The sequence below is a fragment of the Nocardia sp. XZ_19_385 genome, from assembly GCF_015355755.1.
Taxonomy (GTDB): Bacteria; Actinomycetota; Actinomycetes; order Mycobacteriales; family Mycobacteriaceae; genus Nocardia.
This window is the reverse complement of the sequence record NZ_JACVEE010000002.1, coordinates 516,570-571,757: the sequence shown is the minus strand read 5'-3', so window position 1 is coordinate 571,757 and position 55,188 is coordinate 516,570. Positions and strand designations below refer to the sequence as shown.

Below are 55,188 nucleotides of genomic sequence, written 5' to 3'. Positions count from 1 at the left end.
TAGTACGCGACGAGTTCCTCGACGGTGGAGTCGTCGGGGTTTTCGGCGATCGGCGTGAGTTCGACGGTGCCCTCGAGGACGGCGTAGGCGAAGAAGTCGTCTCGCGTCACGTGCAGCGCGGCCCAGGGGTCCCGGCGCAGGTTGTGGTACTTGGCACGGTCGGCGGTGATGGAGATGCGGATGATGCCTTCGTCGCCGACCAGGTGCAGCACATTGGACAGCTGTGGCCGGCCGTTGCGGCGGATGGTGGTGAGTACGGAACGGCGTGCGGTGCGGGCGAAATCGACGGCGTCGGAGAGATCCATGCCACAGTCAACCGCGGACGCCGCGTGGACCTTCCCGTTTCAGCCGCGGTGGTAGGCCGTCTGGGCTTCCTCGATCCGCGGCATGTTGGTTTCCAGCACCCGGATCAGGGCTTCCAGGTGTTCGGCGACCTGCGCGCCGATCTCGGTGAGGGTGTATTCGACGCGCGGGGGGATGGTCTCGTGCACCTCGCGATGCACCAGTCCGTCGCGTTCCAGGCCTTGCAGGGTCTGCGAGAGCATGCGCTCGCTCACACCGTCGACGCGGCGGCGCAGGGCGCTGAACCGGTACGGCCCCTCGCGCAACGCGACGAGGGCCAGGGTTCCCCACCGGCTGGCGACGTTCTGCAAAACCGGCCGTGAAGTGCAGTTTCTTGCGAAAACGTCGGCTTCCAGCGTGGGGTCGTCGGCATCGGCCGACGGGGTGCGCTGGGTACTCATGCATTCGATAGTACCGCTCTTGACAAGCGTGCTGGCGGAATGAATAGTGCTAACTATTAGTTAGTGCTTGCAGAACAGTACTTGAACCTGGAGGTAAGTCATGACCGTCGCAGTCACCGGAGCCAGTGGTCAGCTGGGCCGTCTCGTCGTCGAAGCGCTGGTGCGCGCCGGATCCACCCCGGTCGTCGCGATCGTGCGCGATCCGCAGAAGGTCGCCGATCTGGCCGGGCCGGACGTCGAGATCCGCCAGGCCTCCTATGGCGATCCCGCCGCGCTGGATCGGGCCCTCGCCGGAGTGGATCGCGTGCTGCTGATCTCGGGCAACGAATTCGGGCAGCGAGTCGACCAGCACACCAACGTGACTCGCGCCGCCGAGCGCGCCGGGGTGGAACTCCTCGCCTACACCAGCATTCCGAAAGCCGACGAGAACCCGGTGTTCCTCGCGCAGGAGCATGCCGGCACGGAGGCCGTCCTCGCGGCATCGACTGTCCCGCACGTCTTCCTGCGCAACAGCTGGTACTGGGAGAACTATTTCGGCGGCCTCGCGCACGCCGTCGAAACCGGTGTTCTGCACGGCGCCGCGGGCGACGGCCGAGTAGCGGCCGCGGCTCGCGCCGACTACGCGGAGGCGGCCGCCAAGGTCCTCACCTCCGAGGGCCATGCCGGGCGTATCTACGAACTCGGCGGCGACGAGCGCCTCACCTATTCCGAACTGGCCCAGGTGATTTCCGAAGCATCGGGCAAGCCGGTGCGGTACGAGAATCTCCCGGAATCCGACTACGCCGCGGCGCTCGAAGGCGCGGGCCTACCCGCCGCCGTGGCCAAGGCGCTGGCCGATGCGGACACCGGCATCTCCCAGGGTGTCCTCGACGTCGACTCCGGCGACCTGCAGAAGCTGCTCGGCCGTCCCTCCACCCCGGCGGTCGAGGTTTTCCGCGCAGCCCTGAGCTGACTCGTCATCCCGAGCGCGGCGAAGGATCTCCGGTAACCCGGAGATCCTTCGCCGCAGCGGTATTCATCAGACCCACTGCACCAGCTGGATGATGATCCCGTTCGGATCGACCATCTGGAAGTACCGCTCACCCCAGGGCTCGGTCTCGATCGGCGTGACGATCGGTACGCCCGCGGCCTGCAGGCGCTCGTACTCCGCGTCGATGTTGTCCACCGTGAACGCGACCAGCAGGCCCTCGCCCGCGGCGCCCGCCTTGTCCAGCGGCTTGAAGGACTTCAGGCCGACGGCCAGGTAGACGACGCTCATCCCGGCCTCGGGGTGGGCCAGGGCGATGAATCCGTCGGCCGACATCTGTTCGGCGAAGCCGAGGGTGTCGGTCAGGAACTGCGCCGAGGTCTGCGGGTCGGCGACGTTGAGGGAGATGGTGGATGCGGTGATGGTCATGCGGCCTCCTCGAACTCGGTGAATAAACTCTATACTTAGTACGCTGTACTTTGTAGAATAATTTCCGAGGCGCTGCACTATGAGCTGAGTCACATCGATACGATCTAGGCTCCAGCGAAGGAGGCGGACTTGGCGGTAAAGGAACGCAGCAGTGCGGGTGATCCCGCGCGCACGCTCGAATTGCTCTGGCGCGTACCGGGAAAACCCGCGCGCGGACCGAAACAACGCAGCAGCATCGACGCCGTGGTGGGCGCCGCCCTCGAGCTCGCGGACGCGGCCGGACTAGAGGCGCTGACCATGCGCGCGGTGGCCGCGAAGCTGGGGCTCACGCCGATGGCGACCTACACCTACGTCCCCGGCAAGGCCGAACTGGTCGACCTGATGCTCGACACCGTCTACCAGCGGATGCCGCGCGCGGAGCTGTCCGGCCTGGACTGGCGCGCGCGGGTCACCACGATCGCCGAGGAGAACCGCGCGTTGCTCGCGCGGCATCCGTGGGTGGCCTACCTGCCGACCACCCGGCCGCCGCTCGGCCCGGGCCTGGCCGCCAAATACGACCATGAACTGCGAGCCTTCGAGCGCATCGGGCTCAGCGACGTGGAGATGGACGCTGCCCTGACCCACCTGCTCGGGTTCGTCACCTCGGTCGCACGCATCGCCATCGACACCGAACGCGCGGCCGCCGACAGCAAGATGTCCGACCAGCAATGGTGGGAACGCGCCGCGCCGCTACTGGAGCAGGTCTTCGATACCCAGCGCTATCCAGTGGCCGCCCGGGTCGGCGCGGCCGCCGGGCAAAACCAGGACGCGGCTTACAGCGCCGACCATGCCTGGCAATTCGGCCTCACCCTGGTACTGGACGGCTTGGAGACGCTGCTCATCGAACGCTGAGCCGCCGCCTCAGAACCCGTCGCGTTGGATGCGCAGGGCGGTGATGGAGGCGGCCAGGCCCTCGTATTGATTGGTGAGCAGGACGATTTCGATGAGGCGGCGCTCGTCGTAGTGCGCGGCGAGCGCGGCCCAGGCGGTGTCGTCGAGATCGCGGGTCGCCACGATCTGGTCGACGGCGGTGAGCAGCGCGCGGTGCTTGTCCGACCAGCCGGGCGCGGTGGGGCCGCTGCGCAGGCGTTCGAGGATCTCGGGCGTGACGCCCGCCTTCTTGCCGAGCCGGATGTGGTGGTCCATCTCGTATTCGCATTCGCGCAGATGGGCGACCCGCATGATGACGAGCTCGGCCTCGTGCCGCGGCAGCCGCCCGCCGGGCATGAGTTTGCCGGAGTAGTGCAGCCAGCCGCGGAACAGGCCGCCGGTGCGGCCGAGCGTGCTGAACAGGTGTGCGTCGCTGGTGCCCGCGGCGCGGGAAAGCACCTGCCAGACAACCCAATTGATAGGTCCGAGTTCCCGGACCCGGCCAGGTGCGATCCGTGGTTCCGTCATCGCAGTCCGCCTCTCGCGTGGGGTTCCCGCCCGTCTGGGCCAGCGTTGGCGAGCGTACCTGCGAATGTCGCGATGATGTATCCCCAGTTAGTTCTCGGCTTTCGGTGGCCCCGAGTCAGTCGGGCGGGCATCATCGGAACGGGTGCGGTCGGCGAGGAAGGGCAGCCGCCGCGCTTCGAACGGGTTGGCAGGGGATAGCGATGCTGGTGAAGATCAGGGCGGGAGCGCAGCTCTCGGCAGCCGAACAGGAGTTTGTCGACTGCCTGCGTTCCTACCCGAGCACCGGCCTCGCCGCCGTAGATGTCCACGTTGGGGTGCACGGCACCCGCCAGATCGACGCGGTGGTCATCACCCCGCGCGGCATCACCGTCGCCGAGATCCGCGGCTTCCGCAAGCGGCAGAGCGGGATTCTCAATATCACCGACGAGGGACCCTGGAAGGTCAGCGAGGCGCCCGCCGACCTCGACGACAGCGACACCAGTCCTATCGACCGACTGGAGCAGTGCGTCTACGCGGTGCGTACGAAACTAGAACGGGCACTGCAGGATCCAGGGGACGTCTGCGGTGTCGTGGTGCTGGTCCCGGAGCGCGGCGCGATGGTCCGCCCGGCCCGCACAGCTATTCGACCCGGTCTCGATGTGGTGATCGCGAACGTCGACGACGCCACCGAGCTACGCATCTATCTGGAGGGCTTCTCCGCCGGCGCCCGCAGCTGGACCGTGGACCGGGTGGTCCAGGCGGCGCAGGTGCTGGGCCTGGATCCGCCGCCGTCGCGCGCGGAACTGCTCGCCGACGGGTTCGACGAGGTCAGGCCCACCCCGCTCGGCGAGGTGACACCGTCGACCAAGCCACCCCGCCCGCAGCGCCCGCCGCACACCCCGGGCCCGCAGACCAGACGCCAGAAGGCGGGCGCCTGGGGCGCGGTCGTCGTCGCCGTGATCGGCATGCTGCTCGTACTCTGGGTGATCGCAAAGGTTTTCATCGACGGGTCCGCGCAATCCGACCCCGCACCCGCCCAGACGACCTCGGTCACACCTTCGCCCCCGTCTTACACCCCGAAAAACTGCTTCCCATTCCAGACCACCTGCTGAGCAGCCGCGATCCCCGCTACTAATCACGCATGGCCCGGCCGAGTTTCGTGAACTCCAGCGCCTGCTGTGCCCGCGCCAGCACGTGCGTGCGGGACATCTCCAGGTGCGCGAGCAAAGCACGCAGCGCGGTATCCGGATCGCCGGACAGCAGGTGCTCGGCGATCGTGATGTGGTCGTCCGTCATCGCGGCAATGCGTTCGGTTGTGTAGAGGTCCAGGGTGCGGACCGGCCGAACTCGGATGTAGACCGCCGAAAGTGCCTCGGTCAACGCCCTATTCCCTGCCGCCGCGAGCAGCGTGGTGTGAAACTGTTCGTCGGCGGCGACGAGCGCGGGTCCGGGTTCGGGCGGGTTGTCGCGCAGCCGCTTCCAGGTGTCCAGTTCCGCGTGGACCAGCGAAAGATCATGGGCCGCAGCCGGGTCCCAGGGCGCCCAGCCCGGAAACGACGACGGTGCGCCGGTACGTCCGAGTACCCGCTGGATACCCCTGGCTTCCAGCAGGATTCGCAGTTCGTAGAGCTGATCGAGCTCGCCCAGCCGCGGCCGGTACGGGTACAGGCCGTCGGATTGGCGCTCGACCAACCCGTCGGCCTGTAGGCGGGCCAGCGCCTCGCGCACCGGAGTGCGTGAGACACCGTAGATTTCGGCCAGCCGTTCCTCGCGCAGCCGTTCGGTGGGGACGATCGCGCCCGCGGCCAGATCGCGCCGCATAGCGTGATACACCCGCTCGCCCAGCGATATCCGCCCCCTGCCGGCCATAGGCGACTCAGATCGCCATCGCCGAGCGGACCGCGGACTCCGCGCCCGCGCCACCGTCGCCGGTGGAACTCACCCGCCCCGATTGCAGCACGTAATAGCGTTGCGCCGCTTGCAGAGCGAAGCCGATGTGCTGCTCCACCAGCAGCACGCTGAGGCCGCCGCGCTGGGTCAGATCGATGATGGTGCGCTCGATCTCGGCGACCACCGAGGGCTGGATACCTTCGGTGGGCTCGTCCAGGATGAGCAATTTCGGCTCGGTGATCAGGGCCCGCGCGATCGCCAGTTGCTGGCGCTGACCGCCGGAGAGCAGGCCGGCCTTGCGGGGGAGCAGTTCACGCAGCGCGGGGAACAGGTCGAGCGATTCGTCGATCAGCGCTTTGCCGCGTTTGCGGCCGTCGGCGACGACCTGCAAATTCTCGGCTGTGGACAGCTGGGGAAAACTCTGCTGCCCCTGCGGGACGTAGGCGATCCCGCGCTTGACCCGCCGGGAGGGGGACAGCTTGGTGATGTTCTCCCCGTCGAACCGGATCATCCCGGATTTGCTGCCGATCAGGCCGACGGCGGTGCGCAACAGCGTGGTCTTGCCCGCACCGTTGTGGCCCATCACGGCGACGACGCTGTTGTCGGGCACGGCGACCGAGACGCCGTGGATCACCTCGGTCCGGCCGTAACCCGAGTGGATGTCGATCAGCTCGAGCATCAGGCCTCCTGCACTGTAACTTTGGCGGTTTCCTCGGTTTCGAGTTCGGTGCCGACGGCGGCCGCGGTGCCGAGGTAGACCTCCTGCACCTTCGGATCGGCCTGAACCTGCTCGACGGTGCCTTCGCTGAGCACCTTGCCGCCGGCCAGCACCGTGACGGAGGTGGCGAAGGCGCGCATGAAGTCCATGTCGTGCTCGACGACCACGACCACACGGTCACCGCCGATGCGGCGCAACAGGTTTCCGGTCTCTTCGCGTTCCTCGGCGCTCATGCCCGCGACCGGTTCGTCGAGCAGCAGCACCGAGGCGTTCTGCACCAGCAGCATGCCGATCTCCAGCCACTGCTTCTGTCCGTGCGCGAGCACACCGGCGGGCTGGTCGCGCAGCGCGCCCAGACCCGTGATCTCCAGTGCCTCTTCGATACTCGGCAGCACCGACTTGCGCCGCCGGAGCAGTGTCAGCGCCGAACGCCCGGCGCCCGCCGCGATATCCAGATTCTGCAAGACGCTCAACTGCTCGAAAACGCTTGCCGTCTGGAAGGTTCGGCCGACGCCGAGCCGGGCGATCTGGTGCACCTTCTTGCCGAGCAGCTCCGCGCCGGACTTCTGCGCCGAGCCGGTGGCGGGCACCAGGCCCGTGATCGCGTCGATCAAAGTCGTCTTACCAGCGCCGTTGGGGCCGATCAGGAATCGCAGATCGCCTTGCAGCACAGTGAGATCCATGTCGGTGACGGCTTTGAAGCCGTCGAAACTGACGGAGAGCCCGCGGATTTCGAGATACTCGCTGTCCATGCCCGCGTTGCCGCCGAGCTTGGGCTCGTGGGTTGTTGCCGTGGTCATCGAGTTTCCACCTTCTCCGGCTCGACGGTTTCGACTTCAGGGGCTTCGTGCACCACGACCGCGGCCTTCGTACGCCGGAACCGGCTGTCCACGAAGCCCTTCAGCATCGGCCACACGCCCGCGAGTCCCGCCGGAATGAAGCCGACCACCACGATGAACAGCACGCCCTGCAGATAGGTCCAGCCTGACGGGAATTGCTCAGAGAGCGCGGTCTGCGCCCAGGCCACACCGATCGCGCCCAGCACCGGTCCGAGCAGCGTGGTGCGACCGCCGATGGCAACGCCGATCAGGAAAGCGATCGACGGCACGACGCCGATATCGGCGGGGGAGATGATGCCGACGATCGGGGTGAACAGCGCACCCGCGATACCGGCGAAGAACGCCGCCACCACGTACGCGACGATCTTGATATTGGCCGGATCGTAGCCGAGGAAGCGGACGCGCTCCTCCTGATCCCGCACGGCCACCAGCAGTTCCCCGTACCGGCTGTGCATCAGCTGCCGCACCAGCGCGACCACCACCAGCAGCGTGCCCGCGGCGATGAAGAACAGCATCTGGCGGTTCACCGGGTCCGACAGCTTGAAGCCGAAGAACGCCCGGAAATCCGACAGGCCGGTGAACCCGCCGATGGCCTGCTGGCCGGTGAGCAGGATGGCCAGCGCGGCTGCCAGCGCCTGGCTCAAGATGGCGAAGTAGGCGCCCTTGACCCGGCGCTTGAACACGCCGTACCCGAGCACCGCGGCCACCAGCCCGGGCAAGATCAGGATGCCGAGGATCGCCACCGGAGCCGAGGCGAAAGGCTGCCAGAACGACGGCAATTCGCGGATTCCGGAGATCTCCATGAACTCCGGCACGTCGTTGCCGAGCCGGGCCGCGTCGGTCATCTGCAGGTGCATCGCCATGACGTAGGCGCCGATGCCGAAGAACACACCCTGACCCAGGGTGAGCATTCCGCCACGGCCCCAAGCCAATCCGATGCCCGCCGCGACGATGGCGAAGCAGAGGAACTTGGCGAGCAGGTTCAGCCGGAAGTCGCTGAGTACCGCCGGAGCCACCGCGAACAGCAGGATGGCGGCGAACGCGAAGCCGCTGAGCGCGGTCATTGAAGAATGCTGGCGCATCTTCTCGGTGAGTGTCGTCATGCCAGACTCCTTGTCCGGACAGTGAACAGCCCCTGCGGACGAACCTGCAGGAAGATGACGATCGCGGCGAACACGATGACCTTCGCGATGGACGCGGTGGTCGAGTATTCGATGAACGAATTGAGCAGGCCCAGCGCGAACGCCGCGATGACCGTGCCCTTGATCTGCCCGAGCCCGCCGATCACGACCACGAGGAAGGCGTCGATCAGATAGCTCTGCCCGATGGTGGGGCTGGTCGACCCGATCAGCGTCAGCGCCACACCCGCGACACCGGCCAGGCCGGAGCCGATGAAGAAGGTGCTGATATCGGTGAAACGGGAAGACACACCGCTGGTTTCGGCGAGGCCGCGGTTCTGCACCACGGCGCGAATCCGGCGGCCGAGCGGCGTCGTCTTCAACACCACCGCGAGCACGGTCACGGCGACCACGGCCAGCACCAGGATGAAGATGCGGGTCTTGGGCACCACGGCGCCCATGATGTCGACGCCGCCGCTCAACCAGGAGGGTGCCAGCACGTTCTTGGCGGGCGCGCCGAAGATGTCGCGGGCCAGCTGTTGCAGCACCAATCCGACACCGAAGGTGACCAGCAGGGTGTCCAGCGGCCGGTCGTACATCCAGCGGATCAAACCCATTTCCAGCGCGGCGCCCAGCACGCCACCGACCAGAAACCCGATCAGCAGGGACACGAACAGCGAAACGCCCGCCGACGAGATGACCTTCTGCACAACGAAAGTCGTGTAGCAACCGGCCATGATGAACTCGCCGTGCGCCATGTTGATCACGCCCATCTGACCGAAGGTCAGCGACAGGCCCAGCGCCGCGAGCAGCAGAATCGATCCCAGGCTCAACCCCGTGAAGAGCTGGCCGATTACCACGTCCATAGGTGGACTCCGTATCTAACTTTCGAACCTGACTCAGCCCCGTACGGAGGGAGTCTTACGACCGACCCGTTCGTGGCCGGCTCGCGTCCGAGTAGCCGAAGCGCATGCGCGAATGCGCGAGTCTCGGCTGCTCGGACGCGAGACTTAGGGCCGCGAACACGCCGCGGCCCCGCGGCCATGTCACTGCTCTACTACTTCAGGCCTTTGGCCCAGTCGTAGGACTTCAGGTACGGGTCCGGCACTACGGCCTTGCCCGAGTCCCACACCGTGTAGATCAGGCCGTCCGGGCGGATCTCGCCGATCCGGGCGGTCTTGGTGATGTGGTGGTTGGAGCCGTCGATGGTGACCAGGCCCTCCGGCGCTTCGAAGCTGACGCCGTCGGCCGCGGCCTGAATGTCGGCCACCGCGAACGACTTCGCCTTCTCGACGGTGTTCTTCCACAGGAAGACCGAGGCGTAGGCGGCTTCCATCGGGTCCGAGGTCGGCTTGTCGGCGCCGAACGCGGCCTTGTAGTCGCTGACGAACTTCTTGTTCACCGGCGAATCGACGGTCTGGTAGTAGTTCCAGGCCGTGAGCTGGCCGGCGACGTTCTGCGCGCCGATGCCCGCGACCTCTTCCTCGGCGATGGACACCGAAACCACCGGCATTTCAGCGGCTTTCAGGCCCGCGTTGGTGTACTCGCGGAAGAACGCGACGTTGGAGTCGCCGTTGAGGGTGTTGAAGACCGCACCCGCCTTGGCGCTGCGCACCTTGTTGATGATTGTGGAGAAATCGGTGGAGCCGAGCGGGGTGTAGTCCTCACCCTTGATCTCGATGCCGTTGGCCGCCGCGTACGCCTTGATCTCGCGGTTGGCGGTCTGCGGGAAGACGTAGTCCGAGCCCACCAGGTAGAGCGAGGTCACGCCCTTCTGCTTCAGGTAGTCCAGCGCGGGGATGATCTGCTGGTTGGTGGTGGCGCCGGTGTAGAAGATGTTCTTGCTGTCCTCCAGGCCCTCGTACTGGACCGGGTAGTAGAGCAGCGAGTTCAGGCTCTCGAATTTCGGCTTCATGGCCTTGCGGCTCGAGGAGGTCCAGCCGCCGAAAACCGCTGCGACACAGTCGGAGCTGATCAATTTTTCGGCCTTCTCGGCGAAGGTCTTCGGGTCCGAGGCGCCGTCCTCGAGCACCAGCTCGATCTTCTTGCCCATGACGCCGCCCGCGGCGTTGATCTGGTCCACGGCCAGCTTGGTGGAGTTCGCGACGGTGACCTCGGAGATCGCCATCGTGCCCGAAAGCGAGTGCAGCGAACCGACTTTGATCGAGTTCTTGGAGGTGTCGACGCAGGAGGCGGCGGTCGAGCCGGTGGAGGCGTCGTCCTTGGCGCCGCAGGCGGTCAGCAACAGGCCGGCGAGTGCCAGCGCGGTGGGCGCGACCAGCGCTTTGGTCAGGCGGGCAGGATGCCGGCGGGCGGCACGGGATTCTGGCATGGGGCGAACCCTTCTAACTTCATCAGGTGGAGCGGCGGCGCTGGACGCGCCGTGCCGAATACGCCCGCCTGCGGCACCGGCACGGTCCGTAACGGCTGCTCGCGGGTTCGCCGCGGCGGCCTGTGGACCGCGCTGTATACAGCGGCTGTATTCGTGGATCGAACGGTAGCCAGAAGTTGTTGCGGCGGAATATCTCTCGATGACGAGTCCGTTGCGGGCGTTTCGTCCAGGTGAATTAGTGCTCACCGCAACGGTTTCCGGCAGGTGCAGGGAATGGTTGCCAGCAGCCTTCGAAAGGTCACAGTTACCTTACGGCTACCGCGTTGGCGCTGGGGGAAACCTACGGTCACGTAGTGTTTTGCCTACGGTTGCGTAGCTCGACAGCGGTACGGCAGTCTTCGTTTTGTACAACGTCAGAACCCGAATTCGTGGCTACAGGGGCCGCGGCAGTGAGTCAGGGAGGACCGCGGTGGGTCACTACAAGGCGAACGCGCGAGATCTCGAGTTCAACCTCTTCGAGGTGCTCGAGTTGGACAAGCTCCTCGATACCGGCGCCTACGGCGATCTCGATTCCGACACCGTCCGCGAGATCCTCGCCGAGGTGAAGCGGTTGGCCGAAGGGCCGATCGCCGAGTCCTTCGCCGCGGCCGACCGCGACCCCGTGACCTACGACCCGGCTACGTACTCGATCTCCGTGCCGGAGCCGCTGCGCAAGACCGTCGCCGCGGTGCACGAGGCCGACTGGAGCCGGCTCGGCCTGCCCGAGGGCATGGGCGGCACCGCCGCGCCCGCCGCCGTGGTGTGGGCGGTGCAGGAGATGATCACCTGCGCCAACCCGTCGGCCAGCTTCTTCAACATGGGCCCCGTCATGGCGTCGGTGCTGTTCAACGTCGGCACCGACGAGCAGAAGCGCTGGGCCACAGAGGGATACGAGCGCGGCTGGCAAGGAACCATGGTGCTGACCGAGCCGGACGCCGGTTCCGATGTCGGCGCGGGGCGCACCAAAGCCATCAAGCAGGAGGACGGCTCCTGGCACATCGAGGGCGTGAAGCGGTTCATCTCCGGCGGCGATGTCGGCGAGACCGCGGACAATGTCTTCCACCTGGTGCTGGCCCGGCCCGAAGGCGCGGGCCCGGGCACCAAGGGGCTGTCGCTGTTCTACGTGCCGAAGTTCCTCTTCGACTCCGAGACCCTCGAACTGGGCGACCGCAACGGCGTCTACGTCACCGGTGTCGAGCACAAGATGGGCCTGAAATCCTCCCCGACCTGCGAGGTCACCTTCGGCGGCGCGGTGCCGGCCAAGGGCTGGCTGGTCGGTGAGGTGCACAACGGCATCGCCCAGATGTTCCAGGTGATCGAGAACGCGCGCATGGTGGTCGGCATCAAGTCCACCGGCACCCTGTCCACCGGTTACCTGAATGCGCTGGAGTACGCCAAGACTCGCGTCCAGGGCGCCGATCTCACCCAGATGACCGACAAGGCCGCCCCGCGCGTCGCGATCACCCGTCATCCGGACGTGCGTCGTTCGCTGGCTCTGCAGAAGGCCTACGCCGAAGGCCTGCGCGCGGTCTACCTCTACACCGCCGCCCACCAGAACGCCGATGTGGCGCAACTGGTTTCGGGCGCCGACCCCGACCTCGCGCACCGCGTCGACGACCTGCTGCTGCCGATCGTCAAGGGCGTCGGCTCCGAACGCGCCTACCAGTACCTCACCGAATCGCTGCAGACCTTCGGCGGCTCCGGCTACCTGCAGGACTACCCGATCGAGCAGTACATCCGCGACGCCAAGATCGACTCCCTCTACGAGGGCACCACCGCGATCCAGGCCCAGGACTTCTTCTTCCGCAAGATCATTCGCGACAAGGGCGCCGCCCTGGCCCACATCAACGGCCAGATCACCGCCTTCCTCGACGGCCAGACCGGCCGCTTCGAAACCGAACGCGCCCTGCTGGCCACCGCCCAATCCGACGTCGCCGCCATGGCCGCCACCCTCACCGGCTACCTCATGGCCGCCCAGCAGGACCCGTCCGAGCTCTACAAGGTCGGCCTCGGCTCGGTCCGCTTCCTGATGTCGGTCGGCGACCTCCTCATCGGCTGGCGCCTCCTGGCCCAAGCCGAAATAGCCGCCGCCGCCCTCTCCGAAGGCGCCACCCCCAAAGACACCCCCTTCTACCAGGGCAAAGTAGCCATAGCCTCCTTCTTCGCCAAAAACGTCCTCCCAGAACTAACCGCCACCAAAACCATCCTCACCACCATCGACAACGACATCATGACCCTCGACGAAGCCGCCTTCTAACCGATAGCCGGGACATCTCCGACGCCCTAACCGGCGATACGCCTCGCTCATGTCCCACCTATCGACCGGGCACGCCATGCGGGCACTGATAAGCGGGACATGACCGAGGTGCCTACTCGCGAAATGCCTCGGCCATGTCCCACTTACCTATTGTCTTAACCGATTACGATCTCCGGACGACGTCGGCCATCCATTTGTCCGCGGCTTCGCGGGTCCAGCTGAGGGTGATGTCGGCGCCGTGGAATTCGCGGGCGTACTCGGTGAGCATCTCGGCGGCCGATTGCCTGGCTTCGAAGGGGGTGGCGTCGGCCGCGATGCGGTAGAGGTGGCCACAGACCATGGAGTTCTCGGTGAAGATGCTGTGCCGCCAGCCTTCCGGTGTGGCGTAGATGTACATACCGGTGGGCATCTCGTAGCGCGGTTCCGACTGGGTCATGAGTGCTCCCCCCGACGTATCCCGTGCATGGATCGCCGACAAGCCTAGCCGCGGGAACCTATTTCAGCACGTATGGCGAAACGGAGCTGCGGTGTTCGGAGATGTCGAGCACCTTGCCGAGGGGCGGGAAGGCACGCTGCGGGCAGTTCGTGCGCTCGCAGACGCGGCAGCCCGCACCGATCAAAGTGGGTGTGGCCAGGTCCAGATCGATGCCTTCGGCGTAGACGACGCGGGCGGCGTGGCGGAGTTCGCAGCCCAGGCCGATCGCGAAGGTCTTGCCGGGCTGGCCGTAGCGGGTGGCGCGGCGCTCGACTGTTCTTGCGACCCAAAGGTATTTGCGCCCGTCGGGCATCTGCGCGATCTGGGTCATGATCTTGCCGGGGTAGGCGAAGGTCTCGTAGACGTTCCAGAGTGGGCAGGTGCCACCACTGGCGGAGAAGTGGAAACCGGTGGCGGACTGGCGTTTCGACATATTGCCCGCTCTGTCGACGCGGACGAAGGAGAACGGTACGCCGCGTAGCTTCGGCCGCTGCAGGGTTGAAAGCCGATGGCAGATGGTCTCGTAACTCTGGGTGAAGAAGGCCGACAGGCGCTCGATGTCGTAGCGGAAGTCCTCGGCGACTTCGTGAAAGTGCGTGTAGGGCAACACCGTCGCGGCGGCGAAGTAGTTGGCCAGCCCGAGCATCGCCAGCTTGCGGGAGTCCTCGGTGGCGAAATTGCCTTCCTCGACCAGCTTTTCGAGCAGTTCGCCGCATTCGAAGTAGGCGAGCTCGGCGGCGAGTTTGAAGGTGCGCTGGCCGCCGGACAGGTGCGGCGCGATCTCCAGCACCCGGCCTTCGGGGTCGTAGCGGTGCAGCACGCCCTCGCCGAGGTCGATGCGCTCGATGATGCGCACGTCGTGGTCGCGCAGCAGTCGTGCGATCTCGCGGTTCACGTCACCGCCGTGGAACCGGATCCGGTCGGTGAGTTTCTCCGCGGCCGTGTCCAATTCGTGGATGTAGTTCTGCCGCTGATAGAAGAAGTCACGGACTTCCTCGTGCGGCTTGCTGATGGCGGCGCTGCCGGAGCCGTCGGCGAAGCGGTCCTCGGTGGCGGCGGCCAGCTGGGCGCTGGTGTTGCGGTAGCGGTTGTGCATGTTCACCAGGGCGCGGGCCATGCTCGGATGTGCGGAGACCATGTCGGCGATCTCCTGGGTGTCGGCTTCGATGCCGAGCTCCTGGTCCAGCACGACCTCCTGGAGTTCGGCGATGAGCCGGGTGTCGTCCTGGGAGGAGAAGAAGGTGGCGTCGACGCCGAACACTTCACTGATCTTGAGCAGCACCGGCACGGTGAGCGGGCGCACATCGTGCTCGATCTGGTTGAGGTAACTCGCCGAGATCTCCAGCTTGGTGGCGAGTGAGACCTGGCTCAGTCCCCGCTCGGTGCGCAGCTGACGCAGCCGCGCCCCGACGTAAGTCTTGGCCATATGTCCAGTTTAGGCCCCGTTTCACACCCCTGCCAATGCGGAATTAGCAGCGGTGCTGAGCCATTTGTCACAGGGGCGCGCTACGGTCGTTGAGTGCTGTTCTCGGATGTCGTCCAGGCTTCGGAGACCGTTCGCGCCACCCGGTCCCGGAAGACGAAAATCGCCACCTTCGCCGCGCTGCTCGCTGCCGCCGCGGCCGACGAGCTGGCGCCCGTGGTGGCGTGGGTTTCCGGCGAGCTCAGGCAGGGCCGCATCGGGACCGGCTGGCGCACCCTCACCGTGCTGGACGGCACCCCCGCCGCGGCCGCGACGCTGACGGTTTCGGCGGTCGACCAGGCCTTCAGCGAGTTGGCGGGTGTTTCCGGAAGCGGTTCGGCCGGCCGCCGCAAAGAGCTTCTGACCGCGCTGTGGGCGGCCGCGACAACCGACGAACAGGGCTTCCTGCTACGCCTGCTGACCGGTGAGATCCGGCAGGGCGCGCTCACCGCGATCGTCGCCGAAGCGGTCGCCGCGGCCGCAGAAGTCCCGGTCGACCTGGTGCGCCGGGCCTACATGTTGTCCGGGCAGCTGCCGGTCACCGCCGCGGCCGCGCTGTCCGGCGGCGCGGCGGCATTGCAGGAGTTCCGCCTGGAGGTGGGCCGGCCGATCCAGCCGATGCTCGCATCACCCGGCGCCTCCCTCGACGAGGTGCTCGCCGAGTTCGACGGCGAGGTGACCGTCGAGCACAAGATGGACGGCGCCCGCATCCAAGTGCACCGCGACGGCGACAAGGTGTGGGTGTTCACCCGGACCTTGCGCGATATCACCGACCGCGTGCCCGAACTGGTGGCGCTGGTCGCCGCGCTGGACTGCACCAGCGTCGTGCTGGACGGAGAAACCCTGGCGCTCACCGATTCCGGCCGGCCCCGCCCGTTCCAGGAGACGATGAGCCGTTTCGCGACGTCGGTGCTCACCGCGGCCGAGACGATCCCGGTGCCGGAACCAGCGCCTGACACGGCGGTGTCCGAATCCGAGGCGGCGACGGCCACCCGGGAGCTGCTCCTGCACCCCTACTTCTTCGACTGCCTGCATCTGGACGGTCGCGACCTGCTCGACTCCCCGCTCTACCAACGCCGCGCGGCCCTGACCAAAGTGGCCTCCGAATACAGCATCCCGGCGTTGATCCGCCCGGACGCCGAGGCCGCCGCCGAATACTTCGACGGTGTCCTGGCCTCGGGCCACGAGGGCGTGATGATCAAATCGCTGAGCGCGCCCTACGCCGCGGGCCGCCGTGGCCGGGCCTGGCAGAAGATCAAACCGACGCACACCCTGGACCTGATGGTCCTCGGCGCCGAATGGGGCTACGGCCGCCGCACCGGTTACCTGTCGAATCTGCATCTGGGCGCGCGCGACCCGGAAACCGGCGAGCCGGTCATGGTCGGTAAAACCTTCAAGGGCCTCACCGACGCGCTCCTGGGTTGGCAGACAGCCGAATTCCCGCGCCACGAACGCGCCCGCGACGAGCACACCGTGTACCTGCGGCCCGAGCTGATCGTCGAAATCGCCTTGGACGGTGTCCAAGTCAGCCCGCGCTATCCCGGCGGCGTGGCGCTGCGTTTCGCCCGCGTCGTCCGCTACCGCCCCGACAAGGGCCCCGCCGAGGCCGACACCATCGACACGGTTCGCGCCCTGCTGCCCTGACCACCGGCGCATCCTCGAATACTTCGGTGCGCTTCCCGCGAAAGCCGTGGTCAATAGACCAGACTGGTCCCGGCATTGGTCCGATAACGCGTTCGGAAACGGGGTTTCGGCATTGCGGATGTGGTCACGAAAGACGGCTTGCAGAGCCGTCGTCCTTCTAGCGGTGATGTGCGTCGGCGGTGCTTCGGCCGCACAAGCGACGCCGGTCGACGAGATAGAGAAACTGGCGAGACCGGTGGTCCGCGATCCGGCGACGGTGATGCCGACCCCCATCGGGGATCCGTTCTACGATCCGCCGGCCGGCTTCGAGGACACCGCGCCCGGCACCGTACTCGCCGCCAGAGTCGGCGGGATCGGGCTGACCCTCACGCCGGTGACCTCCACCGAACTCTTGATCCGCTCCACCGATACCAAGGGCAGACCGGTGCCGGTGGTCGCGACACTGCTGGTGCCGCAGGCGCCGTGGACCGGGCCGGGCGCACGACCGGTGGTCGCCTTCAATGTCGCCATCGATTCCCTAGGCCACACCTGCGCCCCGTCCTATCAGCTACGCAAGGGCCCGTCGGCCGATCTGATCGCCGCGCAGATTCCGCTGTCCCGGAATTACGCCGTGGTCGTGCCCGACCATGAGGGCCCCAGACAGGCCTATGCGGCCGGACGGATGGCCGGTCACGCGGTACTCGATTCGCTACGCGGGTCGGTCAACACCCCGGACTTCGGCCTGCGCCCGGACTCACCCGCGGTGGTCACCGGATACTCCGGCGGCGCCATCGCCTCCGGTTGGGCGGCGCAGCTCGCACCCGCCTACGCTCCGGAACTGAATCTCGTCGGCGCCGTATTCGGCGGCGTCCCAGCCGATTTCGAACTACTCCTGCACACCATGAACGGCCGCAATGCCGCCGCCGGTGTCTTCCTCGCCGCCACTCTCGGAGTCGCCCGCGAGTACCCGGAAATGATGTGGATGCTCAACGACAACGGCTGGCGCCTCGCGCAATTCTTCAAAGACCTGTGCTTCCCGGGGGAGGCCGTGCTCGGCGCGATCCTGCCGATCCCCGCGGAAATGCTGACCGATGTGCCCGACCCGCTCGAGCAGCCGGTGATCCAGAAAATCCTGGCCGAGAACCGGATGGGTGACACCGCACCGAGCGTGCCGGTGTACATGTATCACGGCGCCCACGAGCTCTGGGTTCCACTCGAAGGGGCCGAGAACCTCCAAGACGAATGGTGTGCGCAAGGGGCGCCCGTGCAACTCGACATCTTCCCGGGCGAGCACATCATCGCCGGTGCCGTCGCGATTGCGGAGGCGAACGCCTGGATCGACAAGATGTTCACCGGGAACGGACCCGGAGGGTGCAAGACGTCGCGGTGGTGAGGATCCACGTTAGCTCATACTCAGGTCGCGACATACGGCAACCGCATGGCAATCCGGACAGACCATACGGGAGACTGGACACGTGACCGCCGAATTACTGGTACTCGTGATCGTCATCGTCACGGCACTCGCTTTCGATTTCACCAACGGCTTCCACGACACCGCCAACGCGATGGCCACCTCGATCGCCACCGGGGCGCTGCGTCCCCGGGTCGCGGTCGCGGTTTCGGCGGTCCTGAACCTGATCGGCGCGTTCCTGTCGGTCGCGGTCGCCGCGACCGTCGCCAAGGGCATCGTGCAGCTCGACGCGGTAGACGGACATGCCCTGCTGATCATCGTGTTCGCGGGTCTGGTCGGCGGCATTCTGTGGAATGTCCTGACCTGGCTGTTCGGGCTGCCGTCGAGTTCTTCGCACGCGCTGTTCGGTGGGCTGATCGGCGCCACCATCGCCTCGCTGGGCTGGGGTGGGGTGATTTGGACCGGCGCCACGCAGGGCGTGCTCACCAAGATCGTGTTGCCCGCGGTGGTCGCGCCGATCGTGGCGGCGCTGGTCGCGGCCATCGGTACGCGCGCGGTCTACCGGATCACCCGTGGCTCGAATCAGGAAAAGGTCACCACCGGATTCCGCTGGGGGCAGATCGGTTCGGCTTCGCTGGTGTCGCTGGCGCACGGCACCAATGACGCGCAGAAGACGATGGGCGTCATCTTCCTGGCGCTGGTCGCGCACGGCACGCTGACCAAGGACGCGGAGATGCCGCTGTGGGTGATGGCCGCCTGCGCCATCGCCATCGCGGCCGGCACCTACCTCGGTGGCTGGCGGATCATCCGCACGCTCGGGAAGGGCCTGGTCGAGATCGACTCCCCGCAGGGCCTGGCCGCCGAATCCGCTTCGGCCGCGATCATTCTGACTTCGGCGCACTTCGGGCTGCCGCTGTCCACCACGCAGACCGCGACCGGTTCCATCCTGGGCAGTGGCCTGGGCAAGGGGGCCGAGGTGCGCTGGGGCGTGATGGGCCGGATGGCGGTCGCCTGGCTGCTGACCCTGCCGCTGGCCGGGCTGGCCGGGGCGATCTGCTGGGCCATCGCGCATTTCATCGGCGGGCTGGCCGGTGTGCTGGTGGTCTTCGCGATCCTGATCGCGCTGTCGACGCTGATGTGGCTGCGGTCGCGGCGCAACCCGGTCGACACCCACAACGTCAACGAGTGGCCGAGCTCGACCGAGGTCGTCAATGTCTCCGACGTGGAGACCAAGGTGATCACGTCCACCGAGGTGCCCGCGGGTACGCGCTCGGCGAAGAAGTAGGAGAGCAGGCATGCATACGCTCACCACGAATCTGAAAGCCCTGTGGGATGTCACGCTGGCGGCGCTGATCCTGGGCGCCGGGCTGCCGATCGTCTTCGCGGTCGGCGTGCGGCTGTGGTCGTCCGCGGATACCGTTCAGTCCGATGGCAGCGCGGCCAGGCGGAATTACCCGGCCTTGGCCGGCGCGTGGGCCTGCTTCGCCTTGGTACTCGCCGCGATCATCGTCGGCATCCTGTACACCGCGAAGGCCTTCCTCGCCGCCAAGTTCGGCATCCACGTGTTCGGACAGGCCTGAAGGGCGGAGCTATGACGGAACAACAGGCCTCACGGCAGAAACTGCTAGGCCGCGTTATCGGCTGGTTGCGCGCCGGATACCCCCAGGGCGTCCCGCAATCCGACTACGTCGCGCTGTTCGCCGTGCTGCACCGCCACCTCACCGACTACGAGGTCGTCGCCATCGCCGAAGAGCTTGTCGCCGACCGCAACCCGAAGTCCGAGATCAGCCACACCGACATCGAAAACGCGATCACCCGCTTCGCCATCGAACAGCCGGACCCACAGGATGTCGCCCGGGTCGCCTCCCACCTGGCGGCCGGCGGCTGGCCCCTCGCCGCCCCACTCACCGAGTCGGACTGACGGAGCCGCCGTGCCCCCATTCCTGCACGCCATCATCGACTGGCTGCGCGCCGGATATCCCGACGGCGTCCCGGAATCCGACTACATCCCCCTGATCGCCCTGCTCCGCCGCCGCCTCTCCGACGACGAAGTCCGCTTGATCGCCACGGAGCTCGCCACCACCGGCGACTTCCCCGCCGACAAAACCGACATCCAGGTGATGATCACCAAAGTCACCAACGAACTACCGTCCGAACCCGACGTCAGCCGAGTCCAATCCCGCCTCGAAGCCCACGCCTGGCCGACCGCGGATCAGTAGGGGACGTCTTCGGGCTCGACCCTGTTGATGCTCTGCACCTTGTCGATACCTCTGTCGAATGAGGCGATCGCCGATCCGGGGGATGCTTCGGCGAGGGCGACCAGATACGCGTCCGCGAAGGAAAGCCGGTGATGTTCATAGACATCGATGGTTCTGACCAGTAAGGCGGGATCATTGGTCGCGATGTTCCGAGAGCCGATCATCGCCCTGGACAACGCGGCAACCTGTGGTCGCGGCACCCGGTAGACACTCTGCAGAACGTAGACGGTCTCGGCCAGAATCAAGTCGGAGAGGTGCAACTCGTCTGCCTTTGCCAGGAAGGCAGTCGCCCGTACGCCCAATTCCGCTGGGTCCTGCGTGAGATGGCGAACGAGGATATTGGTGTCGAGGTAAACCGTCACGGCTCGTTGTCCCCCCATTGCGCGGCCCACGCCGCCTCGCGAATCTCATCCCAGGTCTTCCCCCGTACCTCCGGTGGCACCGGAACACTCCCGGCCAATTCGAGCAGGTCGGGAGTCCTGGCCAGCACCACCACCTGCCCTTCCACACGGAAGTGCACGTTGTCTCCCGCGTGTAGGTCCAGAGCATCCCGCACCGCCTTCGGCACCGTGATCTGCCCCTTGGTGGTCAATCGAGCCAGTGCATCCATCACCCTCTCCTTACTTCGCGTATAAAGTAAGGATAATTGCGGCGGGGCAGGAACGCACCGATCATCGCGCAACGCCCAGCTAGCCGGAAACGGTTCGTCGATAACCCCCATACCGCCGATCGTGCCCCACGAAAACCCCTGTACTTCACCTATCCCCAGAAAATCTCGCCATTCACAATCGCCGAGATCGATAGGCGGGACATGGCCGAGGCGTTTCGCGAGTACAGACCTCGGTGGTGTCCCGGTTATGGAGCCAGGAGGTGGAGGAGGTGGGTTACCTCCGACTGGATGGCGGTGCGGGCGGGGGTGAGGTATTTGCGGGGGTCAGAGAGGGTTGCATCTTGGGTGAGGGTGTTGCGGATGGCGTTGGTGGCCTGGATGTTCAGGCGGGTGGCGAGGTTGATTTTGGTCATGCCGTGGTCGATGGCGGCGCGGAGGCCGGTGTCGGGGACGCCGGAGGAGCCGTGCAGGACCAGGGGGACGGGGACTTTCGCGGATAGTCGGGTGATGAGGTCGTTGTCGAGTTCGGCGGTGCGGGTGTGCATGGCGTGCGAGGAGCCGACGGCTACGGCCAGGGCGTCGACGGTGGTGGCGGCGACGAAGTCGGCGGCTTCGGCGGGGTCGGTGCGGGCGCCGGGGGCGTGCGCGCCGTCTTTGCCGCCGACTTCACCGAGTTCGGCTTCCAGGAAGATGCCGCGGGCGTGGCACCAGGTGGCGATGTCCTTGGTGGCGGCGACATTCGCGGCATAGTCCAGGGTGGAGCCGTCGTACATGACCGAGGGGATGCCGAGTTCGGCTGCGGCAGTGATGAGCTCGAACGAAGTGGCGTGGTCGAGGTGCACCGTGAGCGGGGCGGTGCTGTCGGCGGCGATGCGCAGGCAGGCCAGGGCGAGCGGCGCCAGGCTGCCGTGGTACTTGACGGTGTGCTCCGAGATCTGGAGTACGGCAGGGCGATCCGCGGCTTCGGCGCCGGTGGCGATGGCCTCGGCGTGCTCCAGGGTTATGACGTTGAAGGCACCCAGGCCGCCGGGGCGGGCGGCGGTGATCAGCTCGGGTACTGGCGTCAACGGCATGGGGGCAGGCTCCTCGTTATGCGGTGGTGGTCTGGGTCAGCTTCTCCACGACGACGGTCGGGGCGATGCGGGTGCGCAGGCAGCGATCGATTTCGCCGGCTACGGGGATGACGACGGCGGCGGCGGAGGTGGCGACCGCGTTGACGAGGATGGCGGGCCAATCGGGCTCGCCGCGTTCGGACAGGGCCGCGATGACGGCGGCGGCAGCGGAATCGCCCGCGCCAGTGGGATTTCCGGCGAGTACCTCGGGTAGTTCGGCGACCCAGGCGCCCTCGGGGGTGATGGCGATCATGCCTTCGGCGCCGCGGGTGGCGATGATGGCGCGGACGCCGCGTTCCAGGAGGGGGCGAACCGCGTGCACGACCTCGGCGGGCGTGACGGGGACGAGGCCGGTGAGGCGCTCCAGCTCTTCGGTGTTGGGCATCAGGACGACGCCGGAGACCTCGGCGGACAGGCGCAACGCCTCGCCGTCGACATCGCAGATCGTCGGGATACCGGCTTCGACCGCGATGCGGGCGATTTCGGCGGGTAGGCCGGAATCGATCCCGCCGGGTAGGGAGCCGGAGATGACGAGGCCGTTGATGTCGGGCAGCAGGCCCGCCACCCGGATCGTGAGTTGTTCCGCAGCATGCGGGTTGGAGACGCGGGCGCCCGGTTCCCAGAGGGCGGTGGCGGTTCCGTCGTCGGATTCACTGATCACCACGGTGCGCCGCACCCAGGGCAGTGCGTGCACGAAGTCCACCGGCATCTCCAGCTCGGCCGCGGCGGCGAACGCGTGGTCCGCGAAACCCGTTGCCCGGGCGTACTTCCCGAGCTGGTTCAGCACTCTCGTGACATTGATGCCCTTGCCGCCGATGCGCTGCTCGACCGAGCGCACGCGGTGCGCCTGGCCGCGTTCGAACCGCTCCACGCGGTAGGTCATGTCGTAGGCGGGATTCATTGTCACGGTGAGGATCACGACAACCACTGTCCACGTCTGAGCACCCGGCGCAAGTGCAGATTGTCATCGGCTATGACCAAGTCGGCGAACTGCCGTGTTCGCAGGTCACCGACCTCGGTCAGCCCGACCGCCGCGGCCGGGACGGCGGACGCGGCGCAAACCGCGTCCCGCAGCGGCACACCGCATTCCGTGACGGCCCACGACACGCATCGCAGCAGGGTGGATGTCCCCCCGGCGATCGATCCGCTCGGTACCCGGGCGATGCCCTCGACCACGCGCACGGACTGCGGCCCGAGCCGATACTCGCCGTCCGGCATGCCCGCGGCCTGCATCGCGTCTGTGATCAACGCCACACGGCGCGGCGCGGCAGCGAAAACCAGTGCGGCGAAGCCGGAATCGACATGAACGGCGTCGCCGATCAGCTCGACCACCGCGTCGCCGGCGGCCGCGGCCGCCAGCGCGGCGGCCACCGGACCGGCCGACCTGTGATGCAGGGTGGGCATGCCGTTGGCGAGGTGCGTGACGAGATCGCCGAACCCATTCGGCCGCAAAGCTTCCCGGAACGCTCCGAAATCGCTGTCGGTGTGGCCGAGCGCGACAATGACGCCGTGTTCGGAAAGCAGTTGCGCCACTTTCGCGTATCCGGGCAGCTCCGGCGCGATAGTCATCACGCGAAGATGCCCACCAGCGGCTGCTATCAGCTGCTCGGTCAGCTGCGGGTCGGGATCGCACAGGAACCGAGGGTCCTGCGCCCCGCATCGCGCTACAGCGAGAAACGGCCCCTCGGCATGAATTCCGCCGATCAGACCCTCGTCCGCCAGCTCCCGCAACACCGCCGTCTGCGCAACCATGTCCGCCGCAGCCCCGGTGACCACGCTCGCCAAAACCGTTGTCGATCCACGCGAATGATGAAATTCCGCCGCGGCCCGCGCCTCCCCGGCATCGACGGTGTCGAACCGATGTCCGAACCCGCCATGATTGTGGATGTCGACCAGGCCGGGCAGTACCGTTCCCTCGAACGCAGGCTCGGGCGAATCCATTTGGGCAGCACGCCATTCGACAAACGGCTGTACCGCTACGATCCGGTCCCCGGCGATGCTCACCACACCGTCGTCCAGCATGTGTGAGGCCGAGACCACCCGCCCTCGCACCTCGAACATGCGCGCCGGCGTCATGCGCCGCCCCCACGGTTTCTCGATGTCACGTTGCTGCGCTGTGCCTTACTGATGTCGGCCCACTGTGCCAGCGTCGGGTCTGGCCCACCGGTGGCGGGGATACGCGTCGCCCGATTTGCCGCTGGGCCGCCCTGCCGCGCTGAGTCCCGCCTCGAGTAGCTCGGCGCACTATGCCAACGTCGGTTCTGGCCCACCGGTGGAGGGGATACGAGTCGCGCAATTTGCAACTGCGCCCACTGCCGTACTGCGGCGCCCCGCCCTATAGAGGTCGGTCCACTAGGTCGGGTCCCGCACACCGGCGGCAGGTATGCAGATCGTGCAATTCGCGGCTGGAATGGGCGATTTCGGCTGGTTCCGGGCGAATACTGCACGGTGTGCATACCCTGCCTCGCAGGGCGGGGCGTGCTGAAGCGCGAGCGAACGTTGTGGGGCCAGCTGGACCGGTGGATGTTGCGGCGGTTCATGCGAGCTCTCCATGGCGGGCGAACAGGGCGGCGCCCGCCAATCCGGCGCGGGCGCCGAACTCGCCGAGCACTACGGCCGGCGCGGGGACTAGGCGGAGACGCTCGATTAGTGCCTGGTGTAGCGGGTCGGTCAGGGCCGCGCCTGCGCCTGCGAGGCCGCCGCCGAGGATGATCAGCTCGGGACAGGTGGCATGGATGAGGCCCACCAAGCCGTCGGCGAGGGCGTCGACGGCGTCGGCGAGGACCGCCTTGGCGTCGGTGTCGGTATCTCGGAGCGTGAAAATCTCTGCTGCGCTGGCGGTTCGGCCCGTCCGGACCGTATAGGCACGGGCAATGGAAGCGCCCGACGCGACCGTCTCGACGCAGCCGATATTGCCGCAGGCGCAAGGTAATCCGTTGTCGTGGCGGACCGAGATGTGGCCGTACTCGCCGGTTTGGCCGATGCCGCCGCGGACCAATCTGCCGCCGACGGAGAGGGTTCCACTGATGCCGGTGCCCAGGATGACCACGCACACGTCGTCGTGCCCGCGGCCCGCGCCGAACCGCCATTCGGCCCAACCCGCTACGGCGACATCGTGTTCGATCAGCACCGGCATCCGCCAGCGTGAGCTGAATCGATCACCGATGTGCACATCTCGCCAGCCGACATTGGCGCTGAATATGGCGATGGAACGGGCGATATCGATGATGCCCGGCAGCACCACCGACGCGCGGGCCACTTGCGCACGCTGCTCGGCGGTCAGCTCGGCGAGCAGCTGGTCACCCAGCACGCCCATGGTCTCGAAAGCTGCTTCACCCTGGGGAGTTTCGAGGACACCGGAGGCCAGCACGCCACCGGCGGAATCTGTGACCTCGCCTTTCATGGTGGTCCCGCCGACGTCCAGTGCGAGCACCAGCGCGTCGTCGGGCACCGCGGCAGCGGCTGTGGTCGGCATGTCGGTGACCCTAGCGGCCGGGGCGTCCGAGGCGGCCGTTCCGGTCGCAGGCGTCTGGGTCCCGGCCGAAATCGCGCCGGGACGCTGGGGTGATGCCGGTCCGGCGGCGCGTCCGTTCACTGCTCGAGAATGATCGAGCGGTTCAGGTTGCGCGGGTGGTCGGCGTCGAGGCCGAGGTCGGCGGCGCGCAGCAGGCAGAGCTGTTGCACGCGAACCAGATCCGCCATCGGGTCGATATCGCGATGCTCGAGATGTGCGCCTGTCACGGCGACATCCTCGGTGAAACCGGGTTCCAGCGGGCCGAAGGCCCACACCGCGCGACCGGGGGCGGCGATGCTGATCGGCCCGTGCCGGTATTCGGTGGCGAGGTAGCCCTCGGTCCAGGCCTGGCAGGATTCACGCAGTTTCAACCCCGCCTCGTCGGCGAGGGCGGCGGCGAAACCCATACCGACGAAGCTGATCTGCTCGGCACGGCGCACGGAAGCCAGTGACTCCGCCGGGTCCTCGGCGAGCACTTCGCGGGCCTGCGCGATGACCGGGGCGAGGTCCTCGCCGAGGTGCCAGCGCAGGATTGCCAGCGTCGTGGTCGCGAATCGTGTTTGCACCACCGACTTTTCGTCGACCTCGTCGATGAGGATGGCGTCGCCCAGGTCGAGTACGGGGGTGCCGGGGCTGCTGCAGATGACGGTGCGCGGAATGTGTGCTGGGATCTGCTCCATCGCACGCACCACCTCGGTGGTGGTGCCGGAGCGGCAGATGAACAGGTAGCGGTCGTATTCGCGGCCGAGGCGGAGCTGGCTGGCGGGCCAGGCGTCGGTCAGGCCCTGACCGGCTGCTTCGCGCAGGGCGGCGATGGCGCGGGACATGAACAGGGAGGTGCCGCAGCCGACCACGGCGACGCGTTCGCCGGGTTGCGGCAGGACGGCGTGGTGTTTTGCGGCGGTGGCGGCGGCCCGCGCCCAGTCGTCAGGCTGGGTCGAGACCTCGGCCTCGAGGTGGGTGGCGGGGGTGGGGCCTGCGGAGGTGTGAGCGGAGGTCGGCACCTCACCAGAATCACCCCGGTGATCGTTCATGTCAACTTTACATTCAAATCAGTCACATACGATCACCGATAGCGCTACATTGTCCGCAAGACGGTGGGTTGCTCCCATCATCGGCGGGTCCGGCCTGTGCCGGGTGCAAAATTGCTGTGCTTTTTCAAGAAAGGTTCTGCTCGTGAAAAGAACATTCCGCGGATTGCTCGCGGGAATCGCGATGTCCACCGGCGTCGCCCTGGCCGTCTCATCCTGCGGTTTCGGCGGTGACGACAAGGCCGATTCCGACACCACGATCAACTTCCTGGCTCCCACCTACAGCGACGGCGCGACCGGTACGAAAGCGCTGTGGGACGGCATCATCGCCGAGTTCAAGAAGAAGCACCCCGACGTCACGGTGAACTTGCAGATGGAGTCCTGGGACACCATCAACGACGTGATCCGGACCAAGTTGCAGGACAAGTCGACCACCCCGGACCTGCTGAACGTGGACGCCTACGCCAGCTTCGCCGGTGACGGCATGCTGTTCCCGGCTTCCGAAATTGCCTCTCCGGCAACGCTGTCCGACATCCAGCCGGGCTTCGCCAAGAACGCCTCGCTGAACGGCACGCAGTTCGCGCTGCCGTTGTTCGCCTCCACCCGCACCCTGTTCTACAACACCGAACTGTTCCAGCGCGCCGGCATCGCGAATCCGCCGAAGACCTGGGACGAGTTGACCGAGGCCGCCAAGAAGGTGCAGGCGCTCGGCGACGGCGTGTCCGGTTACGGCCTACCCCTGGGCAGTGAGGAGGCCCAGGGTGAGACCTCGATCTGGACCTTCGGCGCGGGCGGCAAGTGGGCCGACGGCGACAAGGTCACGGTGGACACCCCGGCCAACCTGGAGGGCGTGAAGGCGATGCGCGCGCTCATCGATGCCGGTGTGACGCAACCGAACCCGGGCGCGACAGACCGCAAGGACGTGATCAACGCCTTCATCCAGGGCAAGATCGGCATGATCGAGGGCCTGCCGCCCACCATCGGCCAGATCCAGTCCAAGAACGCGGCCTTGAAGTACTCGACCGCGCCGTCGCCCACCAAGACCGGCCAGCCGGTCACCCTGGGCGTCGCCGATCACCTGATGGCGTTCAAGAAGGACGGCAAGAAGGCGGAGTCGATCAAGAAGTTCGTCGACTTCTTCTACACCGCCGATGTCTACTCCGGTTTCGTGCAGAAGGAAGGCTTCATCCCGATCACCAACAGCGGTGCGGCGAAGCTGGCCGCTGACCCGGTGACCAAGGCGTTCGCGGCGACCCTGCCGGTGGCGCAGTTCTACCCGAGCAACAACCCGAAGTGGGGTCCGGCGCAGGGTGCGATCCGGCAGCAGATGGGCACGATCGCGCAGGGCGCCGATCCGGCCGCGGTGTTGACCAAGATTCAGGACGCAGCGAAGTAGTCGTGGCGGTGGCGGTAGTTGTTCGGTGGGTGGAGGGCGTTTAAGTGGTTGTGAGTCAACGTAGTTCGAGGGCCAGGCAGACCTTGGGCGCATTGCCCTGGATCGGTCCGACCCTGGTGCTAATCATCGCGATCGTCGCCTTCCCGGTCGGCTACATGCTGTGGACGAGCACCCGGGACCTGAGCCAGTACGGCCAGGACCGGGGCTCGGCCGGGCTGGGCAACTACCGCGCCCTGTTCGAGATCGAGGAACTGGGCTCGGTGCTGCTGCACACCGTGGTCTGGGTGGTGGCGGTCGTCGGCATCACCCTGGTGCTGTCGGCGGCGCTGGCGCAATTCCTGAACAAGCAGTTCCCCGGCCGCACCGCGGTGCGGATGGCGATCCTGGTGCCGTGGGCGGCGTCGGTGGTGATGACCACGACGATCTTCTATTACATGCTCGATCCGGATGTCGGGATCGCGAACAGGTTCCTCGTCGACATCGGAATACTGGATCGCGGTTACGGATTCACCAAGCAGCCGATGCAGGCGTTCATCGTCGCCATCGTGGTGGGCGTGTTCGTCTCGATACCGTTCACCACCTACACGATTCTGGCTGGGCTGCAGGGCATTCCGGCCGAGATCGTGGAGGCGGGCCGGGTCGACGGCGCGAGTCCGTGGCAGCGCTACTGGCATCTGCTGCTGCCGCAACTGCGTCCGGCCATCGCGGTGGCCACCATCATCAACATCATCAACGCGTTCAATTCCCTGCCGATCCTGAAGGTGCTCACCGGCAGCATCGCGGGTTTCGGCGCGGACACCACAACAACCTTGACCTTCAAGCTGATTCAGCAGAACCAGCAGCTGGATACGGCCGCCGCGATGAGCGTGCTGAACTTCGTGCTGATCATGGCGATCATCGCGATCTACGTGAAGGTGATCAAGCCGACGCGGGAGGTCGACGCGTGACGAACTCAGTGACCGAAAAGCCGGTGGCCCAGGTGATTTCACCGGCGCCGCCCGTGGTCTCGAAGCCTGCGCGCCGGCGCTGGGGCCTGACGGTGATCGGCATCGTCATCGCCGCGGTGTTCCTGCTGCCGTTCGTGGTGATGGTGCTCGGCTCGTTGAAGAGCGCGGCCGAAATGCTGCGCATCCCGCCGACATATCTGCCCGAGTCCTGGCATCCGGACAACTACGCCACCATGTGGGACACCCCCGAGACGCCGCTGCCGTTCAATCTCGCGAGCACCGTCATCATCTCGGTGTTCGCCACCGTGCTGGTGCTCGTGGTGGCCATTCCCGCCGCGTATTACACAGCGCGACGGCGCTTTCCGGGCCGCGCGGTCTTCCTCGGCCTGGTGCTGATCACCCAGATGATGCAGCCGACGGTGCTGGTGACCGGCCTGATCCGGGAGTTCTTCACCCTCGGCATCAACGACACCTGGCTGGCCATGATCCTGGTGAACGCCGCGTTCAACCTGTCCTTCGCGGTGTGGATCCTGCACAGCTTCTTCGCCTCGGTGCCGGTGGAAATCGAAGAGGCCGCGCAGCTGGACGGGCTCAGCCGCTGGCAGATCCTCACCAAAGTCAGTCTGCCGCTGGTGTGGCCGGGCATCGTCACCGCGACCATCTTCACCGTGGTGGCCTGCTGGAACGAATTCGCCGCCAGCCTGGTGGTATTGACCACGCCGGAGAACCAGCCGCTGTCGGTGGCGCTCACCAAGTTCGTCGGCCAGTACGACACCGCATGGCATTACGTGTTCGCCATCTCCACCGTCGGCATCATTCCGGTGGTCATCCTGTTCGCGCTCATCGAGAAGCGACTCGTTGCCGGGCTCACCGCCGGCAGCGTGAAGTGATCGAGATATGTTGCCGCGCAACGGAGTGGGTGCGGTCAACTGCTTGTCCGCACCCCTGTCAGGCCCGGTCCGCGCGGTAAACTCGATGCGTGGCCGGGGACCCGAGGGGTGGACGCAACTACGCTGGACTGTCCAAGGAACAGCGGGTGGCCCAGCGCCGGACCAGGCTGATCGATGCCGCCCTCGAACTGTTCGGCACCCGGGGATACGCGACCACTCCCATCGAACGGTTGTGCACTGTCGCGAACGTGTCCACGCGCAGCTTCTACGAAGATATGGGCAGTCGCGAAGCCCTGCTGATCGCGCTGGCGAATCGGATCTCCTCGTCCGCGGTCGACCAGGCGATAGCCTCGCTCACCCGCAATCGCGGGGCGGCACTGGCGGTCCGGGTGATCGACGCCTTCCGCTCCTATCTCGCCGTGACCTGCGCGAATCAGCGCTCGGCCCGGGTGCTCTACGTCGAAGTGGTCGGGGTCAGCCCGGCGGTCGAGCAGTGGCGCCGGGAACAGCGGCGGCTACTGGCCTCCCTGCTGGTCGGCGAGGCCCGGCGCGCGGTCGAACGCGGCGAGATCAAGTCCCGGCGCTTCGATCTGTTCGCGCTGGCGGTGATCGGATCGGTCCATGCGCTGGCCCAGGAGCTGGTGCAGACCACCGTGCCGGACGCGTCGATCTCGCTCGACGAAATCTGCGAGGAGGTAGCGTTTTTCGTCAACTGCGGCCTCTGCCCGCACTGAGCCCGTTGCCTCGCGCGGGCGGCGCCGCCGCGTGTGGTCAGATTGTTTCCGTGGAACAGGAGATGCCAGTGCGTCGGAGCGGAACGCGATGACCGGGCCGATCGACCGCTCCCAGCGCTGGAACCGACTGCTGGAGTTGCTGTCGGAGACCGGGCGGCTGTCCGTGGAAGAGGCCGCCGAGCGGCTGGGCGTGTCCCCGGCCACCGTGCGCCGCGACTTCACCGCGCTCGCCGAACAGCAGCTGGCCACCCGCACCCATGGCGGCGTGGTCGCCACGTCCGTCGCCTACGACCTGCCCGCCCGCTACCGGCAGACCGGCGGCGAAGCCAAACAGCGCATCGCCGAACACGCCGCGGGGCTGGTCGAGCCGTCCTCGGTGGTCGGCATCAACGGCGGCACCACGACCACCGCGGTGGCCCGCGCGCTCGCCGGCCGCACCGACCTCGCCGAGGCCGGTGGTGATCAGCTCACCATCGTCACCAATGCGCTGAACATCGCGGGGGAGATGGTGCTCCGGCCGCACCTGCGCACGATCTGTCTCGGTGGTGTCGCGCGGCGGGAATCCTATGAACTGCACGGGCCGCTGGCCGAGCGCGCGCTGGCCGAATTGCGGTTGGATTCCTTGATTCTCGGTGTCAACGCGATCACCGCCGACGGCGGCGCGCAATGCCGCCACATCGACGAGGCGGGCGTCACCACCGAAATGGTGCGCCGCTCCCGGCAGGTCCTGGTCGTGGCGACCGCCGACAAGCTGGAGCGCACCGCGCTGGCTCGCATCTGCGGCATCGACCAGATCGATGTGCTGGTCACCGACACCGACGCCAACCCCGCGGTCGTGGCCGAAATCCGTGCCGCGGGTGTCCGGGTGGACTTGGTCTAGCCGGACTGCACGGGCTGCGCCGGGCGGAGCGAGCGGGCCCAGACACTGAAACCCCAGGCGACGAAACCGGCGTAGACGATGTAGAGGAAGGCCGAGGGGTAATAGCCCGCCTTCAGCAGCAGCGGCACACCGACGATGTCGACCGCGATCCAGATCAACCAGAATTCCGCCCAGCCGCGCGCCATGCCGTAGGTGGCCAGCACCGATCCGGTGAAGATCCAGGCCTCGGCCCACGGACCGTAGGAGCCGAGCCACTCGAACAGCTGCGAGAAGACGATCGTGCCGAGCAGCATGGCCAGCACCAGGAATCCGCGTTCCCGGGCCGTGGCCCAGCGCGGATCGACGCCCCGATGCTCCAGTCCGGTTTCGCGGGAATGGCGGTACCACTGATACCAGCCGAACACGCTGACCGCGACGAACATCAGCTGCCGCCCGGCCTGCCCCGCCATGTTCAGCTGCTGCGGCGTATTGAAGATGCCGCCGACGAACACCGTGAACAGCAGCGCGTTACCGGCGATACCGACCGGCCAGGCCCACACCCGCCGCCGCATCCCGCCGACCGCCGAGGCCAGCCCGAACCCGTTGCCGATGACCTCACGCCACAGAATCTCCGAGCCCGCGATATGCAGTTTGGCGTCGAGTAGCGCGTATATCGGGTTCACCAGAGGTACAACTACCAGCCGCACCGAACCCTTCCGGCAGCGCCTGGCGTAACGCTCACGCAATCTGGCGGCGCGATCGGCAATATCCGTGCAACGGGTCCCTTCTAGGGTGACCGGCATGAGCACGGAGATCGGCCCCGATTTACAGCAGGCCCCGGGAGGCACCGGGATTCATATCAGCGGATTGACGAAATCCTTCCGGGTCGGCCGCGAAACCGTGCAGGCGCTGGACTCGGTCGATCTGCATACCGATCAGGGGGCCTTCCTGTCGCTGCTGGGACCGTCGGGTTGCGGTAAGTCGACCGTGCTGCGGATCCTGGCGGGCCTGGAGCAGCCGACCGCGGGCAAAGCGCTGATCGACGGGCTGACTCCGGCGCAGTTGGTCGGCCGCCATGAACTGGGCATCGCCTTCCAGGATTCGGCGCTCTTGCCCTGGCGCTCGGTGGAATCCAACATCAAGCTGCCGTTGCAGGTCGCGGGGCTGAAACCGGATCCGGACCAGATCGCGGACCTGGTGCGACTGGTCGGCCTCGAGGGATTCGAGAAGGCGAAACCGGCGCAGCTGTCCGGCGGTATGCGCCAACGGGTTTCGATCGCCCGTGCCCTGGTGGTGAAGCCGACCGTGTTGCTGCTCGACGAACCCTTCGGCGCCCTCGACGACATGACGCGCCAGAAACTCAACCTGGAACTGCTGCGGATCTGGACCGAAAAGCCCGCCACCACACTGATGGTCACGCACGGCATCGCCGAAGCGGTGTTCCTGTCCGACGTCGTCGCCGTGATGAGCCCGCGTCCCGGCCGGGTGCTGGAACTGGTCGAGATCGACCTGCCCCGCCCGCGACTCCCGGAGATGATGCGGACCCCCGAGTTCCACAAGTTGCACGACTACCTCTCCGAGCTCCTGTTCGGCACCTCCGGCAAGGGTGGTGTCGCATGATCGCGCGCAACCGATTTCGCGATCCGCGGTCCGGCTTCGCATGGGGCGGATTGCTCGGTGTGGCAGCGCTGGTCGGTGTGTGGTGGATCGTCGCGGCGATGGGCGTCGCGGGCGGCACCATTCCCAGTCCATGGCGTGTGCTGTACACCATGTACACCGATGGGTGGAGCTTCTACGGACCCAATTTCGAGATCACCGCGCTCGGCGCGCTGCAAGGCTTCGTGTGGGGCAATGCCCTCGCGATCGGGCTGGCAATCCTGATCATGTTGATCCCGCCGATCGAGTCTTTGGCCACCCAGCTGGCCATTCTCAGCTACTGCACACCGCTGCTCGCGCTCGGCCCGATCATCCTGGTGGTGTTCGGCGGACGCACTCCGACGGTGTTTCTCGCGGCGATGTACTGCTTCTTCACGACGATGGTCGGCACGGTTACGGGCTTGCGTTCGGCAGACCGGACCAGTCTCGATCTGGTGCGCGCCTACGGCGGCGGCCGCTGGCAGCAGCTCTACCGGGTGCAGTTGATCTCGGCACTGCCGAATACCTTCGCCGCCTTGAAGATTGCCGCGCCGTCCGCGGTGCTCGGCGCGATCCTCGGGGAGTATCTCGGCGGCGTGGACAGCGGCATCGGTGTTGCTCTGACCGCCGCGCAGACCGCGTACAACGTGCCCCGCACCTGGGGCATGGCGCTGGCGGCGGCCGCGCTGGCCGGGCTCGGCTATCTCGTCGTCGCGCTGGTGGCCAGGCTGGTCGCCCCGTGGACCGCGCAGGAGGCCCGATGAACGCGCTGCGCAGGATCGGGCGATTCCTGTTCCCGCTGCTCACCTCCATGCTGTTGATGTTCGTCATCTGGTCCGTCTTCCTGAAGGCGTTCCCTCAGGTCGGGCCCCGGGTGGGGAAGTCGCCGAGCGACATCTGGCGGTACCTGGTCACCGCGCCCGGCGCGGCGAACGCACGGCGGGTGATCGGCGACGAACTGCAGATCACGTTGCGGGACGCGGGAATCGGGTTCGCCGTCGGCATGACGGTGGCCCTGGTCGCGGCAGCGTTGTTCGTCTCCTTCGCGACCGTCGAACAGACCTTCATGCCGGTGGCCCTGATCCTGCGGTCGGTGCCGCTGGTGGCGCTGACCCCGATCATCGTGCTGATCTTCGGCCGGGGGCTGGGTGGGGTGACGGTGATGGCGGCGATCGTGGTCCTGTTCCCGGCGCTGGTGATGATCATGGCCGGGTTGCGCGACGCGCCCCGGCAGGCCATGGATGTGGTTGCCGCATATGGGGGCTCGCGCTGGACAGGTCTGCGCATGGTCGCGCTGCCGGCCGCGCTGCCGTCGGTGTTCGCGGCGGCGCGAATCTCGGTGCCGGGCGCGCTGATCGGCGCGTTGATCGGGGAATGGCTGGGCAGCGGAACAGGTCTCGGGGCCGGGATCATCCGGGCTATTCCGACCTTCCAGTACAACAAGCTGTGGGCCTCGATCGTGATCGTCACCATCGTGTCGGTGGTGCTGTACGCCATCGTCGGCGTGATCGAGAACCTGGTCCTGGCGCGCTTCGGCCCCGAGGCCGGACGACGCTGACGTCTGGAACCTGACAGTAAACTGATGGAAACGGAATCGACCTAGATTCAGCCCATGAACCCCGTGCAACGTTCTTCGTTCGGGACGGCTCTGAATCGTCGCTCCTTCCTTCGTTATTCCGCGCTGACCGGCGCCGCCCTCGGGGGCGCCGGACTGCTCGCCGCCTGCGGTGCCGACACCGCCGACGCCCCGGGCGGCAGCACGCCCGACGGCTCCAAGCACGGGTCCGTCGCCATCCAGTTGTCCTGGATCAAGAACATCGAGTTCGCCGGCGAGTACTTCGCCGACCAGAAGGGCTATTTCAAAGAGGCCGGGTTCGGTTCGGTGAACCTGGTAGCGGGTGGCGCGGCGGCTACCTCGGTGGAGGCGGGCCTGGATACCGGCAAGGTGTGGCTGGGCCTGTCCGCGCCGCAGACCACCGCGCCCGCCATCCTGGCGGGCCTGCCCGCCAAGATCGTCGCCACCACCTTCCAGAAGAACCCGTTCTGCATCGTCAGCTCCGCGGGCAAGCCGATCAGGTCGCCTCAGGAGATGAAGGGCCGCCGCATCGGTGTGCAGGACACCAACCAGCTGATCTTCAGCGCGCTGCTCGCCGCGAATGGCATGCAGCCCAGCGATGTCACGATCGTGCCGGCGCAGTACGACCCGACCCCGCTGGCCAACGGTGAGGTGGACGGCTGGGTCAGCTACGTCACCAATGAACCGATCACCCTGGCCGCCAAAGGTTTCGCGAACGCCAACTTCCTGTTCGCCGACTTCAACTTGCCGCTGGTGGCGGAGACGCTGACGGTCAAGCAGTCCACCATCGACAACGAGCGCGACAAATTGAAGGCGTTCCTGGCCGCCGAGATCAAGGGCTGGAAAGACGCGGTGGCCAGTCCGGCGGAATCCGCGCGTCTGGCGGTCGAGATCTACGGCAAGGACCAGAAACTCGATCTCGCCGAGCAGACGAAAGAGGCTACGGCGCAGAACGATCTGGTGGTCTCGGCCGACACCGCGGCCAACGGGTTGCTCACCATGACCGAGCAGCTGATCGAGCAGAACATCGCCGCACTGCGGTCGGCGAAGATCGACATCAAGGCCGATCAGCTGTTCGACATGTCGGTGTTGCGTGAGGTGTACGCGGAGAACCCGGGACTGAAGTAGTCACAGGGCCGTGATGAACGCCTGCTCCGCGGTGTCGAACGCGCGTTGGTCGGTGGGTGGCGCGGTGCGCGGTGATCGGCTCTGGCCGGTGCGGCCCGAGCGAGCGGCCAGCAGTTCGGCGGCGATGGACAGTGCTATCTCACCGGCGGTGCGGGCGCCCAGATCAAGCCCGGCGGGTGAATGCATGGTGGCCAGGGTCTGCTCGTCGAAACCGCCGGCGCGCAGGTCTTCCATGCGGCGGGTGTGTGCGGCGTAAGTGCCTGCTGCCGCGAGGTAACCCAGCTCGGGTAGCCGCAAAGCGACGGTGAGCAAAGGGATTTCGAATTTCGGGTCGCCGGAAAGGACGACTATGGCTGTGCTGGAATCGATTTCGCCCGCCGCGGAGAGGGTATTCAAGTACCGGTGCGGCCAATCCACCACGACGTCGGCGCCCGGGAAAGCCTCGGGGGTCGCGTAGGTCTCGCGGGAATCGCAGATGGTCACCCGGTACCCGAGTAGTCGGGCCTGGGTGGTGAGCGCGGCGGCGGTCGCGTTGGCGCCGAAGACGATCAGCCGCGGCGGCGGCGCGAAGGAGACCACGAACAGGTCCGAATCCGGCAGCGCCACCAGTTCGGTGTTGTGCCGCTTGTCGGTGATCAGGTGCTGGCCGATCAGGTCCGGGTCCGGATTCCACACCACGGTGAACAGGGTGACCCGTCGGTGCGCCGCGATTTCGGCTGCGATAGTGGGGAATTCGGGAAAGTCACGCCGGGAGAAGGGTTCCACGAAGACATCGACCATGCCGCCGGTGCTGGAGCCGGTCTCGCTCGCGGGCACACCGAAACGGTGCATTCCGCGGGCTCCGGTCCGGGCGGCCTCGACGGCGGCCTGGTGCACGGTGTGCTCGACCGTGCCGCCGAGCATCGAGCCGTAGACGGCGCCGTTGGCATCCACCAGCAGGGCGGTTCCGACGGTCAGCGGCCCGGATCCGACGGTCCGAACGATGGTGGCCAAGCCCCCGGTCCGGCCGGAATGCCACACCCGCAAAAGGTCATCGACGATGTCGCGCACTGTCTAGCTCCGATCCACCCATGCGTCCGCTGCCGGGAAATCACGATCGATTCCCCGTCGCCAAATCGTCGCACGTGACGCACACCATATCTGCTCGAGCGACCGAATAGGTGCGCGCCCCTGAATCTCCTGCCGTTTCGGAGGATATGGAGGTCCAGTGATTGTGCGCGAGCACAATGAGCCGCCCAGATGTGTTGTGCGACACAGCTCGGGAGAGCGCACCGCCGGTGCCGCGCGCTCGGGCGCGGTCCGGAGAGTGGGATGCGGCCATGCGCCACACGGTAGTCCGAGAGCCATTTCCGGGGGGTTACCGAGAGCCGACCTTAACGGGATATTTCGAAACACACCGGATGTGATCTAGCGCCTGTCGGCTAGCGAACGGGCGGGCCGTAATCGATGCTGGACCGATGGCAGACGAGAGTGGTCTCGCGGGGTTGAACGCGCTGCCCGAGCCGGCGGCGACGCAGGCATTGCTTGCCTGTTGCTCCGCGCCGGAATGGGCCCGGGCCATTGTCGCCGCCCGGCCATTCGGGAACGAGGAGGAATTGTTCGCGGCCGCCGATGCGGCTTTGGCGGAATTGCCGGAATCGGAGATCGATCAGGCGCTCGCGGGGCATCCGCGAATCGGCGCGCGGCCGGATTCCGCCGCGTCGGCGCGGGAACAGGCCGGAGTCGCCGGGGCAGCGGATACGGTGCATATGGCGCTGGCCGAGGGCAATCGGGCATACGAGGAGAAATTCGGCCACATCTATCTGGTGTGCGCGACCGGTAAGTCCGGCGCGGAATTGCTCGACATTCTGACCACCCGGCTCGGTAACGATCCGGCGACCGAAAGGCAGGTCATGCGAACAGAATTGGCGAAGATCAACCGGATCCGGTTGGCGCGGTTGCTGGGCGGTGCCGCATGAGTACGTTGAGCACGCATGTGCTGGACGCGGTGCGCGGTGTTCCGGCCGCCGGGGTCGGCGTCGCGCTGCACGCCGGTCCGGACCAGCTCGATTCGGCGACCACCGACTCCGACGGGCGCATCGGCAAGCTGGGTTCGGACCTGCCGCCGGGCACCTACCGGCTGGTGTTCGACACCGGCGCCTACTTCGCCGCACTGCAGGTGGACGCCTTCTTCCCGGAAGTCACCATCGCCTTCGTCGTCACCGAGGAGCGGCACTATCACGTACCGCTGCTGCTGTCGCCGTTCGCGTTCTCCACCTATCGAGGGAGCTGACCATGGAACTGACCGGCCCGATCGTGCTGTCCGACAACCGATACGGCAAGGCCGAGAACCGGGTGGTCCGGGTGTACCGGGACAGCTCACGCCACGAGATCCGCGACGTGAACGTCTCCACGGTGCTGCGCGGCGACTTCGCCGCGGCCTACACCGCCGGCGAGCAGTCGAAGGTGCTGCCCACCGACACCCAGAAGCAGACCGCCTACGCGTTCGCGAAAATCGCTGGGCTGCAGCCGATCGAGGACTACGGGCTGGCTTTGGCGCGGCATCTCGTGGACCGGACCGAACCGGTGCACAGTGCCCGCGTCGAAATCGAAGAGTATGCCTGGCAGCGGGTCTCGGTCGACGGCACTCCGCACGATCACACCTGGACCCGGCTGGGTCCGGAGGTGCGCACGGCGACGATCACGGTGGCGGGCAAGGGCGATCAGCAGCGGGCCTGGGTCATCGGCGGCGTCAAGGATCTGGTGATCCTGAAGTCCACCGGATCCGAGTTCGCCGATTTCCTGGTCGACGAATTCACCGTCCTGGAGCCGACCTCCGACCGCATGCTGGCGACTTCGCTGGTCGCCCAATGGCGTTTCGCGACCACCGCGGGCGTCGACTGGGATGCCGCCTACACCGGCATCCGGCAGCGCATGGTCGAGGTCTTCGCGACGCAGCACTCGAAAGCGTTGCAGCAGACGCTCTTCGAGATGGGCAAGGCCGCGCTGGAGGCCTATCCGTTCCTCGCCGAGGTTCGGCTCGCCGCCCCGAACAAGCACCACTTCGATTACGACCTGGGCCGTTTCGGCATCGAGAACAAGGGCGAGGTCTACCACGCCGCCGACCGGCCCTACGGTCTCATCCACGCGACCGTCGCCCGTGGCGACGCCCCCGACCCGGGACCCGCCTGGGTGGCGTGAGCGACTATGTCGTGGTGCCGCGCGTCAATCCCGTGCAGGCCTGAATGATGTTCTCCACCAGATCCGATGCGGTGGTGTTCATCAGCCCTGCCCGTTTCTCGAGCTGACCGTCCAGCCACAGCGAGGCCAGTCCGTGCGCGATGCCCCACCAGGCGACCGACACGGTGTCCGCCCGCTCCACGGGGATCAGCCCGGCCGCCACGCAGTCGCCGACCGCCTCGGCCAGCACGTCGAAGGCGGCCTCGCCCGCGACCGCGGCATCAGGGTGCTTCTCGGGCTGGGAGAGCTCCGGGCGGAACATTAGCCGGAAGTATGCGGGTTGCTCGCGGGCGAACCGCACATAGGTTTCGGCCAGTGCGGTCAGCGCCGTCAGTGGCGCGTCCGCTGCCGCGCGCGCGGCGGTCAGCTCGGCTCCGAGTCGCTGAAAGCCGTTGGCGGATAACGCCGCCAATAGGGCCGCTCGATCTGCGAAGTGGTGGTAGGGCGCGCCGGTGCTGACGCCCGCCTCCCGGGCCACCCGGCGCAGGCTCACCGCCGCGATGCCCTCGGTCTCGATCAGGCGCAGGCAGGCGTCCATCAGCGCGTCGCGCAGCGCGCCGTGGTGGTAGCTGGTCCGCGTCACCAGGCGAGCCTAGGCGACGAGCTCTGGACGATCAATCTAAACAGTGCTTAAATGATCTGAGCGGCGCTCAGATGGCGGCCGCGAGATTGGACGGACATCATGAGCACACGTGTATTAGTCACCGGCGCAACGGGATTCGTCGCCGGTTATGTCATCGGCGAACTACTGGAACACGGCTACGCGGTCCGTGCGACGGTGCGCGACCTGAACGCGACGGGGAAGCGGGCGCACCTGGCCGAGGCGGCCGAGCGCATCGGGGGCGACCTGGAATTCGTCGCGGCCGACTTGGACCGCGAAACTGGTTGGGAAGCGGCGGTTTCCGGCTGCGAAGCCGTCTTCCACGTCGCCTCGCCGTTTCCGGCCACACTGCCGGACGACGAGAACGAACTGATCACCACGGCGGTCGAGGGCACCCTGCGGGTGCTGCGCGCGGCCGCCGCGAGCGGAACCGTGCGCCGGGTGGTCCTCACCTCGTCGATCGCGGCCATCGCGCACGGCCATGCCGACCACGACGCGGTCCGCACCGAGGCGGATTGGTCGGTGGTGGCCAAGTGCGCGCCGTACCAGAAGAGCAAGACCCTCGCCGAACGCGCTGCCTGGGATTACGTCGAATCCCTGCCCGCCGATCAGCGCTTCGAACTCGTCGTGGTGAACCCGGGAATGGTGCTGGGCCCCGTGCGATCGGCGGCCACCAGCACCTCGCACGAACCGATCCGCAGGCTGCTCGCGGGCACGGACCCGGGGTCGCCCCGGGTGGGCTGGGCCGTGGTGGACGTGCGCGATCTGGCGGTGGTGCACCGCCTGGCCAGGGAGGTCCCCGCGGCGGCGGGCAACCGCTACGTGGCCGCGGGCGAACACGTCTGGATGCAAGATATGGGCCGCGTGCTCGCCGCGGAATTCGGCCCGCGCGGCTACAAGGTGCCGACCCGGGCACTGCCGAACCTGCTGGTGCGCACGATCGCCCTGTTCGACAAGGGCGTTCGCCTGACCCTGCCGATGCTGGGCGTAAGAGAACAGCTCAGCTCGGAGAAGGCGCACCGCGAACTGGGCTGGACCATGCGACCGGTCCGCGAATCGATCCTCGACACCGCGGAAAGCCTGGTCCAGTACGGAGTTGTTGGCCCCAAAGGCCGGGTCGACCGACCGGTTGCCGTGAATTCGCCTAGCGCATAAGGAGTTCCGAAATGTTGATAGCGACGATAATCGTCAGCACGATCGCGTTCGTCCGCCGTTGGCGGAGCCGGCGGTCCGGCCCGGAGTCCGCCGCGCCGCCGCGGCGGTCACGGCGTGAATTCGATACTCGTCTCCGCCGCCTGGCGCCGGTGCTGTCCGGTGCGGCGGCGCTGGCACTACTCGGCATCGGCGGCGGCGTGCTCGTGCAGTGCTGAACGCTCCCAGCCGCTGGTCGGCCGCTGCCCAGCGCGGAGCCGGGGGAGGTGCGGGCGGCGGCCGGAATCGTACCGGCGACCAGGTGTGAGACGGGCCGCTCCCACATGCGTGAAGGCCATCCGGAATGCTTACGTAGTACGGCCGGGTCGGTCGCCGCTGACGGTGGACCGGATCCGGCGCGCAATGTGAGAAGGAGAGCATAGGGTGACGTCCACGCGGTTGCCGGAGAATGTCCGGGCCAGGATCGAGGCGATGCTCGATTCCGTCGACGCCGAACTGCATGCCCATTACCCCGGCCCAACCAGCCGTGACCAGCCGATTCACACGGCTTACGTCGGCGCTGATCGGGCGACCGTCGAGACGCCGAAGGAATGGGGCGCGGCCGCTGTCGAGTTGCTCGATAGCCAGCAGGCATTGCTGTCCGAGCTCGACGCCACCGGCTCCCTGGCCGCCGTGCGGACCCGGCTGGAGCAGGAACCGATCCAGGACATGCGGATCGATTTCGAGGACGGCTACGGCTTCCGTGACGACGCCGAGGAGGACGCGGCGGCGACCAACGCGGGGGCTGTGCTGGCCGCCTGGGGGAACGAAGGCGCGCCCGGCAGCTTCGGCATCCGGATGAAGGGTCTCGCGGGCAACGAGCGCCGCCGCGCCCTGCGCACCCTCGAACTGGTGCTGGACAGCATGGGCGGAGTGCCCGAAGGGTTCGTGTTCACAGTCCCGAAGATCCGGTCCGCCGGGCAGGCGACCGCGCTCGCGGCCATGTGCGAAGGCATCGAGCGGGGCTCCGGCCTGGCCGAGGGCACGCTGCGGTTCGAGCTGCAGATCGAGAGCCCGCAGGCGATCATCGCCGCCGACGGCACCGCGCCGATCGCCAAGATGATCGCCGCCTCCGGGCACCGGTGCAGCGCCCTGCACTTCGGCACCTACGACTACACCGCCGCGTGCGGCGTCGCGGCCACCGATCAGGCCCTCGACCACCCGGCCGCCGATTTCGCCAAGTCGGTGATGCAGGTGGCGGCGGCCCAGACCGGCGTGTGGATCTGCGACGGATCCACCCAGATCGTGCCGGACGGCGACCCGGAATTCGCCATCCGCAACCATCATCGGCTGGTCGGCCGGGCCCTGACCCGCGGCTACTACCAGGGCTGGGACATGCATCCGGCGCATCTGGCGACCCGCTGGCTGGCCACCTACGACTTCTTCCGCAAGGCCATCGACGTGGCCGTGCCGCGCCTGGAGGCCTACCTGGACCGCCGCTCCGGCGGCGTCATGGACGAACCGGCCACGGCCGAAGCCCTCGCCGCCACCGTCCTGCGCGGCCTGAGCTGCGGCGCCCGCACCGCCGCGGAACTCCCACCCCAACTGACCCTCGAGGTGCTACGCGCTCTAGTAGCACGCCAGCCCCTCTCCTGAGTATGCAGATCGTGCAGTTTGTCTTCGAAAGTGGCTGATATCGACCACAACTCGCGAAAACCGCACGATCTGCCTACATCGCACCGCACCCCGGAAGGCACGATGAGCGAACTATCCGACTTCACCCTCCTACCGGATCTCGCGGTCCGGCCGCTCGGTGGCTCGGTGATCTGGGCCAACGACGAATTCTTCGCGGAGAAGGAGAATTTGATCAACCCGGGCCCCGCCGACTACCGCCCGTCGACATTCGGGCACAAGGGACAGGTCTACGACGGCTGGGAAACTCGCAGGCACCGCGGCAAACCCGGCGATGACAGCGCCATCATCCGGCTCGGCGTGCCGGGGGTCATCCGGGGCGTCGTCGTCGACACCGCCTGGTTCAAGGGCAATTTTCCGCCCGCGATCTCGTTGTCCGCTCTGGAGATCGACGGCTACCCGCCCGCCGAGGAGATCGCCGGGCGCGACGATTGGGTAACCCTGATCGATCGCGGTGCGGTCGCGGGGGACAGCGGCAACCCGTTCCGAATCGACAGCGAAAGTCGCTGGACCCACGTCAAACTCACCATGCACCCTGACGGCGGCGTAGCCCGTCTCCGCGTACACGGCGAGGGCCGCCCCGACCAGAAGCTGTTCGGCCTCGGCCCGCTCGACCTGGCTGCCCTCGAAAACGGCGCCCTGGTCCTGGACTGCTCGAACCGCTTCTACAGCGAACCGAACCAGATGCTCTATCCCGGCCTGGCCAGGGAAATGGGTGACGGCTGGGAAACCGCTCGTCGCCGCGACGACGGAAATGACTGGGTGCGAATCCGTTTGGCGGGCCCCGGCTTGGTCAGGCTCGCAGAGATCGACACCTCCTACTTCCTCGGCAACAGTCCGGGCGCGGCAAAACTGACGGGCACGACCGCCGACGGCACCGAGGTGGAGTTGTTGCCGCGCACCGAATTACAGCCCGACACCCGGCACCGCTTCGCGATCGCGCCGATGGCGGCTTCGGTCGAAGAGGTCCGCCTGGACGTTTACCCTGACGGCGGCCTCGCCCGTCTGCGTCTGTTCGGGGAGCTGGGCGCATGAGCGACCATTTGTACGGTCCGGCACGGGATTTCATCGGCTACGGCAAGAACACACCCGACCCGCAATGGCCGGACGGTGCCCGCATCGCCGTCCAATTCGTCCTGAACTACGAAGAGGGCGGCGAGAACAACGTTCTCGACGGCGACGAGCACTCCGAGACCTTCCTCTCGGAAATGACTCCGGCCGTGGCCTTCCCGAACCGCCACCTGAGCATGGAATCGATCTACGAGTACGGTTCCCGGGCCGGCCTGTGGCGCATCCTGCGCCTGTTCGAACGCCGCGGCCTGCCCCTCACCATCTTCGCGGTCGCCCAGGCGATGCAGCGAAACCCGGAGGCGGTAGCGGCTTTCCGCGAACTCGGCCACGAAATCGCCAGTCACGGCCTGCGCTGGAAGTCCTACCAGCTCAGCGACGTGGAGACCGAACGCGCGCACATGGCCGAAGCGGTACGCATCCTGACCGAGCTGACCGGATCGGCCCCACTGGGCTGGTACACCGGGCGTGACTCCCCGCGCACCCGCGACCTGGTCGTCGAACACGGCGGCTTCGTCTACGACTCGGACTCCTACGCCGACGACCTCCCGTACTGGGTCAAGGTGCACGACCAGAACCACCTGGTCGTCCCGTACACCCTCGACACCAACGACATGCGCTTCGCCTCTCCGGCCGGATTCCCCACGGGCGAACAGTTTTTCGCCCACCTCCGCGACGCCTTCGACGTCCTCTACCGCGAGGGATCCGAAGGCAGCCCGAAGATGCTCTCGATCGGCCTGCACTGCCGCATCGTCGGCCGCCCCGCCCGCCTGGCCTCCCTCGAGCGCTTCCTCGACCACATCCAGTCCCACGACAAGGTCTGGATCACCCGCCGCATCGACATCGCGAACCACTGGCGCGAGGTCCACCCCCCGGCTCAGAAGCAGGCCTGAAATTCGAACTGCCTACCAAGATCCTGTCGGGTAATCTTCCAGCATGCAGAAACGGACTTCGATCAACGTCTCGACCGAAACGCGTGACCTGCTCGCCGCACTTGCCGGCAAGGATAAGACCCTGGATGCGATGATCCGGAAGCTCATCGACGAGCATCAGGCCAGGAGAACTCGCGAGCGCCTGGCTTGGGAAGCCAGACTGGCCAGGGCGAAGGAGGACACCGAGGCGTGGGAACGCGGGCAGCGGATTGGTAAGCGCCTAGGCGATCTGCTTGACCAGCGGGAGGCCGCCAAGAGGTGATCGGCTACGTACTGGACGAAAGCCTGCTCCACCACTACGCCTTCGGCGATAACGTCGCCGTCGGCGCGATCGCCGCCCTCGATTCGAGGAGTTATCGACTCTGCGTGCCTGCAGTCACGTTGGTATACGCGCAGGCTGGGCTGTCGGCAGATCAATGCGCCGAGCTCAACGGCGTCATAGCCAATCTAGACAGCATGGCTATCGCTGACCTCGGTGATATTTGGCACATCACTGATATGGCGGGGGTACTTGCCGAGATGGGAAGGGATAGCGCCGCCTCGGCTGCGCATGTCGTTGCGGTCGCCAAGCGTCTGGAATGGCCGATTCTTACCTGTGACCGGTCCAGCTGGCACGAACTCGAGCACGGACGGCTCGAGATCATCGAAGTCGCTGACGGAGACTGAAATGCAAAGGCCGCCTTCCCCTTTCGGGAAAGGCGGCCTTTGTGTTCGGTGCTTTACTTTTCGGTGGCCAGTGCCCGGCGGCGCACCCGGCGCGCGGCCGCGACCATGTTGCGCAGCGACGGTTCCAGCTGCCAGTAGTGGCGGGTCTTGAGGCCGCCGTCCGGGTTGGCCCAGAGCCGTTCCGGCGTAACGGCTTTCGCCGCCGCTGTGAGCAGTTCATCCAGCTCGTCGATGTCCGGGATGCGCGCCGAACGGCTTTCGTAGACGCCCGGGCCGACGCCGTGGCTCAGGCCGTGGCCCGAAGCGCAGTCCTCGGTGAGGGCTTTGAGCACCCATTCGATGGAGCGGGTCGCGACGATCGCGGTGACGTCGCAGTCCAGTTCCTCGATCGCCTCCACCACTTCGGAGCGGCCGGAATAGGAGATGTGGGTGTGGATTTGGGTCTCCGGCTTGACGCCCGAGGTCGCCAGCCGGAACGCGCCGACCGCCCAGCGCAGAAACTCCGCCCGCCCTTCCGGACGCAGCGGCAGCAACTCGCGGATCGCGGGCTCGTCCACCTGGATGATCGCGATACCGGCGCGCTCCAGATCCACCACTTCGTCGCGGATGGCGAGCGCCACCTGGTCGGCGGTCTCGTACAGCGGCTGGTCCTGCCGCACGAACGAGCGCGCCACCATGGTGACCGGGCCGGTGACCATGCCCTTGACCGGCTTGTCGGTCAGCGACTGGGCGTAGGTGATCCAGTCCACCGACATCGCCGCGGGCCGCGAGACGTCGCCGTAGATGATCGGCGGTCGCACACAACGGGATCCGTACACCTGCACCCAGCCGAAGCGGGTGGTCGCGAAGCCGTCGAGCAGCTCGGCGAAGTACTGGATCATGTCGTTGCGTTCGTGCTCGCCGTGCACCAGCACGTCCAGGCCGATGTCCTCCTGCAACCGGATGGTGGCCTCGATCTCGGCCTCGATCCGCTTGCGGTACTCCTCGTAGGAAAGCCGGCCCTCGCTCAATTCGTAACGGGCCTGGCGGATCCGGTTGGTCTGCGGGAACGAGCCCAGCGTGGTCGCGGGCACGGGCGGCAGATTCAGCTTGGCCTGCTGCGCTTCCCGGCGCACCTCGTACGGTTCGCGCTCGCGCATCTCCGGCGTGACCGCGTAAACCCGTTGCCGCACCGCGTGCTTCTGCTTGAAGTGCACCTCGGTGGGCCGCTTGCGCCACTTGTCCGAGGGGCCCTCGGTCAGCGCCTTGGCGAGCGAAACCACCTCGCCCACTTTTTGTTTCGCGAACGCCAGCCGGTCGGCGACATTGCCCTCGATGTCGTATTCGACGAGCAGGTCGTAGGGCACGTGCAGCAGCGTGGTGCCGGTGGAGACCACCAGATCCGGGCACACCTGCGCCAAAGCGTTCAGGTATTCCAGCGTCACGTAGCGGTCGGCCCGCCACACGTTCTTGCCGCTGATCACGCCCGCGTACAGGCGCTTGCGGCGGATGCCGGGGATCGCGGCCAGCTCTTCGGGCTGGATCCGGTAGCTGGACAGGTCCAGGCCGATCGCCTCGACATGGGTCTGCGCCAGAATCCGCAGCGCCTCACCGAAATCGCCGTACTGGCCGGTGACCAGGATGCGCGGGCGCAGCGGCGCCTTGGATAGTCGCTGGTAGGCCTTCTCGAACGCGGCCAGCTCGGCGGCGCTGCGCTCGCTGGTGAAGGACGGCTCGTCCAGCTGCACACAGGTGGCGCCGCGCTTGGCCAGGATCTCGAAGAGCTCCTCGTACACCGGCAGCAGCTTGTCCAGCAGGCTCAGCGTGTCGAATTCCGCCTCGCCGGGCACGTGGCCGGCCTTCGACAGCAGCAGCAGCGACACCGGGCCCAGCATGACCGGGCGCAGCTCGATGCCCTTGGCCTTGGCCCGGTCGAACTCGTCCAGCAGGGCCTCGGCGTGCAGCGAGAACGCGGTGTCGGGGTCCAGCTCGGGCTGACGGTAGTGGTAGTTGGTGTTGACGAACCGGACCAGCTCCAGCGGCGGCAGGTCGGGCCGGCCCCGCGCCATCAGGAAGTAGAAGTCCAGCGGATCCATCACATCCTGGTAGGCACGGAAGCGCTCCGGGACCGCGCCGAACATGAGCGCGTTGTCGAGGATGTGGTCGTAGAAGGAGAAGGTGTTGCCGGGCACCTGGGTCAGGCCGGTGGCGGCCAGCTCACTGAACTGGCTCTCCTGGATTTCACGGCCGACTTCGAGGAGTTCCTCGCGCGGGATCGCACCGCGCCAATAGGCCTCGAGTGCCCGCTTGAGTTCTCGGTGCGATCCGATCCTCGGGTAGCCGAGAATGCTGGATCCGTAGCCGTCGGTCACGTTCACCATGAGCGCTGCTCCCTTTCGATGCCTGTGCGGCGCCCACTACTGAGAATGGACGCCGCACAATATTGCGCTTGGGTTGCCGAAATCAGGTATCAGGCGCGGTTGTACTGGTAGAAGCCGGCGCCGGTCTTCTTGCCGAGCAGCCCGGCTTCGACCATACGCATCAGCAGCGGCGGCGCGGAGTACAGCGGCTCCTTGAATTCCTGGTACATCGAATCGGCGATCGACTTGACGGTGTCCAGACCCACCAGGTCGGTCAGCGCCAGCGGGCCCATCGGGTGGGCACAACCCAGCACCATGGCCTTATCGACGTCTTCCTTGGTGGCGAAACCGGACTCCACCATGCGGATCGCGGAGAGCAGGTACGGCACCAGCAGCGCATTGACCACGAAGCCGGAGCGGTCGGCGGAGCGCACGCACTGCTTGCCGAGGACCTCGGCGGCGAACTGCTCGGCGCGCTCGGACACCGACGCGCTGGTCTTGAGCGTGGTGACCAGCTCGACCAGCGGCAGCACCGGCACCGGGTTGAAGAAGTGCATGCCGACCACGCGCTCGGGGTTCGCGGTGGCGACGGCGATCTTCATGATCGGGATGGAGGAGGTGTTGGAGGCCAGCACCGCGTTCGGGTCGGTGACGACCTTGTCCAGCTCGGCGAAGATCGAGGTCTTGACCTCTTCGCTCTCCAGCACGGCCTCGACGACCAGCTGACGGTCGGCGAAGTCGCTCAGATCGGAGGTGAAGCGCAGCCGCCAGGCGGCCTGCTCACGCTCGCGCTCGGTGATCTTGCCGCTGCTGACGCCGCGGTCCAGGGACCGCAGGATGCGGGCGCGACCGGCGGCCGCGAGCTCCCGGGTCTGTTCGTAGACGAGCACGTCGACATGCGCCCGGGCGCACACCTCCGCGATTCCGGCACCCATCTGTCCGGCGCCGATGATGCCGACGCGCTGAATCTTCTCGCTGCTCACGTCCCGCTCCTGCTGGGTTTGGTTCTGCTATGGGGTGGCTTTTGGCTACATCGAACTTATAGGGACGCCCTCCCCGCCGAGGGCTGTTCAGCGGGGAGGGCGGTACACCCCTACTGGGGATTTTCAGATCAGTGGAACTGACCCTCTTCGGTCGAACCCTTCAGGGCCGCGGTGGAGGTGTTCGGGTCCACGGTGGTGGCGATGGTGTCGAAGTAGCCGGCACCGACCTCACGCTGGTGCTTCACGGCGGTGAAGCCGCGCTCGGCGGCAGCCTTGAACTCGCGCTCCTGCAGGTCGACGAACGCGGTCATGCCTTCGCGGGCGTAGCCGTGCGCCAGGTCGAACATGCCGTAGTTCAGCGAGTGGAAGCCGGCCAGGGTGATGAACTGGAACTTGAAGCCCATCGCGCCGAGCTCACGCTGGAACTTCGCGATGGTCGCGTCGTCCAGGTGCGCCTTCCAGTTGAACGAAGGCGAGCAGTTGTAGGCCAGCAGCTGGTCCGGGAACTCGCCACGGACGGCCTCGGCGAACTTACGCGCGACCTCGAGATCCGGCACGCCGGTCTCCATCCAGATGAGGTCGGAGTACGGGGCGTAGGCCTTGGCGCGCGCGATGCAGGGCTCGATGCCGTTCTTCACACCGAAGAAGCCCTCGGCGGTACGGGTGCCGTCCAGGAACTCACGGTCGCGCTCGTCGACATCGGAGGTGATCAGGGTGGCGGCCTCGGCGTCGGTGCGGGCGATGATGACCGACGGGACACCGGCGACGTCGGACGCGAGGCGCGCCGAGGTCAGGGTGCGGATGTGCTGCTGGGTCGGGATCAGCACCTTGCCACCGAGGTGGCCACACTTCTTCTCCGAGGCGAGCTGGTCTTCCCAGTGCACGCCCGCGGCGCCGGCCACGATCATGGCCTTCTGCAGCTCGTAGGCGTTCAGGGCGCCACCGAAGCCGGCTTCGGCGTCGGCGACGATCGGGGCCAGCCAGTTCTGCACCGAGGTGTCGTTCTCGACCTTGGCGATCTCGTCGGCACGGAGCAGCGCGTTGTTGATGCGGCGAACCACGGACGGAACCGAGTTGGCCGGGTACAGCGACTGGTCCGGGTAGGTGTGGCCGGACAGGTTCGCATCACCGGCGACCTGCCAACCGGACAGGTAGATGGCCTTCAGGCCGGCGCGCACCTGCTGCACGGCCTGGTTGCCGGTGAGGGCGCCGAGGGAGTTGATGTAGTCCTCGTTGTTGACGAGATCCCACAGGATCTCCGAGCCGCGACGCGCGAGGGTGTGCTCCTCGACGACGGTGCCCTGCAGCTTCACAACCTGCTCGGCGGTGTAGTTGCGGGTGATGCCCTTCCAACGGGGATTGGTGTCCCAGTCCTGCTGGATTTCCGCAGCGGTCTTCGGGGTGCCGGTGGTCGACATCTCTGACTCCACTTCCTGTCGTTCGTTCGATGCTCCGCGTTCGATGCGCGAATTCAGCTCGATCTGCTGGAGCAGCAATTTGCAGGCTTGCTAGGCCCTTGGGGTGTACTTTCACACGATGGCACATCCGGAAATAGCCGTCTACCTGTTGCTAATGTGAATCTCAGCTAGGTTTCAGACGGGGTTTGCTAACTTTGCGAAATTAGCGAGCTAATTGCACGCATCTAATCTACTCGCCGGTAGCGCTGACGTGCGGTTTTAGCGTAACGCTCGTACTGTTAGCGACCTTCGCCGGATCGAAAGACGCGTCAGGGGGCTGCGGGGGCTTGTGAGTCGATTCACAGGAAGGGCGGGCGTGGTCGGTGTGGCCCGGGCCACCCTGTGGGTCGCCTCGGGTCCGGCTATCGGGCACACTGAGCCGCAATCAACCTCGGGCAGGCGTCCAGTAGCGCCTCGGTTCGATTCGAAGGAGCCACCCTTGCGGAAACTGTGCGTCGTCGCCCTGGTCGCGGCCGCCTCCCTGTTGTCCCTGCCCACGGCCGGTGCGGACCCGGCGGCAGGCAGTGTCGAGGCGGTGACCGCACTGGCTCCCGCGGCGACCCTGCCCGGCTCGGTGAACGCCGCGCGCCTGCTCTACCGGACCAGCACCGCGGGCGCCGCGCCGACCACCGCGAGTGCCGCGGTTTATTTCCCGCCGGGCGAACCGCCCGCCGGCGGCTGGCCGGTGATCGCTTGGGCGCATGGCACCGTCGGCCTCGGCGACGACTGCGCCTACAGCGTCGCCGGTCCCTCCGCGGTCGAGCGGGACTGGACCTATCTGGGGACCTGGCTGAAGCAGGGCTACGCGATCGTGGCCGCCGATTACGCCGGGCTCGGCACCGAGGGGGAGCACCCATACCTGAACGGGATCGTGGAGGCGCACAACGTCGTAGACGCGGTCAAGGCTGCGACCAGGCAGTACGCGTCCCTGTCGAAGAAATGGGTGACCGTCGGACAGTCGCAGGGCGGCGGCGCGGCGGTGTTCGTCGCGCGCTACGCGAGCGAGTTCGGCGGATCGGAGCTCGACTACCGCGGGGCGGTGGCCACGGGTGTGCCCGCCTACATCGAGGACATCCTGCTGCCGCTCGGGCCGGGCGTGCCGCCGATCAAACTCGGCGCGCACAGCACCGCGTACGTCCTCTACATCCTCAACGGCCTGCGTACCAGCTACCCGGAGTTGAATATCGAGTCCTACCTGACCGATTCGGGCAAGCAGTGGCTGGAACGGGCGCGCACCTCCTGCATCGAGCCGTTCGGCAATGAGCTCAGCGCCGCGGGCGTCATCGTCGGCAACCTGTTCGCTCGCCCGCTACTGCAGATGCCGGACCTGCTGGGTGTGCTGACCCGGACCATGGGCCTGCCCGAAACCGGTTACGACAAGCCATTTTTCCTCGGGCAAGGCTTGAAAGACACCGACGTGATCACCCCCGCCACCCTGCTCTTCGCCGAGAAGTTGCAGGCCGGCGGTCAGCCGGTCATGCTGCGCACCTACAACGAGGACCACAGCGGCGCGGTGAACGCGTCCCTGGTCGACTCGATTCCGTTCGTGCGCAACCTTTTCGGCTGACCCGCGCTCAGACCGGCGGCATCTGGCCCGCGAGGGCGCGCAGCCCCGCGACGATCGTGTCCGGGGCGGGCGCGTGCTCGGGGTCGACCAGCCACTGGATCAGCAGGCCGCCGATCATGGTTTGCAGCACGGCGCCGACGGCATTGTCTTCGGTTGCCGGACCGAATGATTCGGAGAGTTCCCGGCGAGCGCGCTCCTGCGCGGCGCCGAGTTCGGCGCGCACATCGGGGGAGTGCAGGGCCTGGGTGAAGCTTTCGACATTGGCCGACCAGAGGCTGGTGTTGTCGGTGAACGACGCGGTCAGCCTGGTCAGGAAGGTGTTCAGGCGCGCGGCGGGATCCGCCGGATCGCCGGTGGGCAGCGAGTCGAGGATCTGCTGAACGGCGGCGGCACTGGATTCCATCATCGCTTGATTGAGCAGCTTGTCGCGGGTGCCGAAGTGGTAGTTGATGGCCGCCAGGTTGGTGCCGGAGGCGGCGACGATATCGCGCACCGTGGTGCGGGCGTAGCCACGCTCGGCCAGGCATTGCTTGGCCGCGGCGAGCAAGTCTTCTCGGGTTCCCACTCGCGCACGATAACAGGCGGGCATACGCATGTTCGTGACAAGTGTTTCAAACAAGCGTTTCTGACAAGTGTTTGAAACGTGTGTATGGTTCGGGACATGGCAACTCAGCGACTCATTTCTCCCTTCGAAGCCCGCTACTTCGGCACCGCCGGAAAGCTCGGCAGCGTCCCGACCAGCGGAATGCCCTTGTTCATCGGGTCCACGGTGCACGGCGTCATCGACGCCGACGCCCTGCGGCGCGCCCTCGGGGATGTAGCGGCCGCGCACCCCCTGCTGCGCAGCCGGGTACACACCACCGGCGGCCCGGCACGATTCGTTCGCGACGACGACTTCCGGCCGCGGCTCGAGATCGCCGACGGCGGCGCGGCCGCCTACCTGAAACTGGTCAACGCACAACCGGATTGGCGCGACGGGCTGTTCCACGCGCACCTGTTGCGCGAGGGCACGCGGCAGCAGGTGGTACTTGTCGTGCACCACGGGATCGCCGACGGCAGATCCGCTTTCGCGCTGCTGGCCGAGCTGTGGCAGCGCTACACCGCGCTACGCGGCGGTGATCCACGCGCCTTTTCCGCACTACCGCAGCAGCATTCGCCGGATCTGCCCGAGGCGGTCGACACCCGGCTGGCCGCAGTGGTGAGTGCCGCCGAAGTGACGGCATGGCTCGATCAGGTGCGAGTCATGGCGGCGCAGATGGGGCCGGAGTCGGCGCGCACGCTGCCCAGGGACGGCGTCGGCGGTGATCCGCTCGGCCGATTCGCCTTGCAGCGCATCGAATTGGACCCTGACCGGACCGCCGATCTGGTCGCGGCCGCGCGGGCGGCGGGGCTCTCGGTCAACAGCCTGCTCACCGGCGCCGCGCTGATCGCGTTCCGGGCGCAACTCGAACCGGCCGCCGGTGCGCTGCCGATGTTCTGCGGGCACGCGTTCGATCTGCGCGGTGAATTCGACCCGCCGTTGTCCGAACGGACTGTCCTCAACTGTGCCTCCGGCGTAGGCACCCCGGCCGAGGTGGCGCCGGACGCGGATCCGGTCGACGTCGGCCGGGTGGTCGCCGCCGGTATGCAGGCTGTGCTGGACCAGCGGCAAGCGGCGATCTTCCTGCTCGCGGCGCAACGTGCGGATGAGTCCACGGTCGCTGTTCTCGCCGCGCCGCCGACGCTGGCCATCTCCAATATCGGTCGGCTGGAGGCCCATTCGCTGCCAGACGAGCTCACCTTCGTCCGCGACGATGTGTACGCGATGGGCCCGGGCATGCCGCCCAAGCTCACCGCCTTCACCGTCGGGGACCGCCTCACCATCCAGGTGGAGTACGACACCGCGTGGTACAGCCGGTCCCAGATGTCGCGGATCGGTCAGACGCTGACCGAGGTCTTGCATCGCGCCGGTTCGGTCACTCCGTCGGTGTCCGCCCGATGAATCGAATCGTCATCTGACGGGTCCACTTTCGTGGCTTCCGCTTCGGCGGTTCCGGCGGGATGTCCTTGATGTCGGTCTTGACCTCGTAGCGCCGGATATAAGCGCCCGAGAAGGCCTGGACCGTGGCTGTCACAGGGATGGCGAGCAGCGCGCCGGTCGGACCTAGTATCGCCGCGCCCGCCAAGACCGCGCCGAAGGCGACGGCGGGATGCATGTCCAGGGTGGTCGCGGTGATGCGGGGTTGCAGCACATAGTTTTCGAACTGCTGGTAGAGCAGGATGAAGCCGAGGATCCACAGTGCGGTGGTCGGGCTGTTCACCAGGGCGACGATCACGGGGAGCGCACCCGCCAGATAGGTGCCGACGGTGGGGATGAACTGGGAGAGCACGCCTACCCACAGGGCGAGCGCGAACGCGGAGGGAACGTCCAGGAAGCGCAGCGCGACATAGTGCGCGAGGGTTGAGCACAGCGCGAGCAGGCCGCGAGAGTAGATGTAGCCGCCGGTCTTCTCGACGGCGATGTCCCAGGCGCGCAACACATGTCGCTGCTTGCGCGGCGGCAGCAGGGAGCAGACGGCGTTGCGGAAACGGGGGCCGTCGGCGGCGAAGTAATAGGTGAACAGCAGCACGCCGAGCGCCTGGAAGAGCACACCGACCGCGGCCGTGCCTATGCCCCAGGCATTTCCGGCGAGGCCGGTGAGCAGACCCTGGAGTTTGTCGCTCCACTGGGTGGCGTACTTCTGGATGTCGGTGCCGGAAATCTCCTGGTGGAAAGTGTTGTTGAACCAGTCGACACCCTCGTCGGCGTATTGCGGCGCGTTCTGCACCAGGGTGGTGACCTGGTCGACCAGCAGCGCGCCCAGCGTCCACACGAAACCGACCACCACGAGCAGCAATCCGAGGAACACGATGCCGGTGGCCGGACCCCGTTTCACCCCGCGGGCGGCCAGCCAGTTCACCGCGGGTTCGATGGCGAAGGCCAGGAACAGCGAGACCATCAGCACGGTGAGCAGGCCCTGTAGCCGTTGCAGCACCCAGAATCCGGCGATCAGCCCGCCGACGGTGGCGGCGGCGAGCAGGAACGCGCGCAACAGCCAGGGCGGCGGACCGGCTGTCATCTCGGCGGTGACCACGGCGTTCGCCGTGGTGTCGGTCAGCGCGATCTCGGCGGGTTCGGTGGGTGGCGTGATCTCGTCTTCCCCAGGCACATCGTCAACGTACCCACGGGAGAGGCGGTTAGCCCGCAGGCTCGTCGTGAAGTTACGGCCGCTCGCCCGGGCCGGCGCCGCGGGCGGAGCGGCCGTGCCTGGATCAGGCGAGCACCGCGGCGTCCGGGGGCAAGTTGCCGAGGTCGACCATCTTGCGCAGGACCGCGGGGGCCAGGGCGAATTCGAATTCCGAACCGCCGCTTTCGAATATGAATGTCAGGTATTCGTCGCGGCGCACCTGCGCCCGGCGCACCGAGCAGTGCTCTCCGACGATGACCCAGGTACCGATGGACAACTGCTCGAACATCACGCCTCCCACCCTCTGGACTATGCCAATCTGACGTCGTGGACTATGCCAGTCATAGCCGGTGGCTGTCAACGGCAATTCGCCGGGCGCGCAACGGTCTACGAGCCGATCGAGTACTCCTGCTGGAAGGCCCACCACTCCTGCGGATAGACGGCCTCGTCGAACTGGAGCACGGCGCCGTCCAGGGCGTGCACGGTGAGCCGATAGGCCAGCACCGCAGCGGGTTTCGGCAATCCGAGGTGTTCGCACTCGGCGTCGGTGGCCAGTCGCGCGCTCACCTGGTCGCGGGCGTAGGCGACTTTGCGGCCGGTCATCGATTCGACGTACTGGGCGGTGCCGCCGGACAGGCGCTCGCGGCTCAGCAACCCGGCGGCGGTCTCGGCGAGCGCGCCGGGGAACCAGGAGGTGGCCAGCTCACTCAGCCCGGATTCGTTGGTGACCAGGCGGCAGCGCGCGATGACGGTGCTGCCCTTGGCGATTCGCAGGGCGGAGGTGACGTGGTCGGGTCCGTCCAGCAACTCGGCGGACAGGATCGTCACCGACTCCTGCTCGGTGTACATGGTGCCGTAGCGGCGCGCGCGTTCGTAGCGTTCGCGGGCCTGCGGCGCGATCCGGCTGTCCGCCACATA

60 protein-coding genes (2 of these 60 running past the window's edge) are annotated in these 55,188 nt (G+C 66.9%); 31 read left to right on the top strand and 29 right to left on the bottom strand.

Features of this window, described 5'->3' with window-relative positions; genetic code table 11:
* Nucleotides 1–305: the 5' portion of a PPOX class F420-dependent oxidoreductase gene (locus IBX22_RS15290; protein WP_194816239.1), read on the bottom strand. Its footprint begins 115 nt before the window's first position; the window shows 305 of its 420 coding nt (coding positions 1–305); the start codon lies at nt 303–305; its stop codon lies off the left edge, out of view.
* Nucleotides 306–344: 39 nt separating this feature from the next.
* Nucleotides 345–743 (bottom strand): helix-turn-helix domain-containing protein, encoded by a 399-nt coding sequence (locus IBX22_RS15285; RefSeq protein WP_194816238.1) that lies wholly within the window; start codon nt 741–743, stop codon nt 345–347.
* 100 nt (nt 744–843) lie between these two features.
* Here IBX22_RS15285 and IBX22_RS15280 point away from each other — a divergent pair, with 100 nt between their 5' ends.
* Nucleotides 844–1,695, top strand: a complete 852-nt coding sequence (locus IBX22_RS15280) for an SDR family oxidoreductase (RefSeq protein WP_194816237.1) — start codon at nt 844–846, stop codon at nt 1,693–1,695.
* A gap of 66 nt (nt 1,696–1,761) precedes the next feature.
* Here the strand turns inward: IBX22_RS15280 and IBX22_RS15275 are convergent, their stop codons facing one another.
* Nucleotides 1,762–2,139 carry a VOC family protein gene (locus IBX22_RS15275; RefSeq protein WP_194816236.1) on the bottom strand — a complete coding sequence of 126 codons (378 nt, stop codon included), beginning with the start codon at nt 2,137–2,139 and terminating at the stop codon, nt 1,762–1,764.
* 129 nt (nt 2,140–2,268) lie between these two features.
* Between IBX22_RS15275 and IBX22_RS15270 the strand changes: the two genes are divergently transcribed.
* A complete protein-coding gene (locus IBX22_RS15270) occupies nt 2,269–3,030 on the top strand; it encodes a TetR/AcrR family transcriptional regulator (protein WP_194816235.1) in 762 nt (253 codons plus the stop codon).
* Nucleotides 3,031–3,039: 9 nt separating this feature from the next.
* Here the strand turns inward: IBX22_RS15270 and IBX22_RS15265 are convergent, their stop codons facing one another.
* The gene (locus IBX22_RS15265) at nt 3,040–3,576 is read right to left on the bottom strand and encodes a carboxymuconolactone decarboxylase family protein (protein ID WP_194816234.1); all 537 of its coding nucleotides are present in this window, start codon (nt 3,574–3,576) and stop codon (nt 3,040–3,042) included.
* Nucleotides 3,577–3,776: 200 nt separating this feature from the next.
* Here IBX22_RS15265 and IBX22_RS15260 point away from each other — a divergent pair, with 200 nt between their 5' ends.
* Complete coding sequence (locus IBX22_RS15260) at nt 3,777–4,667, top strand: nuclease-related domain-containing protein (protein WP_194816233.1); 891 nt, start codon at nt 3,777–3,779, stop codon at nt 4,665–4,667.
* Between the two features lie 19 nt (nt 4,668–4,686).
* Here the strand turns inward: IBX22_RS15260 and IBX22_RS15255 are convergent, their stop codons facing one another.
* The 6 genes from IBX22_RS15255 to urtA form a co-directional block, all read right to left on the bottom strand.
* Nucleotides 4,687–5,424: a GntR family transcriptional regulator gene (locus IBX22_RS15255; RefSeq protein ID WP_194816232.1), complete on the bottom strand. Its 738-nt coding sequence runs from the start codon at nt 5,422–5,424 to the stop codon at nt 4,687–4,689.
* 7 nt (nt 5,425–5,431) lie between these two features.
* Nucleotides 5,432–6,124: an urea ABC transporter ATP-binding subunit UrtE gene (gene urtE, locus IBX22_RS15250; RefSeq protein ID WP_194816231.1), complete on the bottom strand. Its 693-nt coding sequence runs from the start codon at nt 6,122–6,124 to the stop codon at nt 5,432–5,434.
* Complete coding sequence (urtD, locus tag IBX22_RS15245; RefSeq protein ID WP_194816230.1) at nt 6,124–6,963, bottom strand: urea ABC transporter ATP-binding protein UrtD; 840 nt, start codon at nt 6,961–6,963, stop codon at nt 6,124–6,126. Before urtD ends, urtE begins: the two co-directional genes overlap by 1 nt.
* Nucleotides 6,960–8,105: an urea ABC transporter permease subunit UrtC gene (urtC, locus tag IBX22_RS15240; protein ID WP_194816229.1), complete on the bottom strand. Its 1,146-nt coding sequence runs from the start codon at nt 8,103–8,105 to the stop codon at nt 6,960–6,962. The genes urtD and urtC overlap by 4 nt, the downstream gene beginning before the upstream one ends.
* Nucleotides 8,102–8,986, bottom strand: coding sequence for an urea ABC transporter permease subunit UrtB (urtB, locus tag IBX22_RS15235; RefSeq protein WP_194816228.1), 885 nt, complete (start codon nt 8,984–8,986; stop codon nt 8,102–8,104). Before urtB ends, urtC begins: the two co-directional genes overlap by 4 nt.
* A gap of 191 nt (nt 8,987–9,177) precedes the next feature.
* Complete coding sequence (gene urtA / locus IBX22_RS15230) at nt 9,178–10,452, bottom strand: urea ABC transporter substrate-binding protein (RefSeq protein ID WP_194816227.1); 1,275 nt, start codon at nt 10,450–10,452, stop codon at nt 9,178–9,180.
* 469 nt (nt 10,453–10,921) lie between these two features.
* On the opposite strand from urtA, the gene IBX22_RS15225 reads away from it, so the two are divergent.
* Nucleotides 10,922–12,748, top strand: a complete 1,827-nt coding sequence (locus IBX22_RS15225) for an acyl-CoA dehydrogenase (protein WP_194816226.1) — start codon at nt 10,922–10,924, stop codon at nt 12,746–12,748.
* Nucleotides 12,749–12,911: 163 nt separating this feature from the next.
* On the opposite strand, the gene IBX22_RS15220 is transcribed toward IBX22_RS15225, so the two are convergent.
* Both IBX22_RS15220 and ramB read right to left on the bottom strand, forming a co-directional pair.
* The gene (locus tag IBX22_RS15220) at nt 12,912–13,184 is read right to left on the bottom strand and encodes a hypothetical protein (protein ID WP_194816225.1); all 273 of its coding nucleotides are present in this window, start codon (nt 13,182–13,184) and stop codon (nt 12,912–12,914) included.
* Between the two features lie 58 nt (nt 13,185–13,242).
* Nucleotides 13,243–14,649, bottom strand: coding sequence for an acetate metabolism transcriptional regulator RamB (ramB, locus tag IBX22_RS15215; protein WP_194816224.1), 1,407 nt, complete (start codon nt 14,647–14,649; stop codon nt 13,243–13,245).
* A 93-nt stretch (nt 14,650–14,742) separates the two neighbouring features.
* Between ramB and IBX22_RS15210 the strand changes: the two genes are divergently transcribed.
* The 6 genes from IBX22_RS15210 (at nt 14,743) to IBX22_RS15185 (ending at nt 19,938) form a co-directional block, all read left to right on the top strand.
* Entirely contained in the window at nt 14,743–16,329 is a 1,587-nt protein-coding gene (locus tag IBX22_RS15210) for an ATP-dependent DNA ligase (RefSeq protein WP_194816223.1), read from the top strand.
* Between the two features lie 166 nt (nt 16,330–16,495).
* Complete coding sequence (locus IBX22_RS15205) at nt 16,496–17,701, top strand: lipase family protein (RefSeq protein ID WP_194816222.1); 1,206 nt, start codon at nt 16,496–16,498, stop codon at nt 17,699–17,701.
* 82 nt (nt 17,702–17,783) lie between these two features.
* Entirely contained in the window at nt 17,784–19,004 is a 1,221-nt protein-coding gene (locus IBX22_RS15200) for an inorganic phosphate transporter (protein WP_194816221.1), read from the top strand.
* A gap of 10 nt (nt 19,005–19,014) precedes the next feature.
* The gene (locus tag IBX22_RS15195) at nt 19,015–19,299 is read left to right on the top strand and encodes a hypothetical protein (protein ID WP_194816220.1); all 285 of its coding nucleotides are present in this window, start codon (nt 19,015–19,017) and stop codon (nt 19,297–19,299) included.
* 11 nt (nt 19,300–19,310) lie between these two features.
* Entirely contained in the window at nt 19,311–19,640 is a 330-nt protein-coding gene (locus tag IBX22_RS15190) for a DUF3349 domain-containing protein (RefSeq protein WP_194816219.1), read from the top strand.
* Nucleotides 19,641–19,650: 10 nt separating this feature from the next.
* Complete coding sequence (locus tag IBX22_RS15185; protein ID WP_309234628.1) at nt 19,651–19,938, top strand: DUF3349 domain-containing protein; 288 nt, start codon at nt 19,651–19,653, stop codon at nt 19,936–19,938.
* Here the strand turns inward: IBX22_RS15185 and IBX22_RS15180 are convergent.
* From IBX22_RS15180 to IBX22_RS15150, 7 genes are all read right to left on the bottom strand, one after another.
* Nucleotides 19,932–20,339: a PIN domain-containing protein gene (locus tag IBX22_RS15180; RefSeq protein WP_194816217.1), complete on the bottom strand. Its 408-nt coding sequence runs from the start codon at nt 20,337–20,339 to the stop codon at nt 19,932–19,934. The genes IBX22_RS15185 and IBX22_RS15180 overlap by 7 nt on opposite strands.
* Nucleotides 20,336–20,587, bottom strand: a complete 252-nt coding sequence (locus tag IBX22_RS15175; RefSeq protein WP_194816216.1) for an AbrB/MazE/SpoVT family DNA-binding domain-containing protein — start codon at nt 20,585–20,587, stop codon at nt 20,336–20,338. Before IBX22_RS15175 ends, IBX22_RS15180 begins: the two co-directional genes overlap by 4 nt.
* A 245-nt stretch (nt 20,588–20,832) precedes the next feature.
* Nucleotides 20,833–21,660 (bottom strand): class II fructose-bisphosphate aldolase, encoded by an 828-nt coding sequence (locus IBX22_RS15170; RefSeq protein WP_194816215.1) that lies wholly within the window; start codon nt 21,658–21,660, stop codon nt 20,833–20,835.
* 16 nt (nt 21,661–21,676) lie between these two features.
* Nucleotides 21,677–22,618, bottom strand: a complete 942-nt coding sequence (locus IBX22_RS15165; RefSeq protein ID WP_309234627.1) for a hexose kinase — start codon at nt 22,616–22,618, stop codon at nt 21,677–21,679.
* The gene (locus tag IBX22_RS15160) at nt 22,615–23,775 is read right to left on the bottom strand and encodes an N-acetylglucosamine-6-phosphate deacetylase (RefSeq protein WP_194816214.1); all 1,161 of its coding nucleotides are present in this window, start codon (nt 23,773–23,775) and stop codon (nt 22,615–22,617) included. Before IBX22_RS15160 ends, IBX22_RS15165 begins: the two co-directional genes overlap by 4 nt.
* A 460-nt stretch (nt 23,776–24,235) precedes the next feature.
* Complete coding sequence (locus IBX22_RS15155; protein WP_194816213.1) at nt 24,236–25,174, bottom strand: ROK family protein; 939 nt, start codon at nt 25,172–25,174, stop codon at nt 24,236–24,238.
* A 116-nt stretch (nt 25,175–25,290) separates the two neighbouring features.
* A complete protein-coding gene (locus IBX22_RS15150) occupies nt 25,291–26,217 on the bottom strand; it encodes a sugar isomerase (RefSeq protein WP_309234626.1) in 927 nt (308 codons plus the stop codon).
* A gap of 172 nt (nt 26,218–26,389) precedes the next feature.
* Between IBX22_RS15150 and IBX22_RS15145 the strand changes: the two genes are divergently transcribed.
* The 5 genes from IBX22_RS15145 to IBX22_RS15125 all read left to right on the top strand — a co-directional run bounded on the left by IBX22_RS15145 (nt 26,390) and on the right by IBX22_RS15125 (nt 31,091).
* The gene (locus IBX22_RS15145) at nt 26,390–27,640 is read left to right on the top strand and encodes an extracellular solute-binding protein (RefSeq protein ID WP_309234625.1); all 1,251 of its coding nucleotides are present in this window, start codon (nt 26,390–26,392) and stop codon (nt 27,638–27,640) included.
* Nucleotides 27,641–27,732: 92 nt separating this feature from the next.
* Nucleotides 27,733–28,587 (top strand): carbohydrate ABC transporter permease, encoded by an 855-nt coding sequence (locus IBX22_RS15140; RefSeq protein WP_228538822.1) that lies wholly within the window; start codon nt 27,733–27,735, stop codon nt 28,585–28,587.
* Nucleotides 28,584–29,477 carry a carbohydrate ABC transporter permease gene (locus IBX22_RS15135; protein ID WP_309234624.1) on the top strand — a complete coding sequence of 298 codons (894 nt, stop codon included), beginning with the start codon at nt 28,584–28,586 and terminating at the stop codon, nt 29,475–29,477. Before IBX22_RS15140 ends, IBX22_RS15135 begins: the two co-directional genes overlap by 4 nt.
* 89 nt (nt 29,478–29,566) lie before the next feature.
* Nucleotides 29,567–30,211, top strand: coding sequence for a TetR/AcrR family transcriptional regulator (locus IBX22_RS15130; protein ID WP_194816210.1), 645 nt, complete (start codon nt 29,567–29,569; stop codon nt 30,209–30,211).
* Nucleotides 30,212–30,299: 88 nt separating this feature from the next.
* Nucleotides 30,300–31,091, top strand: a complete 792-nt coding sequence (locus IBX22_RS15125) for a DeoR/GlpR family DNA-binding transcription regulator (RefSeq protein ID WP_194816209.1) — start codon at nt 30,300–30,302, stop codon at nt 31,089–31,091.
* On the opposite strand, the gene pnuC is transcribed toward IBX22_RS15125, so the two are convergent.
* Complete coding sequence (pnuC, locus tag IBX22_RS15120) at nt 31,088–31,753, bottom strand: nicotinamide riboside transporter PnuC (RefSeq protein ID WP_194816208.1); 666 nt, start codon at nt 31,751–31,753, stop codon at nt 31,088–31,090. The genes IBX22_RS15125 and pnuC overlap by 4 nt on opposite strands.
* 118 nt (nt 31,754–31,871) lie before the next feature.
* Between pnuC and IBX22_RS15115 the strand changes: the two genes are divergently transcribed.
* From IBX22_RS15115 to IBX22_RS15100, 4 genes are read left to right on the top strand one after another with little or no spacing between them, the layout of a single operon-like run.
* Nucleotides 31,872–32,690: an ABC transporter ATP-binding protein gene (locus tag IBX22_RS15115; RefSeq protein WP_194816207.1), complete on the top strand. Its 819-nt coding sequence runs from the start codon at nt 31,872–31,874 to the stop codon at nt 32,688–32,690.
* Nucleotides 32,687–33,469 carry an ABC transporter permease gene (locus IBX22_RS15110; protein ID WP_194816206.1) on the top strand — a complete coding sequence of 261 codons (783 nt, stop codon included), beginning with the start codon at nt 32,687–32,689 and terminating at the stop codon, nt 33,467–33,469. Before IBX22_RS15115 ends, IBX22_RS15110 begins: the two co-directional genes overlap by 4 nt.
* Nucleotides 33,466–34,263: an ABC transporter permease gene (locus IBX22_RS15105; RefSeq protein ID WP_194816205.1), complete on the top strand. Its 798-nt coding sequence runs from the start codon at nt 33,466–33,468 to the stop codon at nt 34,261–34,263. Before IBX22_RS15110 ends, IBX22_RS15105 begins: the two co-directional genes overlap by 4 nt.
* A gap of 54 nt (nt 34,264–34,317) precedes the next feature.
* Complete coding sequence (locus tag IBX22_RS15100) at nt 34,318–35,409, top strand: ABC transporter substrate-binding protein (protein WP_194816204.1); 1,092 nt, start codon at nt 34,318–34,320, stop codon at nt 35,407–35,409.
* Here IBX22_RS15100 and IBX22_RS15095 read toward each other — a convergent pair whose 3' ends face one another.
* Nucleotides 35,410–36,459: an XdhC family protein gene (locus tag IBX22_RS15095; RefSeq protein WP_194816203.1), complete on the bottom strand. Its 1,050-nt coding sequence runs from the start codon at nt 36,457–36,459 to the stop codon at nt 35,410–35,412.
* A 407-nt stretch (nt 36,460–36,866) separates the two neighbouring features.
* On the opposite strand from IBX22_RS15095, the gene uraD reads away from it, so the two are divergent.
* The 3 genes from uraD to pucL are packed head-to-tail and all read left to right on the top strand — an operon-like array spanning nt 36,867 to nt 38,589.
* The gene (gene uraD / locus IBX22_RS15090; RefSeq protein WP_194816202.1) at nt 36,867–37,367 is read left to right on the top strand and encodes a 2-oxo-4-hydroxy-4-carboxy-5-ureidoimidazoline decarboxylase; all 501 of its coding nucleotides are present in this window, start codon (nt 36,867–36,869) and stop codon (nt 37,365–37,367) included.
* Nucleotides 37,364–37,681, top strand: coding sequence for a hydroxyisourate hydrolase (gene uraH, locus IBX22_RS15085; protein ID WP_194816201.1), 318 nt, complete (start codon nt 37,364–37,366; stop codon nt 37,679–37,681). The genes uraD and uraH overlap by 4 nt, the downstream gene beginning before the upstream one ends.
* A 2-nt stretch (nt 37,682–37,683) precedes the next feature.
* Nucleotides 37,684–38,589 (top strand): factor-independent urate hydroxylase, encoded by a 906-nt coding sequence (gene pucL, locus IBX22_RS15080; protein WP_194816200.1) that lies wholly within the window; start codon nt 37,684–37,686, stop codon nt 38,587–38,589.
* Nucleotides 38,590–38,593: 4 nt separating this feature from the next.
* Here the strand turns inward: pucL and IBX22_RS15075 are convergent, their stop codons facing one another.
* The gene (locus IBX22_RS15075) at nt 38,594–39,211 is read right to left on the bottom strand and encodes a TetR/AcrR family transcriptional regulator (protein WP_194816199.1); all 618 of its coding nucleotides are present in this window, start codon (nt 39,209–39,211) and stop codon (nt 38,594–38,596) included.
* Between the two features lie 99 nt (nt 39,212–39,310).
* Here IBX22_RS15075 and IBX22_RS15070 point away from each other — a divergent pair, with 99 nt between their 5' ends.
* From IBX22_RS15070 to IBX22_RS15040, 7 genes are all read left to right on the top strand, one after another.
* The gene (locus IBX22_RS15070; RefSeq protein ID WP_194816198.1) at nt 39,311–40,384 is read left to right on the top strand and encodes an aldehyde reductase; all 1,074 of its coding nucleotides are present in this window, start codon (nt 39,311–39,313) and stop codon (nt 40,382–40,384) included.
* Between the two features lie 11 nt (nt 40,385–40,395).
* A complete protein-coding gene (locus IBX22_RS15065) occupies nt 40,396–40,599 on the top strand; it encodes a hypothetical protein (RefSeq protein WP_194816197.1) in 204 nt (67 codons plus the stop codon).
* 205 nt (nt 40,600–40,804) lie between these two features.
* The gene (locus IBX22_RS15060) at nt 40,805–42,016 is read left to right on the top strand and encodes a DUF6986 family protein (RefSeq protein ID WP_309234623.1); all 1,212 of its coding nucleotides are present in this window, start codon (nt 40,805–40,807) and stop codon (nt 42,014–42,016) included.
* 102 nt (nt 42,017–42,118) lie between these two features.
* Nucleotides 42,119–43,087 (top strand): allantoicase, encoded by a 969-nt coding sequence (alc, locus tag IBX22_RS15055; RefSeq protein WP_194816196.1) that lies wholly within the window; start codon nt 42,119–42,121, stop codon nt 43,085–43,087.
* Nucleotides 43,084–44,013 (top strand): allantoinase PuuE, encoded by a 930-nt coding sequence (gene puuE, locus IBX22_RS15050; protein WP_194816195.1) that lies wholly within the window; start codon nt 43,084–43,086, stop codon nt 44,011–44,013. Before alc ends, puuE begins: the two co-directional genes overlap by 4 nt.
* 43 nt (nt 44,014–44,056) lie before the next feature.
* Nucleotides 44,057–44,314, top strand: a complete 258-nt coding sequence (locus IBX22_RS15045) for a hypothetical protein (RefSeq protein ID WP_194816194.1) — start codon at nt 44,057–44,059, stop codon at nt 44,312–44,314.
* Nucleotides 44,311–44,718 (top strand): hypothetical protein, encoded by a 408-nt coding sequence (locus IBX22_RS15040; protein ID WP_194816193.1) that lies wholly within the window; start codon nt 44,311–44,313, stop codon nt 44,716–44,718. The genes IBX22_RS15045 and IBX22_RS15040 overlap by 4 nt, the downstream gene beginning before the upstream one ends.
* Before the next feature lie 53 nt (nt 44,719–44,771).
* Here the strand turns inward: IBX22_RS15040 and metE are convergent, their stop codons facing one another.
* The 3 genes from metE to aceA form a co-directional block, all read right to left on the bottom strand.
* On the bottom strand, nt 44,772–47,078 hold the full coding sequence (gene metE / locus IBX22_RS15035; protein ID WP_194816192.1) for a 5-methyltetrahydropteroyltriglutamate--homocysteine S-methyltransferase: 2,307 nt from the start codon (nt 47,076–47,078) through the stop codon (nt 44,772–44,774).
* An 89-nt stretch (nt 47,079–47,167) separates the two neighbouring features.
* Nucleotides 47,168–48,040, bottom strand: a complete 873-nt coding sequence (locus IBX22_RS15030) for a 3-hydroxybutyryl-CoA dehydrogenase (RefSeq protein WP_194816191.1) — start codon at nt 48,038–48,040, stop codon at nt 47,168–47,170.
* Between the two features lie 128 nt (nt 48,041–48,168).
* Entirely contained in the window at nt 48,169–49,458 is a 1,290-nt protein-coding gene (gene aceA / locus IBX22_RS15025; RefSeq protein ID WP_194816190.1) for an isocitrate lyase, read from the bottom strand.
* 478 nt (nt 49,459–49,936) lie between these two features.
* Between aceA and IBX22_RS15020 the strand changes: the two genes are divergently transcribed.
* A complete protein-coding gene (locus IBX22_RS15020) occupies nt 49,937–51,064 on the top strand; it encodes a lipase family protein (protein WP_194816189.1) in 1,128 nt (375 codons plus the stop codon).
* Between the two features lie 7 nt (nt 51,065–51,071).
* Here IBX22_RS15020 and IBX22_RS15015 read toward each other — a convergent pair whose 3' ends face one another.
* Nucleotides 51,072–51,629: a TetR/AcrR family transcriptional regulator gene (locus tag IBX22_RS15015; RefSeq protein WP_194816188.1), complete on the bottom strand. Its 558-nt coding sequence runs from the start codon at nt 51,627–51,629 to the stop codon at nt 51,072–51,074.
* A 96-nt stretch (nt 51,630–51,725) separates the two neighbouring features.
* On the opposite strand from IBX22_RS15015, the gene IBX22_RS15010 reads away from it, so the two are divergent.
* The gene (locus IBX22_RS15010) at nt 51,726–53,045 is read left to right on the top strand and encodes a hypothetical protein (protein WP_194816187.1); all 1,320 of its coding nucleotides are present in this window, start codon (nt 51,726–51,728) and stop codon (nt 53,043–53,045) included.
* Here the strand turns inward: IBX22_RS15010 and IBX22_RS15005 are convergent.
* The 3 genes from IBX22_RS15005 to IBX22_RS14995 form a co-directional block, all read right to left on the bottom strand.
* The gene (locus IBX22_RS15005; protein ID WP_309234622.1) at nt 53,020–54,252 is read right to left on the bottom strand and encodes an AI-2E family transporter; all 1,233 of its coding nucleotides are present in this window, start codon (nt 54,250–54,252) and stop codon (nt 53,020–53,022) included. The two genes, IBX22_RS15010 and IBX22_RS15005, sit on opposite strands and share 26 nt — an antisense overlap.
* A 103-nt stretch (nt 54,253–54,355) precedes the next feature.
* Nucleotides 54,356–54,559 carry a hypothetical protein gene (locus IBX22_RS15000; protein ID WP_194816186.1) on the bottom strand — a complete coding sequence of 68 codons (204 nt, stop codon included), beginning with the start codon at nt 54,557–54,559 and terminating at the stop codon, nt 54,356–54,358.
* Nucleotides 54,560–54,657: 98 nt separating this feature from the next.
* Nucleotides 54,658–55,188 carry the 3' portion of a GntR family transcriptional regulator gene (locus IBX22_RS14995; protein ID WP_194816185.1) on the bottom strand. Its footprint extends 213 nt past the window's final position, so 531 of the gene's 744 nt are visible here — the last part of the coding sequence; the start codon falls outside the window, past its right edge; its stop codon occupies nt 54,658–54,660.

Excerpts from the sequence above, each read along its gene's own strand:
- IBX22_RS15285 (WP_194816238.1), bottom strand. The coding sequence starts at position 743 with ATGAGTACCCAGCGCACCCCGTCGGCCGATGCCGACGACCCCACGCTG.
- IBX22_RS15280 (WP_194816237.1), top strand. The coding sequence starts at position 844 with ATGACCGTCGCAGTCACCGGAGCCAGTGGTCAGCTGGGCCGTCTCGTC.
- IBX22_RS15275 (WP_194816236.1), bottom strand. The coding sequence starts at position 2,139 with ATGACCATCACCGCATCCACCATCTCCCTCAACGTCGCCGACCCGCAG.
- IBX22_RS15265 (WP_194816234.1), bottom strand. The coding sequence starts at position 3,576 with ATGACGGAACCACGGATCGCACCTGGCCGGGTCCGGGAACTCGGACCT.
- IBX22_RS15260 (WP_194816233.1), top strand. The coding sequence starts at position 3,777 with ATGCTGGTGAAGATCAGGGCGGGAGCGCAGCTCTCGGCAGCCGAACAG.
- IBX22_RS15255 (WP_194816232.1), bottom strand. The coding sequence starts at position 5,424 with ATGGCCGGCAGGGGGCGGATATCGCTGGGCGAGCGGGTGTATCACGCT.
- urtE (WP_194816231.1), bottom strand. The coding sequence starts at position 6,124 with ATGCTCGAGCTGATCGACATCCACTCGGGTTACGGCCGGACCGAGGTG.
- urtD (WP_194816230.1), bottom strand. The coding sequence starts at position 6,963 with ATGACCACGGCAACAACCCACGAGCCCAAGCTCGGCGGCAACGCGGGC.
- urtC (WP_194816229.1), bottom strand. The coding sequence starts at position 8,105 with ATGACGACACTCACCGAGAAGATGCGCCAGCATTCTTCAATGACCGCG.
- urtB (WP_194816228.1), bottom strand. The coding sequence starts at position 8,986 with ATGGACGTGGTAATCGGCCAGCTCTTCACGGGGTTGAGCCTGGGATCG.
- urtA (WP_194816227.1), bottom strand. The coding sequence starts at position 10,452 with ATGCCAGAATCCCGTGCCGCCCGCCGGCATCCTGCCCGCCTGACCAAA.
- IBX22_RS15220 (WP_194816225.1), bottom strand. The coding sequence starts at position 13,184 with ATGACCCAGTCGGAACCGCGCTACGAGATGCCCACCGGTATGTACATC.
- ramB (WP_194816224.1), bottom strand. The coding sequence starts at position 14,649 with ATGGCCAAGACTTACGTCGGGGCGCGGCTGCGTCAGCTGCGCACCGAG.
- IBX22_RS15205 (WP_194816222.1), top strand. The coding sequence starts at position 16,496 with ATGTGCGTCGGCGGTGCTTCGGCCGCACAAGCGACGCCGGTCGACGAG.
- IBX22_RS15195 (WP_194816220.1), top strand. The coding sequence starts at position 19,015 with ATGCATACGCTCACCACGAATCTGAAAGCCCTGTGGGATGTCACGCTG.
- IBX22_RS15190 (WP_194816219.1), top strand. The coding sequence starts at position 19,311 with ATGACGGAACAACAGGCCTCACGGCAGAAACTGCTAGGCCGCGTTATC.
- IBX22_RS15175 (WP_194816216.1), bottom strand. The coding sequence starts at position 20,587 with ATGGATGCACTGGCTCGATTGACCACCAAGGGGCAGATCACGGTGCCG.
- IBX22_RS15170 (WP_194816215.1), bottom strand. The coding sequence starts at position 21,660 with ATGCCGTTGACGCCAGTACCCGAGCTGATCACCGCCGCCCGCCCCGGC.
- IBX22_RS15160 (WP_194816214.1), bottom strand. The coding sequence starts at position 23,775 with ATGACGCCGGCGCGCATGTTCGAGGTGCGAGGGCGGGTGGTCTCGGCC.
- IBX22_RS15155 (WP_194816213.1), bottom strand. The coding sequence starts at position 25,174 with ATGCCGACCACAGCCGCTGCCGCGGTGCCCGACGACGCGCTGGTGCTC.
- IBX22_RS15125 (WP_194816209.1), top strand. The coding sequence starts at position 30,300 with ATGACCGGGCCGATCGACCGCTCCCAGCGCTGGAACCGACTGCTGGAG.
- IBX22_RS15115 (WP_194816207.1), top strand. The coding sequence starts at position 31,872 with ATGAGCACGGAGATCGGCCCCGATTTACAGCAGGCCCCGGGAGGCACC.
- IBX22_RS15110 (WP_194816206.1), top strand. The coding sequence starts at position 32,687 with ATGATCGCGCGCAACCGATTTCGCGATCCGCGGTCCGGCTTCGCATGG.
- IBX22_RS15105 (WP_194816205.1), top strand. The coding sequence starts at position 33,466 with ATGAACGCGCTGCGCAGGATCGGGCGATTCCTGTTCCCGCTGCTCACC.
- IBX22_RS15100 (WP_194816204.1), top strand. The coding sequence starts at position 34,318 with ATGAACCCCGTGCAACGTTCTTCGTTCGGGACGGCTCTGAATCGTCGC.
- uraD (WP_194816202.1), top strand. The coding sequence starts at position 36,867 with ATGGCAGACGAGAGTGGTCTCGCGGGGTTGAACGCGCTGCCCGAGCCG.
- uraH (WP_194816201.1), top strand. The coding sequence starts at position 37,364 with ATGAGTACGTTGAGCACGCATGTGCTGGACGCGGTGCGCGGTGTTCCG.
- pucL (WP_194816200.1), top strand. The coding sequence starts at position 37,684 with ATGGAACTGACCGGCCCGATCGTGCTGTCCGACAACCGATACGGCAAG.
- IBX22_RS15070 (WP_194816198.1), top strand. The coding sequence starts at position 39,311 with ATGAGCACACGTGTATTAGTCACCGGCGCAACGGGATTCGTCGCCGGT.
- IBX22_RS15065 (WP_194816197.1), top strand. The coding sequence starts at position 40,396 with ATGTTGATAGCGACGATAATCGTCAGCACGATCGCGTTCGTCCGCCGT.
- alc (WP_194816196.1), top strand. The coding sequence starts at position 42,119 with ATGAGCGAACTATCCGACTTCACCCTCCTACCGGATCTCGCGGTCCGG.
- puuE (WP_194816195.1), top strand. The coding sequence starts at position 43,084 with ATGAGCGACCATTTGTACGGTCCGGCACGGGATTTCATCGGCTACGGC.
- IBX22_RS15045 (WP_194816194.1), top strand. The coding sequence starts at position 44,057 with ATGCAGAAACGGACTTCGATCAACGTCTCGACCGAAACGCGTGACCTG.
- metE (WP_194816192.1), bottom strand. The coding sequence starts at position 47,078 with ATGGTGAACGTGACCGACGGCTACGGATCCAGCATTCTCGGCTACCCG.
- aceA (WP_194816190.1), bottom strand. The coding sequence starts at position 49,458 with ATGTCGACCACCGGCACCCCGAAGACCGCTGCGGAAATCCAGCAGGAC.
- IBX22_RS15010 (WP_194816187.1), top strand. The coding sequence starts at position 51,726 with ATGGCAACTCAGCGACTCATTTCTCCCTTCGAAGCCCGCTACTTCGGC.
- IBX22_RS15000 (WP_194816186.1), bottom strand. The coding sequence starts at position 54,559 with ATGTTCGAGCAGTTGTCCATCGGTACCTGGGTCATCGTCGGAGAGCAC.